This window comes from Ruegeria sp. K3, assembly GCF_056531845.1.
The window spans coordinates 115344-173014 of record NZ_JBQFMM010000006.1 but is presented as its reverse complement, the minus strand read 5'-3'; the positions used below and the strand labels follow the sequence as shown (position 1 = coordinate 173014).

The window sequence follows — 57671 nt, the reverse complement described above, 5'->3', positions numbered from 1 at the left end:
GCGGGAGCGTTCATTCGGAAGCGTCCGGTCACTTGGACAGCCTCTTCTTGGCCGCCGAAGTCGAACCTCCACACTGTAGGCTCTGTCATATTGCCATCGAGAATGCACTCATGTTTGGCCAGTGCCCGGGGATGGTCCGGGCGCCCTGCGCGTTCCAAATAGGTGGGTGAGGCACAGACAACCAAGGGCATGCGGCCCAATTGCCGAACCTTGAGCGAGCTGTCCCGCATTGGGCCAATCCTGACAGCAAGGTCGAGGCCTTCTTCAACAATCGACGCTCTGCGATCAGAAAACTTCAGATCGAGCTCTACATGGGGGTGTTTCTCAGCGAATTTTGCGAGCGAAGGTACCAACCGCAATGCGCCAAACCCCGTTGGCGCCGAGATATGGATCACACCGCGAAGGGACGCCTGCTCATTTCTGACCCTGTCTTCGAGTTCGTCGAATCCGTCGAGAAGCGGCTCGCACAACATCAGGTATGTTGCACCCGCATCTGTCAACGACACGCTGCGGGTCGTGCGATTGAGCAGCTGTACACCAAGCGCGTTTTCCAGATCAGCTACGTACTTACTGACCAAACGCGCAGACCGCCCCATGCGCTGCGCAGCGACGGTGAACGACGTGTTCTTTGCAACCAGCGCAAAGGCCCGCATGCGGTCTATCTTGTCCATCCCATTGCGCCTTCTGAGGGCTTAAAGTTCGTCAAATATAGGAGATTATCATCAAGAAGCGCAATGTGTATTGCTTGTTCAACACCTGCAACCAACCGGAGAAACCCATGTCCAACGCTGTTCGTATTCACCATTTCGCCAAATCTGGCCATGCACACCGCGCTTTGGTCTTTGCGAAACTTGCCGGGATTGCACATGAGGTTGTTCCCGTCGATCTAGCAGCTGGCGCGCATAAGTCGCCTGAATTTCTTGCCATGAACCCAAATGGGCAAGTGCCCGTCCTTGAGGATGGCGAGGTTGTTGTGTCCGACTCGAACGCGATTCTTGTCTATCTTGCGCGGACATATGCGCCTGATTGGATACCAAGTGATGCGGTCGGAGAAGCAAATGTGCAGCGTTGGCTTACTTTAGCGGCTGGAGAGATTGCGTTTGGTTCCTGCGCTGCGCGGTTGATCACCGTCTTTGGCGCGCCGCTGGACCCGAACTTTGCAGCCGCGACTGCGGAAAAAGCGATGCAGAAACTGGAGCGTGGTCTCACGGGTCGCGACTGGCTCGTTGGCGAGCAGCCCACCATCGCTGACGTGGCTAGCTACTCCTATACGGCACACGCGCCGGAGGGGAATGTCTCTCTCGAGCCATACCCGAATGTCCGTGCCTGGCTCGCTCGGTTTGAGGCCTTGCCCGGTTTTGAAGCGATGCCGGCGACGGCTGTTGGTCTTGTTGCAGAGTGAAAGGGCAAACCCATGGCGACCGAAGCCCAACGGCATCCTTTGCCACCGTTCTCAAAAGAAACCGCCATTCAAAAGGTGCGCCTGGCTGAGGACGGCTGGAACGGCCGGGATCCGGCCAAGGTCGCGCTGGCCTACACGCCGGACAGCAAGTGGCGCAACCGGATCGAGTTTCCCCAAGGGCGCGATCAGATTGAGGAGTTCTTGACCCGGAAATGGGCCAAGGAACTGGACTACCGTCTGATCAAAGAGCTTTGGGCACATGACGGCAATCGCATCGCGGTCCGCTACGCCTATGAGTACCACGATGACGGCGGAAACTGGTTCCGGGCCTATGGCAATGAAAATTGGGAGTTCGACAAGGATGGCTACATGGAACGCCGGTTTGCCAGCATCAATGAACACCCCATCCAAGAGGCGGATCGAAAGTTCCGCTGGCCGCCGGGGCGCCGTCCGGATGACCACCCCGGTCTGAGCGATCTCGGGCTCTAGCGTGGCTCAGGTGAAAGGATCAAGCGATGGCACAGATACATAAATCGCACAGAGGTGAGTTGATGCTGCAAGAGCGGCGTCACACTCCCAAAGAGGTGAGCGATGCGATTCCGCACTACATCGAAAGCGACATGCCGAAACAGCATGCGGATTTCTTTGCGGGTCTGTCCTATTTGCCGCTCGCAACGCTTGATCGTAATGGGCGTCCGTGGGTCAGCCTTCTGGTTACACAATCAGACAGCGACCCTTCTGTTGGCATTCAGGTTGCGGGCCAGAACACCACGCATGTGGTCGCGGAAACCAATCCGCATGATCCCTTTGTGCGTGCTGTGAGCCAGGATCCCGCATCGGGCCTTGAAGCGCGGCTCTTTGCCGGGGTTGGGATCGATTTCGGTAACCGCCGACGAAACAAAATTGCGGGCTCCATACGTACCGCAGATGTCGAGGGCGAGGAGAAGATCAGGTTACAACTGTTGTCCGATCAGCACTTGGGGAACTGTCCAAAGTACATTACAGTCCGTTCCTTAGGGCACACGCGACGCAACCCTGAAATTATCCATGACGGCTTCGATGTGCACTCATCTGTGCTGTCGAATGAGGCCAAATCCGTCGTAGCGCGCGCCAGCACCTTGTTCTTGGCGACAAAACATACAAGCGATGCCACCACTGCAGGCGCTCAGACCGATATGGGCGTCAATCATCGCGGCGGCGCGCCCGGCTTTACCCGGCTCTACGAGGAGAACGACGGGGCGCGGGTTACGACCTATTTGGTTCTGCCCGATCATTCTGGCAATCGCTTCTACCAGTCGCTGGGCAATATCGAAACGGACCCGAAGGTTGGGCTGGTCTTTCCAGACTTTGAAACCGGTGAGATCCTCTACATTACGGGGGATGCTGAAAATCTGCTTGGGGATGACGCAGATGCGCTGATGCCGCGCGTGAGCCTGCTGACACGTATCAAGGTAACGGGCGCGGTTTTTGTGCGTGGAGGCCTAAACCTCAAGCTGGCATCAAAAGAGCAACTCTCCCCCTACAATCCGCCGGTCAAATATTTGCGCGCAGAGTTGGAGAAGATGGGGCATGCAATCAAGGCGCACGACGCCGCTATCCCGCTGACCGCCAAGCTTATCGCTACAAAACCCCTGTCCAGCACAATCAGTACTTTCGAATTCGAGTTGTCTGAGGCAATCAATGCCCCATTGCCTGGTGGTTTTGGCGTCTTTGACTTCTCCGACCTGGTGGACGCCGGATACAGCCACATGAACGAGACAAACCCTCAGCTTGTGAACGAGGACTACGTCCGCACATGGACGCTTTCCGGAGCGCCAAAGTTTGACGAAGAGAACAACGCGTTTCGCACGACCAATCGGATCAGTGTTACGGTCAAACGCAAACCAGGCGGTCTGATGTCCAACCTCCTGCACAACTATGCGGAGAAGCTGATCACGTACAATCTTCCAGTTAAATTCAAGGGCACCGGAGCGGGCTTTTCCTGTTTTTCCGAAGTGGCTGAGGGCAGCCCCCCAAAGTTCCCAGCAAAGATGCTTTGGATCGCGGGTGGCGTTGGCATCACCCCGTTCATGGTGATGTGGGACGGAGTCAAACAAGTGGTAGAGACTTACCCGCAGGACCAGCCCATCGATATCGTGTTTCTGTTTTCCGGTCGGGACGATGACATTGCAATTCTGCAGCACTTTGCGAAAAAAAACAGCTCTGTTTCGGACCAGGTGACACTGCGTATTGTCGCGTTTCAAAGCGCAGGCGAAAACGCATTGGCTGCGAAATCCGCTCGCGATGATCTGAACGCAGCATTCACCGATCAGCCGCTGCAGCTTCAGGAGCGACGCATGCATAGCAAAGACATTCAATCGGTCGCGCATCTCGGAATGCGAGATGTATATATGTGCGGCCCTGAAACTTTGATGACCAGTTCTGAAGCGGCGCTCAACGATTTGGGCCTCGAGGAAGCAAGGCTTCACCGTGAGACGTTTGTGTTTTGATAGGGGGATAAAACTTGTTCATGACCTTGCAGGACAGGATCACCCAATCTGAAATTGGGTGTTGGAAAGGCGTTCACCAAATCGAAACGACACTGGATTCCTTTGTGTTGTCCCGGACTAATGACCGCTTAATAGGCTGATCTCGCAGAGTCTGAACGCTCCGCTCAAGGTCCGAATTGGGCTGCAATTCGATCTGTGCGAAGCATCTGGAAAAACGTCGAAGATCAGGCACAGCCGATAGTGTTAAGTTGGCAGCTTCGACAAAGCTATTAGTTTGCACCTAACAGATACGTGAGAATTCTGTATTGGATCTAAGAAAGCTTTGCCCTCCTCACAGTCTCAATTCAATACTGAGGCACTTGACGTTGTTGTCGGAGATTTAGTTGCGATTTAGCGTGGGCATCGCTGTGTCAATTCTGGTGGCTGTGTCCATCGGGGTGTCGACGTTTATCGTCCACTCCCTGTGGTGGACAACAGCGCGACACAATAGCCGTATGCTCGCAGCTGAAATTAACGGCCAGATTGCAAACACAGTCCGCATCGAGGTGGGCGCGACCCTAAGTTCAGCCGAAGCCGCTTGGGCAGCTGTTCGCACTATCTTTGTTCAGAACGTCATTGCAACGCGGCAGGCGGATAAGCGAGAGTTTGTTTTTCTATCGCAATTGCAGGCACAGCCAAATATCTCGTGGATTTTCTTCGGCTGGCCAGATGGGAATTTTTTCGCATCGCATCGCTTGGGTGACGGCGGGCTCGAGATGATTGAAATCGACGAAAGTATCCGGAACCGAATGCTACGGAAAGACCGCTACATCTTCATTCCCGGTGACATCCAGTTTGAAGAGCGGACCTTTACTGAAACATCCTATGATCCGCGCGAACATGCCTGGTTTGAGAACTTTATGGGCCTCAACTCAGCCGGGTGGATCGAAGCACGTAACCTTCCGGATAGTAACAAAACCATTTACGCCTTTGCCGGTCCAATAGACGTCAACCGAAGGCGGCAAGGGGTTCTGGCCGTTGCGATCGAAACGGATCGTTTGTCTCGCTTTCTTGCCACGCTCGCGCCCGGCGAATTCGGTGCTGCCTTTATCCTGAACGCCGATGGAAAAGTTATTGCTGTACCTGATGCTAAAGCAGATGAGATTACTCCTGCGCGCATGGGCGAGGGCGAACTCTATGAAGTCGCCATGATCTCAGGCGAGAAGCTGTTGGCTGACCCCCAAACGAATGCTCCAGGCACTTTGACGAAACGTATCGTCATCGACGGAGTGCCTTATGTGGTGGCACTTACCCCACTGGGGTTTTACGGCTGGCGCGTTGCGACAGTCATACCTGAAGCGGCCTTTCTTTCGGGCATTGATGAAACGCTGATTAACCTGATTTACGTTTTTATCGTTGTAGTGGTTGTTGCAAGCGGACTTGCGATCTGGCTGATCCGCAGAATTGTAGCAAATCCGTTGGCGCTCATTGCCGAAGACCTTGGTAAAATTGAGCGCTTTGACGTTGAACGGATTGCGCGTAGGCCCTCCAAACTGTCTGAGCTTGAAAATCTTTCTGCGGCAACCGCAAGTATGGCTGCAGGTCTGTCAGCGTTCCGAAAATACGTGCCCACCGATCTGGTGCGCATGCTGGTTGCTGAGGGTATCAAGACGCAGCCAGGTGGAGACATGAAACAGATTTCGGTGCTGTTTTGCGATGTCACGGGTTTTACGGGAATGTCTGAAAAACTCGGTCCCAAAATCGTCCAATTGATGGAACCTTTCTTTAGCGCGGCCTCTACGGCCATCATTCAAAACGGTGGGACAATCGATAAATTCATTGGCGATGCTGTGATGGCGTTTTGGGGAGCGCCGCGCAAAGATACCAACCATGCTATAAATGCTTGCCGAGCAGCCTTGGAACTAGTCAATGCCGTAGACGCGTCCGGAATTGAAGATGAGGCTGGCAACCCTTTGCGCGTAAAGATCGGGCTGAACAGTGGCGATGCTCTGGTGGGAAATATCGGTTCAAAAGAACGGTTGAATTACACCGCAATTGGCGATGTCGTGAACGTTGCCAGCCGATTGGAAGGGGCCAACAAGGACTATGGCACGCTGATCCTGATCGGGCCGGAAACGAAACGCCAGGCGGCCGATTCGATAGTTGTCCGCGAGCTTGACACGCTAACCGTGTCTGGACGCACCGAAGAATTGGTGGTCTATGAACTGATCGCCATGAAGGATGGGTCCGCCGAATCTCTTGCTTGGATCAAGCTCTACGAACAAGGCCTTGCACACTATAGGGCAGGGCGGTTCAAGCAGGCAGTTGCCGCATTCGAGGCCGCAGACCAGGCGCGAAACGAGGATCCCGCCTCAACCGCAATGAAGATCCGCACCCAAAGCCTATTGAACAAGCCACCAACGGATCATTGGCGTGCCGCTGCAAGAACCAAAAAAAGCAGTTGATTACATCTGATCAAGTTTGGGCGCTTAGGCTTAGGACTCATAGCCAATAGATGATCAAAGCGGCGAAAGCGATTGCCGAGAGGAAGATTTTGGGGCACCTGTCGTACCGTGTCGCCACACGGCGCCAGTACTTCTATCTGCCAAACACGATCTCAACTCGATTGCAGCGTTTGTATCGGCGATTGTCGTATCGGACAGCGTCTTGCGCCGTTTGCGGCCTGGGATGCACGCGCGTATCCCTTTGTCTTTCGACACTTCTACGATCCAATCGGCATCATATCCGCGGTCACCCAACAACCATTCGACATTCGGTAGACTGCTGATCAATGACCTCGCACCAATGTAGTCACTGACCTGACCCTACGGCGAGTGCAGCTATTGCGGCGCTTAATCCATTAGGTTGGCTGGTAACGGGAGATTGTAGGAAGGAGCTCTCAGAACCGAAAACTGTTCCCGAACTCAAGTTCACAGGTGTGGTGGATGCTCCGCAAAAAGAATTGAACTGGATCAGCTCGACCTGAAAGAATGTGAGTTTGGGCATGTCGTAGACCCGATCTATCGCGTAACACATCAAAAGCAGCTTTTTCGAAGGGTGATAACTTGGACAAACTGTCAGTCATGCAAGCTTTTCGCCGTATCGTTGAACGCGGTAGTTTTGCCCGTGCGGCGGAAGATCTTTGTGTTTCTCCCGCGCTTCTCAGCAGAGAAATCAAGCTTCTGGAAGAAAGTCTAGGAACCGTTCTTCTCACCAGAACGACCCGATCCATGTCACTGACTGACACCGGCAGTCTCTACTACCAAGATGCAATTGGAATACTCGACGCGGTCGAGAAAACGGAGCAAGCCATCAGGGATGGTTCAAAAGCAGTGCGCGGGCATCTTCGGGTGAATGCATCAAGTTCTTTCGGCCAGACCGTTATCGCACCGATGCTTCCAGAGTTCTTGGAAACCTATCCAGATCTGCGTTTTACGCTTTCGATGGACGACAAGGTGATCGATATGGTCGAGGGCGGGTTCGATCTATCGATACGTATCCGTGCTGCCATGCCGGATTCGGCACTTGTTGCCCGACGGATCGGCGTGATGCGGCAAAGAATATTTGGGTCTCCAGACTATTTGGAGCGATGTGGGACGCCGACCCAGCCGGCGGATCTGAAAACCCACGCAATCATCGGCTTTTTGCTAGCTGATCATTTGACGAGCTGGAAACTCTCGACCGCCGAAGGTGTCACAACATTAGAGCTTGATCCGCGTGTGCGCGTCGGCAACAGCCTCGTTTTGCGGGATCTGCTGATAGCGGGGCAAGGTATCGGAACTCTGCCCGAGTTCGTCTCTGATGCTCCCGAAGCCAGCGGGGCCTTGGTGCGAGTTCTTCCTGACCACGAGCTGCCTGCGCCGGAAGTATTCGCCGTTACAGCATCTCGCTTGGGAATGGATGCAAAGGTCACAGCCTTTCTTGATCATCTGCGCCTGGCTCTCAGGTCGTGACATTGTTCAATACATGTAAAGAGTGATGTCAAAGGGCGCGCCTTAATTGGCGGCGCAACAAATTCCATTCTCTCAGGGAACAAGTTGCAGCCCTGAGAGGTATCCTATGTCACGTATTCTCGTTCTCTACTATTCAAGCTATGGCCACGTCCGCACATTGGCCAATGCCGAAGCTGAAGGCGCCAGAAGTGTTCCCGGCACTGAAGTTGACGTTCGACGTGTGCCCGAAACCGTCCCTGAAGAGGTCCGTCAGCAGGCTGGCTATGTCGTAGATGATACACCTGCCGCCTTGCCGACAGATCTGGAAAACTATGATGCAATCATCATTGGAACACCGACCCGATTTGGCATGATGGCTGGCCAAATGAAGTCCTTCCTTGACCAGGCGGGAGGGCTTTGGGCAAGGAATGCACTGGTTGGTAAGGACGGAGCGGTCTTTGCATCAACAGGTTCGCAACATGGCGGGCTCGAGGCCACCCTTCTGACAACGCAAGTTCCTCTTCAACACTTTGGGATGCTGATTGCCGGAATGCCCTACACATTTGCTGGCCAGACTACATCAGAAGATATCATTGGCGGCGCACCATATGGTGCCGGAACGATCGCCGGTGCTGATGGTGCCCGCACACCTACCGAAATTGACCTGGCCGGAGCGCGGTTCCAGGGCGCTCATGTTGCAAGGATTGCAGCGTGCCTCGTTGGATCAAACCTACAAGCGGAAGCAGCGTAACCCGCGCGCCTCTGACGTCTCACTCAAATTCTCAAACGCCTCAGCCGGGAGACATACTATGTCACGTTCAACCGATATTCTTCTCACCTCACTCGCCCCAGCGGTATGGGGAAGCACTTATCTGGTAACTACCGAAGCGCTCCCGGCTGGCTATCCGATTACCCTGGCTGCGTTACGAGCTCTGCCTGCTGGCTTGTTGTTGCTTGCAGTGACGCGCTGCGTTCCACCACGCGAATGGCTTGGTCGAGTTTTCGTCTTAGGCAGCCTCAATTTCGCTCTGTTCTGGGTGCTCCTCTTCGTTGCTGCGTATAGGTTACCCGGTGGTGTGGCCGCCACCCTAGGATCGTTGCAAGCGATGATCGTGATTTTGATGGCGTGGGGATGGCTGGGAACCCCAATCCGACTTGGTGCGCTCGGCGCCGCCGCGACTGGCGCAATGGGTGTTTCCCTGCTGCTGATCGGACCTGAAGCACAACTTGATTGGATCGGTATAGCAGCGGGTTTGGGAGGAGCCGCGTCAATGGCTGCTGGCACTGTTCTCAGCCGGAAATGGCAACCTCCGGTTTCGGCGCTGAGTTTCACAGCGTGGCAATTAACAGCCGGTGGTTTGATACTGCTGCCAGTCGCACTGTTCCTTGAGCCGCCTTTATCTGCGCTCAGCGCGACAAATGTCGCCGGGCTTATTTGGCTTGGGTTGATCGGTGCTGCAGCAACCTATGCTCTTTGGTTTCGTGGCATAGCGCGCCTGGAACCCAGTGCAGTTTCGATGCTCGGCATGATGAGTCCTGTAACAGCTGTCGTGCTCGGCTGGGTTTACTTGGGACAAACGCTTAGCCTCACTCAGTCTATAGGAGCAGCCATAGTTATCGGCTCTGTTGTGGTCGGCCAGAGCGTGAGTCGAAGGGACAACTTGGGTTTGAGAAAATGGAAACCAGCAACAGCTGGATCTGTTTGATGGGTTTGAGTCGCAAACAATGGGCCCGATCACGCAAGTGGGCGAGGAATGGCTCAGCGCCTCGCTCACCCTACATCGAGCGCCCCTGCAAACCGGCCCCCAAGGAGCGGTATCTGACGCGCCGGGAGATTTCACAGCTCTTGGCGGTCGACTGCGGCTAGGGTTAGGGCTGTGTTATAACTCACATAGGATCGGGTCGATTTTGAACGTCGTCAGATCAATCTCCGCACTGGTGACGGACAGAGGAAGGGCAGGGCCATCGTCCCCATGACCAGGAGCCTTTATGCTGCGCTTTTGAACGCCCTGAAGGCTGCATTATCTGGCTATGTCGTGGAGTGGGCCGGCGGATCGGGAAAGTCAATCAAGAAAGGCTTCAAGGCGGCCGCAATCGTGGCAGGCCTACCTGACGTGTCGCCGCACGTCCAGCGGCACACGGAAGCTGTTCATATGGCTGAAGCAAGTATCTCGATGGAGGAGATCGCACAGTTTCTAGGCCATTCAGATTCCCGGATCACCGCGTCCGCCTACGTGCGCTACAGCCCTGAACACTTGCGTAAGGCTGCCAGTGCGTTGGAGTTCGACTAACGCTCAGATTCAACGAACCTCGGAGTCACTGTCTCAAAAACAACAAAGGCGCCCTCGGGCGCCTTGTTTTATTGGTCGGAGTGAGAGGATTCGAACCTCCGACCCCTGCCTCCCGAAGACAGTGCTCTACCAGGCTGAGCTACACTCCGACCGTGGCGCGTGATCTATACCTCGTCATATCGATGTGCAAGAGGGATTTTGGGCGTACACACATATGTCGTCGCTGGATTCGAGGGGTGGTTTTAACCCTTCGCCTGATCCGCGAATTCGCTGAGTCACTGCAACGGATCGGTTCGATACAGTCGGATTTTTGTTCCGCCGTGATCAACGATTGGGCCGGGGGGAAGCATTGGCAATCGCGTTGCGCGGGCAAGTCCGGGTGTGGTGGTGATGATGCCCACACGCCATCGCTGGAAACGACTGGATAATACCTTGCCTAAACTGCCATAGAGCGACCGCAGGCGCTTTTCATCACCGATGCGTGCCCCATAGGGCGGATTGACGATGACCAGCCCAGCTGGGCCTTCTGGCGGCTTGATATCACTGACCGAACAGTGCTGAAATCGGGTGGCATGATCCACTTGTGCCTGTCGGGCGTTCGAGCGTGAAGCCTCAATCGCGCCTGTATTGCGATCTGAGCCAAAGAATCTCAGCTCTGTTTCGGGTTGACCGATACGAGTGCGCATTTTTTGCCAGACATCTGGATCGAAGCTTGCCAAATCTTGGAATGCGAACTGACGTGAGCGGCCTGGGGGCAGACCAAGTGCAATTTCAGCCGCTTCGATAACGAATGTTCCAGAGCCACACATCGGGTCCAGAACCGGTTCAGACCCGTCAAACCCACACTCACGCAGGAACATCGCGGCCATTGTTTCCCGCATCGGGGCCTTGGCGACTGCAGGCTTATGACCGCGCTTGTGCAAGAGCTCGCCGGATGTGTCGACGGAGATCGTGCATATGTCTTTTTCGATTCGTAGCAGCACGCGGACTTTGCCATCGAGTGAGATTGAGGTGCCGAGCCCCTCGGATATGGCTTGTTCGATGCGCTGTCGCGCCGCTCCTGCATGATAGATACGAGATTTACGGCAGGTTGCTTCGACCTTCACGGGAATGTCTGGCCTGAGATAACTCGCCCACGGGAATTTTCGGGCGCGCTTGTCCAATTGCGCCAAATGCACGGCGGGGAAACTGCCCAGTCGCACCAGAACCTTGTTGGCACCGCGCAATTCCAGATTGGCGCGCCAGACTTCCGGCCAATCGCCACGGCACACGACACCACCTGGAACGATCCTGGCGCTCGAGAATCCGCGCTCGATGGCCTCGGCACACAAAGGCGTTTCGAGCCCTGGAGTGGCAATCAGAAAAATCTCGAATTTATCATTGTTGTCCATTGTGGTTGCTTACACCGGTTGATCAGCCTGTGCGACACGCAAATTAAATGGGCAAATTGTTCTGAACGACCGTAAGCTCAAAAGAATGTGACATTCCTTTTCGATTTTGGGCGGTAACAGGTTTGCGTTTGCACTCATCCCCGCGTAAAGGAGCCGTGATCGGAAATACGCCTGCGGATTCTGGTCGGATAATGGCGCTTTCGCGACCGGACAGACGGGAAATTTCGTGTTATTTCCTAGCATCATTGTAAGATGGCGCGCAGCAGGCGCAGGACAAAGGCTTGGAAGAACGTAGCAACATGCAAACTTTCAAACTAAAAAAAGGGTTGGATTTGCCGGTTGAAGGCGCGCCCGAACAGAAAATCCAGCCGGGGCCTGAATTCTCGTCGGTTGCCGTTCTGGGCAGTGATTATATCGGATTAAAGCCCAAGATGCTGGTGCAAGAGGGCGACGCGGTCCAGCGAGGAACGCCGTTGTTCTGCCACAAGGATGCGCCCGACGCGATGATGGTCGCGCCGCTGACCGGCAAGGTCGTGGCAATTAATCGCGGGGCGCGGCGTGTATTGCAGAGCGTGGTGATCGAGGTTTCGGATGCCAATGACGCCGGCATAGATTTCTCGGGCACCGGCGATGCCGAGACCGCCGAAGGTGTTACGGCCAAGCTATGCGCGGCCGGGCTGTGGACTTCTTTCCGGACACGTCCTTATTCAAAGATGCCCGAACCAGGCTCCAAGCCTACAGCAATCTTCGTGACAGCCATGGACAGCGATCCACTGGCAGGTGATGCGGCATTGGTTATTGCGGATGCGGGCGAGGCATTTGCGGCTGGTCTTGCAGCTGTCTCAAATCTGACCGATGGCAAAACGTATCTGTGCCAGCAAGAGGGGGCATCCATCCCCGGTTCCGATCTGCCAGGTATCGAAGCGGCTGCGTTTTCCGGCCCACACCCCTCGGGCCTTGCTGGAACTCATATTCACTTCCTTGAGCCGCTGGGAGCGGACAAGCAGGTTTGGACCATTGGCTACCAGGACGTGATCGCGATCGGCCGCCTGATGCAGACCGGTCATCTGGATTCAAACATCGTGATTGCTCTGTCTGGACCGGGCGCGCGCCAGCCGCGCCTGATCCGCACCGTGATGGGCGCGTCGACGGATGACCTGACCCGGGATGAAGTGAACGTCGACGGGATCGCGCGGATCATCTCGGGGTCGATCTTGTCGGGGCAGCATGCCGATGGTCCGACCGCCTATCTGGGCCGTTTTGCGCGCCAGATCAGCATTATTCGCGAAGATCATGATCAGCACACACTGGGCTGGATTCTTCCTATGCCTTCGAAATATGCGGTACAGCCTGTTTTGGGATCGGCTTTTGCCAAGAAACTCTATTCATTCACGTCAAACCTGAACGGTGGTCGCCGCGCGATGGTGCCGACGGGTGTATTTGAAGAGCTTATGCCCCAGGATTATCTGCCGACGCAATTGCTGCGGGCGCTATTGGTGATGGACACCGACACCGCGCAGGCGCTGGGTGCACTGGAACTGGACGAAGAAGACCTGGGCCTTGTGGGCTTTGCCTGCCCTGCGAAATATGAATATGGGCTGGCGCTGCGCGACTGCCTCACCAAGATTGAAAAGGAGGGCTGATCCACATGGGTTTGCGCAGCTTCTTCGATCGGATCGAGCCGAACTTTACCAAGGGCGGCAAGTACGAAAAATATTTCCCCATCTACGAGATGGTGGAAAGTTTTATCTACACTCCGAAAACCGTCACGACCGTCGCGCCGCATGCGCGCTCTTACGTGGATATGAAGCGGATCATGACCTACGTCGTGATTGCTACGATCCCCGCAATCCTCTGGGGGATGTATAACACCGGCTATCAGGCAAACTCGGCCATCGCCACGCTAGGACCGGATTCGGCAACAGGATGGCGGATTGCGATCCTGCAGATGTTCGGTATCTCGCTGAACCCTGACAGCATTTTCGCCAATGTGGTGCATGGATTGATGTATTTCCTTCCGATCTACATCACCACACTGGTTGCGGGCGGTATTTTTGAGGTCATCTTCGCCACTGTGCGCGGCCATGAGGTCAACGAGGGTTTTCTAGTTACCTCTATGCTTTACACCCTGATTATGCCTGCGACTGCGCCATTGTGGCAGGTCGCGTTAGGCATCATTTTCGGTGTCGTGATCGGTAAGGAAGTATTTGGCGGTACGGGCAAGAACTTCCTTAACCCAGCGTTGGTCGGGCGTGCTTTCCTATATTTCGCCTATCCCGCGCAAATGTCGGGGGATTCAGTCTGGACCCCGGTGGACGGATTTTCCGGTGCGACTGCATTGGGCATCTCCGCTGCTGAAGGCGTTCAGGCACTGGCGGCCGACGGGATCACCTGGGCCAATGCGTTCTTCGGGCAAATTCAGGGTAGCTTTGGAGAGACATCGACGCTGGCTTGCATGATCGGCCTGGCCTTCCTGCTGACGACCAAGATTGCCAATTATCGCCTGATTGTGGGCTGTCTTGCGGGCACCATAGGCTTCACGCTTCTGCTGAATCTGATCGGATCGGACACAAATCCGATGTTCGCGATGCCTTGGTACTGGCATATCGTTCTTGGGGGCTACGCCTTTGGTCTGGCGTTCATGGTAACTGAGCCCGTTTCGGCCAGCCACACCAATATGGGCCGCTACATCTATGGCGCGCTGATTGGTATCATGGTTGTGATGATCCGCGTCATTAACCCAGCTTTCCCAGAAGGTATGATGCTGGCAATCTTGTTCGGAAACGTTTTTGCGCCGCTGATCGACTATTTCGTCGTCCAGGCAAACATCAAACGGAGGGCGCGTCGCCATGTCTGATACGCAATCCAATGAACCCAAGGGAGCGATTGCCAAGTTTCTGGCTGCTTCGCCAGATTCGGTTGGCAAGACTATCTTTGTTGCCGTTGCCGTCTGCCTTGTAGCCTCGATGGTCGTGTCTGCTGCTGCGGTCAGCCTGCGCCCTGTGCAGGAAATCAACCGTTTGAAGGATAAGCAAGTCAACGTTCTGCAAGTTGCCGGCATCTACGAACCAGGCATTGATGTGACCGAGGCATTCGCTGCCTTTGAGCCGCATGTACTGGAATTGTCTACAGGTGAATTCGTTGACGATCAGTTCGACGCGACCACCTTCGATGATATCGCTGCTGCCAGCGATCCAGAACTGAGCGTCGCTTTGAACGATGACCCGGCTGGGATCGGGCGCAAGTCCAAGTACCGCGTGATCTATCTGCTGCGTGATGATGCTGGGGCGCTCGACAAGGTAATCCTGCCGCTTCACGGTTATGGCCTGTGGTCTACGCTTTATGGTTTCATCGCGCTGGAAAACAACGGCAACGATATCTACGGCCTGCAGTTCTATCAGCACGGTGAGACACCGGGCCTTGGCGCCGAAGTGGACAATCCTCGCTGGAAGGCGCTGTGGAATGGCAAAAAGCTGCGCGATGATGCAGGCGATCTGCAAATCACCGTCGCCAAGTCGCAACCCGCAGCAGGTCCTGATTTCTATGTCGATGCGCTGGCAGGCGCCACGCTGACTTCGGTTGGTGTCGACAACCTGGTGAAATTCTGGATGGGCGACGCGGGCTACGCTCCGTTCCTGGCCAAACTGCAAGCAGGAGAGCTTTGATGTCTCAGACCAAGAAAGAGATGCTGGTCGACCCGCTTGTCGACAACAACCCGATCACGCTGCAGGTGCTGGGCATCTGTTCGGCGCTGGCGGTGACCTCGTCGCTGCAGGTGTCGATGGTGATGGCGCTGGCGGTGATCTTTGTAACCTCGTTCTCGTCGTTCTTCATCTCATGCCTACGCAACCAGATCCCCGGTTCAATCCGGATTATTGTGCAGATGGTGATCATCGCCTCGCTGGTGATCCTGGTGGACCAGATCCTCAAGGCCTATGCGTTTGAAATATCAAAAACCCTGTCGGTCTTTGTGGGCCTGATCATCACCAACTGTATCGTGATGGGCCGGGCCGAAGCGTTTGCCATGAAAAACCCTCCGGTCGCGTCTTTCATCGACGGTATGGGCAACGGAATGGGCTATGGACTGATCCTGCTGCTGGTCGGTTTCATTCGTGAGCTGTTTGGCGCCGGGTCACTGTTCGGCGTCACTATTCTGGAAACCGTCAACAACGGCGGCTGGTATGTGCCCAACGGCATGCTGCTGCTGCCGCCGTCGGCTTTCTTCATCATCGGTCTGATCATCTGGGCCTTCCGCACATGGAAGCCGAACCAGGTGGAAGAGCGTGAATACAAAATCCAGCAGGTAGAGGCCCACTGATGGAAGGTCTGATTTCACTGGCCGTAAAGGCCATCTTTGTCGAAAACCTTGCGCTCAGCTTCTTTCTGGGGATGTGTACCTTCATCGCTGTTTCGAAGAAGATTTCAACTGCGCTGGGTCTGGGCATCTCGGTCATGGTGGTGCAGGCCATCACCGTGCCGGCGAATAATCTGCTGCTGAACTATCTGCTGAAACCAGGTGCTCTGGCTTGGGCAGGTTTCCCGGATGTGGACCTGACGTTCCTTGGACTGATCTCGTATATCGGCGTGATCGCAGCGATGGTTCAGATCCTAGAGATGGTGCTGGATAAGTATTTCCCCCCACTCTACAACGCGCTGGGGATTTTCCTGCCGCTGATCACAGTGAACTGCGCCATTTTGGGTGGTTCACTGTTCATGGTGGAACGTGACTACAATTTTGCCGAAGCGGCGACTTACGGTCTGTCCTCTGGCTTTGGCTGGGCTCTGGCGATTACCGCGATGGCGGGTGTTCGGGAAAAGCTGAAGTATTCGGACATTCCCGATGGTCTGCAAGGCCTGGGCATCACTTTCATCACCGCTGGACTGATGGCGATGGCCTTCATGTCCTTCTCGGGCGTGAAACTGTAAGGAGGGCGGAATGGAAACCTTTGGCTTAGGTGTAGCCCTTTTCACCGTTATCGTTCTTGGTTTGGTTGCCATCATCATGGCGGCGCGGTCCAAGCTGGTTTCAACCGGTAACGTGAACATCACCATCAATGGTGAGAAAACAATCTCGGTTCCGGCGGGTGGCAAGCTGCTGCAGACGCTTGCGGCAGAGAAGCTATTCGTACCCTCCGCTTGTGGTGGTGGTGGCACCTGCGCGCAATGTCGCGTGCGCGTGCATTCCGGCGGTGGCTCGATCCTGCCGACCGAGGAAAGCCATATCACCAAGCGCGAGGCGTCTTGTGGTGACCGGCTATCCTGTCAGGTTGCAGTCAAGCAGGATATGGACATCGAAGTTCCCGAAGAGGTCTTCGGCGTCAAGAAATGGGAATGCACAGTTCGCTCGAACGAGAATGTGGCGACCTTTATCAAAGCCCTGACGCTGGACCTCCCGGAAGGTGAGGATGTGAATTTCCGCGCTGGTGGTTACATCCAAATCGAAGCGCCTGCACACCAACTCGCCTATACGGATTTCGACGTAGAAGAAGAATATCGCGAGGATTGGGATCGCTTCAATCTATGGCAGTACAAATCCGTCGTCGCCGAACCGATCGAACGCGCCTATTCCATGGCAAACTATCCGGATGAAAAAGGCATGATCATGCTGAACGTCCGCGTGGCTTCGCCCCCTCCTGGGTCCGAAGGTATCCCTCCGGGTCAGATGTCGTCGTATATTTTCAACCTGAAACCGGGCGACAAGGTCACAATCTCAGGTCCCTTTGGTGAGTTCTTTGCTCGCGAGACAGAAAAAGAGATGGTCTTCATCGGTGGTGGTGCTGGTATGGCCCCAATGCGCAGCCATATCTTTGACCAGCTCAAACGCCTTGAAAACCGCAACCGCAAGATCAGCTTCTGGTATGGAGCGCGGTCGAAGAAAGAGATGTTCTTTGTCGAAGATTTCGACACGCTAGCCAAGGAATTCGACAATTTCGAATGGCACGTTGCGTTGTCGGACGCCCAGCCCGAGGATGACTGGAAAGGCTACACTGGCTTTATCCACAACGTTTTGTTCGAGGAATATCTGAAGAACCACCCCGCACCCGAGGATTGCGAATACTACATGTGTGGTCCGCCAATCATGAACCAGTCGGTCATCAACATGCTGCTGGATCTGGGCGTGGACCGCGAAGACATCATGCTCGACGATTTCGGCGGATAAACAGAATCGGTCGGTTCCAACCCTTGGGACCGACCATTTTCATTTTGGGGCTGATGTTGGGCAGGCTGCCAATATCAACGTCTGCATTTGGCGAATTCCGCTTCATACTTTGCCGCATTGGGCAGCAGGTCTTATGTTAACCGGATGGATCAAAAGGCTTATCGCATCTCAAACACCGCCTGATCAGACGGTGAATCTGCATTCATTGGCGCCTACAGAAAAATTCTACGCAATCGGAGACATTCATGGGAGGTTGGATCTTTTACAACGGCTCCTGCCTGCGCTGGATAACGACTGTCCGGTGGTGTTTGTAGGCGACTATGTTGACCGGGGCGGATACAGCGCGCAGGTGTTGCGTCAGCTACATCACCTCGACACGAACCCCGAAACGCGGGCGATCTGCCTGAAAGGCAATCACGAAGATATGCTGCTTGGGTTTTTGTCCGATCCAACACGGATGGCGCGTGTCTGGCTGTATAATGGCGGTGCTCAGACTTTGGCTTCGTTTGGGCTTGCGGATATTGACCGGTCCAACCCGCAAGCCGTTGCCGAACAACTGCAGCAAGCGATGGGACAACCGCTTCTGGACTGGTTACAAGATCGGCCGCTGACCTGGACGAGCGGGAATGTAACGGTTGTTCATGCCGCGCTTGACCCTTCGCAGCCGGTCGATCGGCAACAGGACAGAACTTGCCTTTGGGGGCATCCTCATTTCCGCAAGAAACGCCGGAAAGACGAGCAATGGGTGGTGCATGGCCATACCATCGTCGACGAAGCTCGGGTCGAGCATGATGTCATTTCGATTGATACAGGTGCGTTCATCACCGATCAGTTGACGGCTGCGGAAATCTCGCCTGGTTCTGTCCGATTTATCTCGACAGCGCACACCGGAATCGCGCGCGCATCAGCGTAAGTCGCTAGCCGACGATCATTTGCTTCATTCTAAGTGCTTCATATTCCAGTTCTTTCAAGCGGAAATGAACCACATCGCCAATGGTGATCACCCCGCGCAGATTCCCATCACTCAATACCGGCATATGCCGGAACCGGCCCTCGGTCATGGTTTTCAACACGTCGTTCAGATAATCTTCGGGGCTGCAGGTTTTGACCTCGGTCGTCATAAGATCAGCCACGGATTGGGGTAGGGTCTGGCCGGGCGTTTCCGCCATACGGCGCACGATATCACGTTCGGAAAGGATACCCTGCAGGGCACCATTCTGATCTGTCACAACAACAGCCCCGATGCGTTTTTCGCGCAAGATATCCACGACCGAGTGAATCGTGTCGTTGGGCCGCACCGAAAAAACGGCATCCCCTTTACCTTCCATCAGTTTCGCAACCGTTGTCTGGGTATGCGACAGATTGGTCTCGACTGATTGACTGCGGGTTGTCGCCGCGGCCTTGTCGCCGCGTGTCGGAGGCTGGTAAGAGCTTGGGGCCATGGGCGGTCTCCTCTTTCACCGGTATTGTCCTTACAACCTACCTTACCGCAGGGACCGGCCCTGTATAGGGTGCAATTTCGAAAACCGGCGTAACTTGGCCACTTCAAAAGGAAATTGCTTGTGAGCAACCTGTATCTGACGCCACCAGTCGCCGCGCTGATATTCTTTATCGTGGTGGTCTGCGGCCATAATTTTCGCATGGCTTGGAAACAGCAACCGGAAGGTTGGCAAAAGCGCGCTTGGCTGTTTGGCGTCCCGGCAGCAATCGGGCTTTTTGCATTGGCGTTTTTGCCGCTCAAGATTTGATGTCGGTTTGACTCTGAACAGGCTCACTGGCATATGCCGGGCAAGAACACTCCCGGGAGATTGCACCATGCGCCCACTGATTGCACTGGCCTCACTTTTGATTGTTTCGGCCTGTTTGTTTGGCAAAGAACCGGATGTGGTGCGCCTGTCTGGCGAGACGATGGGAACCACGTTCAATGTCACCGCAATCGGCGATGATTTAGACGAAGCAGCGCTGGGGCAAGCGGTTCAGGAGACCTTGGCGCAGGTCAATGCCAAGATGTCCAACTGGGACCCGAATTCCGAGGTCTCGACCTTCTCGGCCTCAGGCAGCACGGACCCCATGCAAGTGTCAGACGAATTTGCCTTCGTCATCGAGGCCGCAAATGAGGTTCACGAGAAATCCGGTGGTACGTTTGATGTTACCCTTGGTCCGCTGATCGAATTGTGGGGGTTTGGACCGCGAAAACCTGAAGACCCAATTCCGGCAGATGACGAGATCGCGACAGCTCTTGGGCAAGTGGGACAAGCGCGGTTGTTAGACTTGGATCGCGGAGCGGGCACTTTGGCCAAGTCAGAGGCAGGAGTCGGGATCAACCTGTCTGCGATCGCCAAAGGCTATGGCATCGATGCGGTTGCCGCACAGCTGCGCGAGGCCGGGATCGAGAACTATATGGTCGAGATCGGTGGTGATCTGGTGACCATGGGCGAGAATGACAAAGGCGAAAGCTGGCGCATCGGGATCGAACAACCCGAGACTGGCGCGCAATCAATCCAGTTGATCGTGCCGCTCGACAATCTGGGAATGGCGACCTCGGGTGATTACAAGAACTTCTTCGAACAGGACGGGGTGCGCTATTCGCATATCATTGACCCGACGACGGGCCGCCCGATTACTCATCGCACCACTTCAGTTACTGTTTTAGCAGACAACGCCATGATGGCGGATGCGTGGGCAACGGCGATGCTAGCATTGGGTCTGGAAAAGGGTCTGGAACTGGCCGAAGAGCATAAACTTGCCGTGTTCTTCATCTCTCGGGATGTGACAAGCGGAGAAGAAGCCTATATCACCGTACAAAGCAGCGCCTTCAAGGCTGCGCTGGGGACCAACTGACCGGTAGGAACCGCTATGAGCACCTTTATTCTAGCCTTTTTCCTGTTGCTGATCGTCATGGTTGGCATGGCGCTGGGTGTGATGTTGATGGGCAAAACCATCAAAGGCAGCTGCGGTGGCCTGAACGCGATCTCGGGTGCCGATAAATGTGTGGTCTGTCAAAAGGATATCGATCCCGACAGCCCTCTGCGCGACCAGTTGCAGTGCAAGCGTGCGAAAAAGATGCTGCAACAGATGGAAGGCTAGGATAACCCTCTTGGCATGAACAAAGCCAAGAACGTCCTCTTCATCATGTTCGACCAATTGCGCTGGGATTACCTCAGCTGCTACGGACATCCACATCTGCATACGCCAAATATTGACCGTCTCGCCTCGATGGGTATGCGGTTCACACGGGCCTACATCCAGTCACCGATCTGCGGCAGTTCCCGTATGTCGACCTATACCGGCCGCTATGTGCATTCGCACGGCGCGTCATGGAATGGAATCCCGCTGAAAGTTGGTGAGGTCACCATGGGCGATCACTTGCGCAAGGCAGGGATGGATTGCTGGTTGGTTGGCAAGACTCATATGCGCGCAGACGCCGAGGGCATGGCTCGTTTGGGGCTTGAGCCCGACAGCCTGATCGGGGCACGCGTCGCTGAATGCGGGTTTGATGTCTTTGAGCGCGATGATGGGATGCGCCCCGAAGGGCCGGATGGGTTTTATGACCCGGATGGCGCCAAAAGGTATAACGAGTATCTGAAAGACAAAGGCTATGAGAGTGACAACCCCTGGCACGACTTCGCCAATTCGGGGCTGGATGAAGAGGGCAATGTACTTTCAGGTTGGTTCCTGAAGAATTCGTCAGAGGCCGCGAATATCGCCGAGGAAGACAGCGAAACGCCTTATCTCACCTCTCGCGGCATGGAGTTCATGGAAAACCATGAGGGGCCGTGGTGCTGCCACCTCAGCTACATCAAACCGCATTGGCCCTATATTGTGCCAGAACCCTACGCCTCGATGTATGGTCCCGAACACATTCTGCCTGTCATTCGGTCCGAAGCTGAACGGCAGAACGCTCATCCGGTGCTGAAAGCGTTCATGGAAACGAAAATCGGCCAGACCTTCTCGCGTCAGGATGTACGCGAGGCCGTGATCCCAGCCTATATGGGCCTGATCAAGCAGGCTGACGACCAAATGGGGCGGCTGTTTGACTGGATGGAACAGACCGGACGAATGCAGGACACGATGATCGTGCTGACCTCGGACCACGGGGATTTTCTGGGCGATCACTGGATGGGAGAGAAGACCTTCTTCCATGACGCCTCGACCAAAATGCCGCTGATCATCTATGATCCATCGCCCGAGGCTGATGCCACGCGCGGCACCACATGCGATGCATTGGTCGAATCCATCGATCTAGCGCCCACGTTTCTGGAGGTTGCAGGCGGTGAACCCGCAGGGCACATTTTGGAGGGGCATTCGTTGCTGCCCATCCTGCACGGTCAGGCCGAAAGCACTCCGCGCGATGTGGTGATTTGTGAGTACGACTACTCCGCATCCCCCATAGCGCAGGCACTGAACGCCTCGGTTCGGGATGCGGTCATGTTCATGGTTGCAAACGAGAAATGGAAGCTGATCCATTGTGAAGGGGGCTATCGCCCGCTTTTGTTTGATCTAGAGAATGATCCGAATGAGCTGACGGACCTGGGCGAAAGCGATGAGCATGCAGACATCATCGCCGAGATGTATGATCAGCTGTTCACCTGGACGCGGCGCCAGTCGCAGCGCACGACCCGGTCGGAAGAACAACTGCTAAACATGCGTGGATCAAGCCGAGGAACAGGCGTGGTGATCGGTATTTACGACGAAAACGAGATGCCGCTTGAGCTGACCGTTAAATACCGCAACCGCAAAGCGCGACCCTTTGGGGACTACAAGACAGATTAATTCTTCATTCGCGGCCCTAATGACGGTTCAACCTTGAGCGGGCAGGGGGTAGAAGACAGCAACGCCGCCTCAATCGGAGAGCTTTCATGACCGCCCCAAAGCCCGTTGTCCTTTGTATCCTTGATGGTTGGGGCCTATCTGACGACACCAAGGCCAATGCGCCTTATCTGGCAAATACGCCAACCTTTGATGCTCTCATGGCTGAAGGTCCTCATGCGCAACTGATAACGCACGGGCCGGATGTGGGTCTACCTAGTGGTCAGATGGGTAATTCCGAGGTTGGTCACACCAATATCGGGGCTGGGCGCGTGGTTGCGATGGATCTGGGGCAGATTGACCTAGCCATAGAAGACGGTTCTTTCTTTCACAATGAGGCGCTGCAGAGCTTCATCGCTAAGGTGAAAGCTGCAGGCGGGACAGCGCATCTGATGGGGCTGGTATCGGATGGGGGCGTGCACGGGCACCTGGATCACATCGTAGCTGCCGCCAAAGCGGCTACCGATGCGGGTGTGCCTGTGGCGCTACATGCGATCACCGACGGGCGCGATGTGGCCCCGAAATCGGCCTTTACCTACATCGCCGAACTCGAAGACCGGTTGCCCGATGGCGCAAAGGTCGTCACCGTCTGTGGGCGCTACTTTGCCATGGACCGCGATAATCGCTGGGAACGCGTTTCCGAGGCCTATGACGCAATAGTCAAAGGTCAGGGGCGCACCGTGGCCTCGGCCCAGGAGGCCGTCGACCATGCCTACGCCCAATCCGAAACCGACGAGTTTATCGCGCCCACGGTTCTTGCTGGTTATTCCGGTATTAAGGACGGTGACGGGTTCTTTTGCCTGAACTTCCGCGCCGACCGTGCCCGAGAAATCCTGCGGGCAATTGGGGAGCCCGGTTTTGCCGAGTTCGACTCCGGTCCGCGCCCGCAGTTGTCGGCGTTACTGGGCATGGTTGAGTATTCCGATGGCCATAACGATTATATGACGACCGTATTTCCCAAGCGGGATATCGTGAACACGCTGGGCGAATGGGTTGCTAAGCAAGGCCTGCGCCAGTTCCGGCTGGCCGAGACCGAGAAGTACCCTCATGTCACTTTCTTCCTGAACGGTGGCAAAGAGCAGCCTGAGGGTGGCGAGGATCGCTTCATGCCCAAATCGCCCAAAGTGGCGACATATGATTTGCAGCCCGAGATGTCCTCGGCCGAAGTGACAGAAAAGTTCGTCGAGGCGATCCACGGCGGATATGATCTGATCGTCACCAACTACGCCAATCCCGATATGGTTGGCCATACCGGTGATCTGAAAGCTGCGATCAAGGCCTGTGAGGCTGTTGATCAAGGTCTGGGGCAGGTGGTTGCAGCGCTGAAGCAGGTCGGGGGTGCGATGATCGTGACCGCAGATCATGGTAACTGCGAAATGATGGTCGATCCGGAGACGGGCGGTCCACATACGGCCCATACGCTGAACCCCGTGCCTGTTGTTCTGGTCGGCGGCCCCGAAGGTTCAAGCCTGCGCGATGGGCGCTTGGCCGATCTTGCTCCAACTTTGTTGCAGCTTATGGAATTGCCGAAACCCGTTGAAATGACAGGGGAAAGCTTGCTGACATGAGATTGCGCCCGATCGTTGCTGCAGCGCTGATTTGGGCCACCCCTGTCGTCGCCCAAACCAGCCCGTCAAAGGCGGCACTAGAAGCGGCCGAGATGCTGGAGCAAGCCTCGATCGCGTTGACTGAGGCCGAATCTGCCCGCGACCGGGTCAAAGCTCTGACCGAAACCATAAAAGCCTACGAGGCTGGTCTGAGCGCCATGCGCGACGGCCTGCGCCGCGCGGCCTTGCGCGAGGCGCAATTGACTGCAGAATTGCAGGTACAAGAGCAGGAGGTAGCGCAGCTGCTAGGTGTTCTCCAGACGATCGAAACCACCGCGCCTCCGGTACTTATGCTGCACCCGTCCGGCCCACTTGGGGCCGCGCGCACTGGTATGATGTTGTCCGAAGTCACGCCTGGGTTAAACGCGCAGGCTCAGGCGCTAGCAAACGAATTGCAAGAGGTACAGACACTGCGACAGCTTCAACAAAACGCTGCCAATACGCTGACCGAAGGGTTGGAGGGTGTTCAGGATGCCCGCACGCAGCTTAGTGAGGCGATAGCGGACCGGACCGATCTGCCGCGCCGTTTCGTAGAAGATCCTGTGCGTACAGCGATCCTGATATCTTCGACCGAAACGCTGGATGGGTTTGCCAGTGGGTTATCCGAGATCACCGATGGTGAGATTGAAGATACAAATGCAGATGTCTCGGGCCGGAAAGGTCAAATCGCGTTACCCGCACAAGGGGTCATGCTGCACCGGGCGGGCGAAACGGACGCAGCGGGGGTAACGCGCCCCGGGCTGGTGCTGGGCACGCGACCCCGCGCATTGGTCACCGCGCCAACGGCTGCCACGATCCGTTACCGCGGGCCCTTGCTGGATCTCGGGAATCTTGTGATCCTTGAACCCCAGCCCGGATTGCTATTCGTGTTCTCAGGTCTGCAAGAGGTATATGGTCTGACCGGGGAAGTGATACCCGAGGGTACTCCGGTAGGTTTGATGCCGGGTGAAACTCCGGAAATCGGCGCTATTATGTCAACAAGCGGTGATGGCACTGGAACTGACTGGTCAGAAACGCTCTATATAGAAGTAAGACAGGATAACAGCCCAGTGGACCCGGAATCATGGTTCCGGACGGACAAGGATGGATAAACGAGTATGAAGAAATTTGTGATGGCCGGACTGGCCGGCACCGTGGCAGGGATAGTCGCAACAACACAGATCGCAGGCCCTCTGCTTGCGCAAGAGGCCGAGAACAAGGCAAGTGTTTACGAACAACTTGATCTGTTCGGTGACATTTTCGAACGTATTCGCGCCCAGTATGTCGAAGAGGTAGAAACCGACGAGCTGATCGAGGCTGCGATTGACGGGATGCTGACCTCGCTAGACCCACATTCCAGCTACCTGTCGCCTGATGATGCCGAGCAGATGCGCGTGCAGACACGTGGCGAATTTGGCGGGCTCGGTATCGAAGTCACGCAGGAAGAAGGCTTTGTTAAAGTTGTATCGCCCATCGATGACACCCCAGCGGATGCTGCTGGTATCGAAGCGGGCGATTTCATCACTCATGTGGATGGCGAGAGCATTTTGGGGCTGACGCTGGATAAAGCCGTGGACCTGATGCGCGGCCCGGTGGGATCGGAAATCGTGATCACAGTCGTGCGTGAAGGCGAGCAGGAGCCATTCGACGTAACGATCGTTCGCGACACGATCAAGCTGACCGCAGTTCGTGCACGTACCGAAGGTACAAGTGTCGTGTTGCGTGTCACGACCTTCAATGACCAAACCTATCCGAACCTTAAGGAAGGACTGGAAGAACAGATTGAAGAGGCCGGGGGCATCGAAAACGTCAATGGCATCGTTCTGGATCTGCGTAACAATCCCGGCGGGCTGTTGACTCAGGCCATTAAGGTCTCTGACGCGTTCCTGGATGAGGGCGAAATCGTCTCGACCCGGGGTCGCAATCTTGAAGATGGTGAGCGATTCAACGCAACACCCGGCGATCTGACCGGAGGCAAGCCCATCGTTGTGCTGATCAACGGTGGTTCGGCCTCGGCGTCGGAAATTGTCGCGGGCGCCTTGCAGGATCACAATCGCGCCATCGTGGTTGGCACTAAGAGCTTCGGCAAGGGATCGGTGCAGACGGTCATGCCGCTTCGGGGTGACGGGGCTATGCGTCTGACAACATCTCGCTACTACACGCCCTCGGGTCGTTCGATTCAGGCGCTTGGCGTCAGCCCGGACATCATCGTCGAGCAACCGCGCAACAACCCGGTTGACGAGGAAGAGGAAGATACAAACACTCGCACCCGGTCCGAGGCCGATCTGCGCGGCAGCCTGAATAATGACAGCCTCAGCGAGGACGAGATTCGCCAGATCGAAGAAGATCGCGCCAAGGCCGAAGCCACGGCGGAGCTGCGGGAAGAGGATTATCAACTGGCCTATGCCATTGATATTCTCAAAGGCCTGTCCGCGTTCAATCCGACCGGGCCGTCACAATAAAGGGGAGGGGGGCCGCCATCTGCGGCCCTATACTCGCACCCTGAAGTGTTACCCTTCGACCTTGTGCAGTTTCTTCTCATCCAGCATCAGCGCCAAGACGATTCCAGCAGCGACTGAGATCGTGGCGAATACAAAAGCCATATTCATTCCGGTATCAAAGGCCGCCGCAATGGCGGCCTGAACCTTTTCAGTTTCACCTGAATTCAACTTTTCAAGCACTGCTTTTGCCGAGTCTGTGTTCAGCGTTCCACCATTGATCGCTTTCTGGTCAGCGTCGGACATGTTGATGCCTGACGCGGTCAATCGGGTTTTCAGGCTGGACAGGCTTGTCACATACATGACCGCCGTCGCACAGGCGACCGCGATTGCCCCATAGACAAGATGGGTCATGAAACTCAGGCCGCCAACCAGTCCGGCGCGTTCCGGCTTGACCGCGCATACAGCGGCTGTTCCCGAAGGCCCGACCGTCAGCGTTGCGCCCAAACCAATCAGCGCCATTCCGGGCAGAATCTGAAAATATCCGGTCCCGGAAGGCATGATGACAACGCTTGCCGCCCCGACTGTGGCGCAAATATATCCCCAAAACAGCAGTCGCTTGGGCCCAAAATCGTTATACAGCGTACCCGAGACGATCGATCCGACCGCTAGCAACACCGTCAGCGGTGCCAAACCCAGCGCCGATTGGAACACAGACCATCCCAAGACTTTTTGCATATACTGCGGAAAATATAGCAGCCCGACAAAAGCTGCCGAGACGTTGAACATATTCAGACCCAAGGTAATCAGAAACTCTCGGTTCTGCATCAACTGAGGCATTAGCAAGGGTTCCTTGACCCTCTTTTCGACTTTCGGAAACAGGAAGAACAAAACGGCGCTGACAAAAAACAGCAGCAAAAGCGGCAGCGAAGTCCAGCCCCAATCGGCACCAACATCCAAACCGTAAAGCAAGAGCAAAACTGCAAAAGACAGGATGCCCATCCCGGCAAAGTCGATGTGTTCACCTTTCTTATGCTCGGTCTCACGCTCCATCAGCAGGATCGCAGTCGTCATCGAAATGCTGGAAAACACCACATTGGCGAGGAAAAACAACCGCCAATCACCCAGATTGACCACCGCGCCGCTAATCATCGGTCCAAAGACATTACCCGTGGTGACACCCGCTAGTATCAGCCCCATCACCAATGCGCGGTGTTCTTCTTTCGACACTTTGGTGGCTCCAAATGCCAGTGTGCAGGGCCACACGCATCCCGCCCCGATCCCCTGCAAGGCGCGTGCGCCGATCAGGTAGTCCAAACCGGGTGAGACAAAGCATAAAACCGACGCAAACAGAAAGATCGAAAGACCGATGATCATCATCTTGCGATGACCATACATGTCACCCAGGCGACCTCCGGCCACCATCGTCATTGCAAAGAACAGAGCGTAAATATTCAGAACCCACTGGGTGCTGGTGATGTCGGCGTCAAAGCTGTTTTCGATTGCCGGGACCAGCATCAGGGCACCGGTAAAATCGATCCCGATCCCGAAACCCGTCACCATCAGCGCGATGACCTTTATGATGCTGTTGCGATCCATAGGCCAATCCAATGATGCACGTATGGACCTGAAAAGATAGGGACAATCCTATCAGTACTGTGGTCAGGTTTCGCTTTGAGATGCCTGAGAGCGGCGGAACGCGCGCTTTAACATGTCCAGCTCGGCGCGCAACAAAGCGACTTCGGCCCTCAGATCATCTGCGGCAGGTGAACCGGCGATGATGGTGAAATCCCCCAGCTTATGGCCTGTTGTTCCATCGTGAATCACGACAGTATGGACACCTTCCGACAGGGCGGCGGGCGGCACTGGGATGCGCAAGGCCCAGCCATCTGTTGCTGGTTCCAACTCAACATCAGTCAAAGGCTCACCAAGAAACAGCACCTTGATCTGAGGGGGGCTTTCGCTGGTCAAATGGCCTTCCCACAGGCCGTTTTCGAAGCGGATTGGTGTCAGGGTGGTATGAGACATTGAGTACCCTTTACAGATCGGCCCGGTGGTAACGGCAGAATGTCAGGTCACGAAACACCACACGGTTCATCGCGGGTTGATCAAGGATCAGATCCAGCCAGAGTTTTTCAATTCGACGCTCATTCACGTTCAGATGGGCCAGATCAAAATCTACAGTCGCCGCAGGTGTTGAAAGATCAAGTTCGCGCAGAACCTGCTCGGTATTAGGGCCATGCTGAATGTTCAGGCGGGCGAAGACAACGGTAGAACGCTCGCACTCAACCAGAGTGTCGACCCGCATCAGATGCTGGCGGGACAGATTTATGGCGGCATCCGTGGGCAGATCAACGGAGAGCGACAGGAAAGATCCCTGAAAATCAAATACCTCAACGGCCAGACTGAAAGGCGCCAAATCCTTGTCTCGCCGATTTCGGATTTGCTGCAGCCCGATCTCGACCTGGCTGCAATCGTGAAACAGGATGACCTGCCCATCCATCCGCGCCTTGCGCGGGGCCGAGGCTATACCTTTGCGGATCAGTGGCGTCCGCCACAGGTCCGGTCGCCACGACCAATCCGTTCCCAGGGGTTTTGGAAACTGCGTCGCCCCAATCAAGGGTTGGATCAGTCGAGCATCAGCTTTTTGAATTGCTTGTTCAAGTTTGCCGCGCAACCGCCGGGCGTCATCACGTTGGCGGCGAAGCTCAGGCAGTGCGAGGTGGTCAGACTGCTGCGCGGCACGCTGCCAGCGCCCCAGAGCCTTTAGTTGAATATATCGATCCAGTAATCTGCCCATCGCCCCATCTTTCAAGACAGCCCCTCTTTAGTCAAAGTCGGGGCAGGGGACAAACCAGTCTTACTTGATTAGCGGATAAATCTTCCCGAATCCTAAATGTGAACTCCTATCCAGCTGGTTTCTGCGTCGCAAAGAGCCGCCATTCTTGCAATAGCTCGGGCCGAGGCTTACCGTCGTCGCTCGGGCAATCGGCATTTGTCCCGGATCATACAGGCTCATCATGAGGCAGGGGAATGGAACCCACCCTATTTTCATTCATTTGGAAGCATTCGAAAAAGCAGCAATTGGTCCTGCTGTTGCTGACCGTTCTGTCATTTCCGTTCCTTTACGCTTCGTTGGAGCTTCCTAAGCAGATCATCAACGACGCGATTGGTGCGCCCGCAGACACCGTGACAGTACTCGGCATCACCGTGACCCAGGTGCAGTACCTGCTGATTCTGTGCTTTGCCTTTTTGGCAACTGTCATCGCCAGTGGCGTGATGAAAATGCGCATCAATACCATGAAAGGCATTCTCGCTGAACGGATGTTGCGTCGCCTGCGCTTTACCTTGATCAGCCGCTCGATGCGCTTTCCCAAATCCTATTTCGCCACCACCAGCCAAGGTGAACTGGTATCGATGATCACGTCCGAGGCCGAACCCATGGGCGGGTTGATGGGAGATGCCATCGCGCAGCCCGTTTTTCAGTTCGGCCAGATGATGACGATCGTCACGTTTCTTTTCATGCAAAGCGTGTGGTTTGGTCTGGCCAGTATTGCATTGATCCCTTTGCAGGCCTGGCTGATTCCCAAATTGCAACGTCAGATCAACCTTTTGAACAAGGATCGCATTCAGGAGGTCCGGCGGCTGAGCTCTGAGATTGGCGAAAGTGCTGCTGGTATCAGCGATCTGCGCACCAATGGCGGCTGGCGCTATCGTCTGGCGCAATTCAGCCATCGGCTAGGAACCTTGTTCGAGATCCGTTTTAAGATCTACAACAAGAAGTTCTTCATGAAGTTCCTCAACAATCTGATCACTCAGATGACACCCTTCCTGTTCTATTCAGTAGGCGGCTATCTGGCGATCACGGGCGAGGTGACAGTGGGCGCATTGGTCGCCGCGTTGGGTGCATATAAAGACCTCAGCGGCCCTTGGAAGGATCTTCTGACCTACTACAACCAAGTACAGGACATGTCACTGCGCTGGGAAATTGTGACCGAACGGTTTGCCCCATCGAATATGATACCCGAACAGTTGTTTGAGGGCGTCCCCGAGGCAATCCCGCACCTAACCGGCGATATCGAACTGCGCAACGTGACCGTTCGTGATGATGACGGAAAGACCATCCTTGAGGATATTGATCTTACCATTCCCCAAGGCGCCCGGGTTGCGATTCAGTCGAAACACGCTTCGGAACGCAGTGCGCTTGCGCAGTTGCTGACGCGCGAAGTGCTCCCGGTTCAAGGCGAGGTTCTGATGGCTGGCCACAACCTCAACAGCCTGCATCAGGCGGTGATTGCGGCGCGGATCGGCTATGCCTATTCACGCCCTTACCTGTTCGACGGAACATTGGGTGATAACCTGCTAATGCCGCTGCGCACGCATCCTCAACACGAAAGTGGTGCATTGCAGGCCCCCTCACGCCGCCAGATCGAAGCCGTGCGCGCCGGGAACCCACCCGATTCACTGTCCGATGAATGGATAGATCCAAGCCTCGCGGGTCTTGATGACATCGAGGATATTCGCGATTGGTGGTTCCAGCTTGTCGAAGCGATGGGCATTGATGAATTTATGTTCCGGCGCACTTTGCGCTCTCAGTTCGACCCGGAAGTACACCCGGTGCTCGCGAAAGAAATAGTCGATCTGCGAGATACCGTTGCCACACGCCTGCAAGAGCGCGGTTTGGACAAGTATGTCTATCGGTTCGATCCTGACCAGTTCAATCCCGCCGTGCCCTTGGGCGGGAACCTGCTGTTCGCTTCACCGACGCATGATATCGCACCGGACATTCTGGCGGGGGACCACCGCTTTCTGTCGTTGCTTACGGGCAATGGCCTGGATGATGACGCGCTCAGCATCGCTCAGGCCGTTCTGGAAACCCTAAACCAGACTTTCGGGCGAGATGGGGCCGATCACCCGTTGTTCTTGCGGCTTGGCATGTCAAAAGACATGTACCACCGTCTGCTCGATATCGAAGAGCGCCGCAAAACCAAGGGCGAAGAAGCCATCGGCGATCAGGAACGTGCGCTGCTGTTGACCGTTCCATTCATGCTGACCGCTGAACAAATCGGCCCAAGTTTCCCTGAGGAGTACAAGGACAAAATCCTTTCCATTCGTCACAGTCAGGCCGAACGGCTGCGGGGCGCTATGGGTGCGATGTTCGTGCCGGTGTCACCGGACGTCTACGTTCCCCGCCTGACAGCAATGGAAAACGCCCTGTATGGTCGGGTATCCATCATGGCTGGTGCTCATGCAGAAGAGATCGAAGATCTGGTCGCGGAGGTTCTGAACGAGGCCGGGCTGCGCCGAAGGGCCGCCGCGATCATCTACGACCTGCCGTCCGGGTTAGGTGGGAACAACCTTCCGACAGTGTTTCAGGAGCGTGCTGCCTTTTCTCGTGCCGGGATCAAACGCCCCGATATCCTGATACTCGACAAGGCACTGGCCAGCCACGACTCTGAAAGCCGCCTGCGGACCCGTCTGAAGCTGCGCGAGTTATTACCCGACTCGATTATGATCTTTATGGAGGATCATTTTGCCCATCCGGAAGCCTATGATTTGTTTGTTGAAATAAAGGACGGTCGCATCGATGGTGTCTCACGCGTGTCCACCGATGCTGAAGACACCGGGACGGACGACCTGAGCCGGAAACTCAAGATCATTTCTTCGACCGAGTTGTTTTCACGAGTCGATGGGCGTAACCAGCGTCTTCTGGCGTTTTCGGCCCAATGGTACGAGGTCGCGGCAGGTCAAACCATTTTCGCACGTGGCCAGGCTCCCGATGCGGCGTATTTGTGTATTTCAGGTTCGGCAAGCCTGAATTGGCTGAATGAACACGGTGAAATGCGTTCGCTCTCGATAGTAGAACCCGGGCGCCTTATCGGCGATCTTGCGATTATCACCAATGAGCCGCGACAATTGGATTTGGTGGCCCTCACGGATTGCTCGTTCCTGCGGATCGGCGCGGAGGAATTGCGTGCTGTGATTGAAAGTGACGCGGGCGTTGCGATGAGGCTGCTTGAAACCGTGGCCGGATACCTGTCCACGGTGTCCGAGCGGTTGCGTGACCCCAACACTCCAATTGGGGATGACCTGCCTTCGGTAAGTGCTGAGCAATCCGATGAGCACTAATGAAAGGCGGGGGGCCTATTCAAGTCATCAGCAATTGCTAGGTGCCGCCCGCAGATATCCCGAGATATGGCGCTTGTTGGCTGGTCTTGCGCTGGTCTCAGTGGTTGTGGTCACGCTCAATGCAATCTTGTTCGCAATCGTTGCCAGTCTTGGCTCATCAGGATCGGCGGTCACATTCTTGAATGGATCGTCGCCAACAGCGCTCCTTATTGTGCTCTCCAGCTTTATTTTTGTCACTATTGGCGTGGCGTTGGGGGCACGACTATTTCAGCACCGGTCACTTGCCTCGGTCCTGGGCGAACAATCCATCGCAATCTGGCAGTTTTGGCGCGTTGTTCGCGCATTGCTTCTGCTGGGTGCAGTCATATTCATACTCCCCCCCTATGACCTTGGTGCACCATTGGTGGCGAACCTCGCGTTAACCAAATGGCTTTTGCTGCTTCCCTTATCCGCTGTTGCGGTGCTGATTCAGACCAGCGCCGAGGAAATCCTGTTCCGAGGCTATATGCAACAGGGCCTCGCCGCGCGGTTTCGGTCTCCGCTGATCTGGATGGGTCTGCCATCAATCTTGTTCGCAGCTGGCCACTACAGCCCCGCGACGGTCGGAGACAATGCGGTCTTGATTGCCATCTGGGCGCTGACATTTGGGCTTTTGACCGCCGATCTGACCGCGCGAGCGGGTACGCTGGGCCCCGCCATTGCGCTGCATTTTTTCAATAACATCGCGGCTCTGCTTGTCATTTCGCTTCCCGACAACCTTGGTGGCCTGGCCTTGTTCCATCTTCCTTATGAGGCATCGGACGCCGAAGCGTTGCCACCTTGGTTGCTAGTCGACTTTGCGCTGATGATCGTGGGGTGGCTCACCGCAAGATTGGTCCTCAGGCGCTGATTGCATTTCCCGGCATTGCGTCTTATTTGACGTCAACGCCGCATTATCAAGGTTCCGACATGAACTGGATCACAAACTACGTCCGCCCCCGGATCAATTCGATCTTCTCGCGCCGCGAAGTGCCCGAAAACCTTTGGCACAAGTGTGATGAGTGTGGAACCATGCTGTTCCACCGCGAATTGGCGGAAAACCAGAATGTCTGCACCCAGTGCGACCATCACATGGCAATCACGCCGCGCGATCGGTTCCAACATCTGTTTGATGGCGGTATTTTTTCCGAGGTTGATGTCCCGGCACCGAAAGACGATCCCCTGCAGTTTCGGGATCAGAAAAAATACCCTGACCGTATGAAGGCGGCCCAGAAAAAGACCGGCGAGAAAGAAGCGATGCTGGTCGCCGTTGGCGAAATCGGCCGTACCCCGATCGTGGCAGCCGCGCAGGATTTTTCGTTCATGGGCGGATCGATGGGCATGTATGTAGGCAATGCCATCATTGCTGCAGCACAGGAGGCTGTTAGGCTACAGCGGCCCCTGATCCTGTTTTCGGCAGCCGGCGGCGCGCGGATGCAGGAAGGCATTCTGAGCCTGATGCAAATGCCGCGTACGACGGTCGCAGTGGAGATGCTTAAAGAAGCAAACCTGCCCTATATTGTTGTCCTGACCCACCCGACTACAGGCGGCGTTACAGCCTCGTACGCGATGCTGGGTGACGTTCATATTTCGGAACCCAATGCCCTAATCTGTTTCGCCGGACCCCGTGTGATCGAACAGACCATTCGTGAGAAACTGCCCGAAGGATTCCAGCGCGCTGAATATCTGCTGGATCACGGGATGCTCGACCGAGTGACCAAACGCACCGAGATGCGGGATGAGCTGATCACCATCACCCGAATGCTGATGAAGCAGCCCCCTGCGGTCAAAGGCGACCTTCCTGCGCCCGAGCTGGAAGAAGCCCCAACCGAGGCACCCACCGAGGACGCGGTCGAAAAATGACCTCCCCATCTTCGGATGCCATCCTAGACCGGATGATGGCGCTGCACCCCAAGATCATCGACCTGACCTTGGACAGGGTATGGCGTTTGCTGGCGGCACTGGACAATCCTCAGGTTAAGCTGCCTCCAGTCATTCATATCGCTGGAACCAATGGCAAGGGCTCGACCCAGGCCATGATCCGGGCGGGGCTTGAAGGGGCAGGGCATGCGGTCCATGCTTATACCTCACCTCATCTGGCCCGGTTTCACGAGCGAATCCGACTGGCAGGTGAGCTGATTTCCGAACCCGAACTTACCGCCGTGTTGGATGAGTGTTACGCCGTAAATGGCGGTGAGAACATCACCTATTTTGAAATCACCACCTGCGCCGCGCTGCTGGCATTTTCCCGCACCAAAGCTGACTATACGCTGCTCGAAGTCGGGCTGGGCGGGCGGCTGGACGCCACCAACGTGATCGAACGGCCCGAGTTGACGGTCATCACCCCCGTCTCGATCGACCATGAGCAGTTCCTGGGCGACACTTTGGGCAAGATCGCCGCTGAAAAAGCCGGAATCATCAAGCCGGGCGTTCCCTGCATCGTCGGCCCGCAGCAGGATGAGGCGCTGGAAGTCATCGAATATACCGCAGCCCGTCTGGGCGCTCCGCTATTGGTCCACGGGCAGCACTGGCATGTTCATACTGAGAACGGTCGCCTTATTTATCAGGACGAAACCGGTTTGCGCGATCTGCCTATGCCAAACCTACTGGGTGCTCATCAGATCGAAAATGCAGGCGCGGCTTTGGCTGCGTTGCGCCACCTGCAAATGGGCGATGATGCCTACGAGGCCGCTGTGGCCAAGGCCGAATGGCCCGCGCGCATGCAGCGGCTAAAAATCGGTCCTCTGGTTGAGCAGGCCCCTCAAGCTGAGTTGTGGTTGGATGGCGGTCACAACGCGGCTGCAGGCACTGCTTTGGCCGAGGTTTTAGTGTCACTACCAGAACGTCCCACGCATTTGATTTGTGGTATGCTGAATACCAAAGATGTCACCGGTTATCTCGCGCCATTGGCCCAAAGGGCAGACAGCCTGACGGCCGTATCGATCCCGGGTGAGCAGAATACGCTGAGCGCGGACGAAACCGCCGCCGCTGCTGCTAAGGTGAATCTGGCCGCCACAACAGCAGACAGCGTCACAGACGCGCTCGCCGCAATCACCGCTCAAACCCCTGATGCACGCATTCTGATCTGCGGGTCGCTTTATCTTGCGGGAAACATCCTTAGAGAAAACGCCTGATCCTCCGCCTGATGAAAAAGATTCTGCGCCAGGGCAGCAGCCCCTATCTGCCCCAATCCTTGTCTTGCATCTCCCGCAGGCGCGAGGCCGTACGCTCAAACTCAAAAGTTCCTTCCCCTTCGACATAGAGCATCTCAGGCTCTGCGGCGGCGGAACAAATCAGCCGAACTTTCGCCTCATAAAGCGCATCGATCAGGGTGACGAAGCGCTTGGCCTCATTGAAATTATTGCGTGACAAACGCGGGATGTCTTCAAGAACCAATACCTTCAGCGCTTCTGCGATGGCCAGGTAGTCTCCCGGACCCAACATTCGTCCGCAGAGGTCATAAAACGAGGCCCGTGCAACGCCGTTGCGAAAGGCGGGCAGGACAACTTCGCGACCCTTCACCTGAAGGGCCAGCTCTTCTGCCGGTCCACCCGACAGATCATTCCAAACCCCACGAATCTTCTCCCGCGCTTCGGGCCCAATGGGGGTGAAGTAAACCGGCGAGCCTTCAAGTCGGTTCTGCCGGTAATCCGTGGGTGAAACCAACTCCCACACTTCCAGTTGCTCTTTGATGTGCTGTATGAAAGGCAGAAAAAGCTGCCGGTTCAACCCATCCTTATATAGATCATCCGGATGTCTGTTCGAAGTCGTAACGATAACGACACCACCCTTGTAGAGCAGATCAAACAACCGCCCCACGATCATCGCGTCGGTGATATCGATGATCTGCATCTCATCAAAGGCCAGCACCCGCGCCGATTTGATGACTGCATCGGCCACAGGGACCAGCGCGTCCTCAACGCCGTCTTCACGCGCCTTGTGCAGACCGGAATGGATTTCCTGCATGAACGCATGAAAATGCACCCGTCGAACTGGGATTTCACCCAATGTCTCGACAAACATGTCCATCAACATCGACTTGCCGCGCCCAACACCTCCCCAAAGATACAAACCCTTGGGTGGCGGCGGCGCTTTGCGGAAAAATCCACGCTTAACCGGTTCGGCCAAGGCTGCCCGAATGCGCTCAAACCGGGGCAGCACAGCCTCTTGCGCGTCGTCCCGGGTCAGTGTCCCATCAGCAATAAGATCTTCATAGTGTGAAATTAGATCCGTCATGAGTTGAGCCATACCGATCGCTTCGTGTGTTGAAAAGAAACCTTTTTTCCAGACACATCAATTTTGCTGAACTGGCGTCACAAAACTCCTGAATTGACGCGCCGAGTTGTACCGCTAACGTCTGCTGGAACCAATCTTCGGAGCCTTAATGTCGCAATCCACCCGTTTGCTGAACCCGATCCTGATCGTCGGCTGCATCGTAATTACAGTCAGTTTTGCCGTACGCGCCTCTTTTGGTGTGTTCCAGATACCGATTGCGGATGAGTTCGGCTGGCTACGCAGCGATTTTTCGATGGCGATCGCCATACAAAACCTGGCTTGGGGGATCGGCCAGCCGATCTTTGGCGCCATTGCGGAAAAGATAGGTGATCGGCGCGCCATCGTTCTGGGCGCTCTGACCTATACGGCGGGAATGGTCCTGTCGGCATGGTCCGTTACCCCGTTTGAACATCAGATGTATGCCTGGCTCGTGGGTTTCGGGATCGCTGGGACGGGGTTTGGCGTGGTCCTTGCGGTCGTAGGTCGTGCCTCATCGGATGCGAACCGCTCGATGTCATTGGCGATTGTCACCGCAGCGGGCAGTTTCGGGCAAGTCATTGGCGCACCCACAGCAGAGTGGTTGCTGACTTTCTTACCCTGGCAGCAAGTGTTTCTGATCTTTGCGGTGGCTATCCTTGCATTGATCCTGACATTGCCATTCATGCGCGCGCCTCAGCCCGTCAGCAGGACGGAGCTAGAAGAGAGTATGGGGCAGATCCTGTCCAAGGCATTCCGCGACCCGTCTTATTCGCTGATTGCGATCGGCTTTTTCAGTTGCGGCTATCAACTGGGCTTTGTCACAGCCCATTTCCCTGCCTTCGTCACCGAGATGTGCGGCCCGATCCAACCCGGAGGCGTCTTACATTCGATGGGGATCACCACAACTTCAGCCTTGGGGGCGATTGCGATTTCGTTGATAGGGTTGGCCAATATCGGCGGAACCCTTTTGGCCGGATGGGCTGGAAATCACTTTCCGAAGAAGTACCTGCTCGCGGCGGTATACACCGGTCGGACGCTTGCAGCAGGAGCATTCATTGTTTTCCCAATCACGCCATTGTCCGTGATCGCGTTCTCGCTTGTAATGGGGTCGCTCTGGCTGGCGACCGTGCCGCTGACGTCGGGCCTTGTCGCGCATCTCTATGGTCTGCGGTACATGGGTACGCTCTACGGGATCGTCTTCCTCAGCCATCAGATCGGCAGCTTTCTGGGAATCTGGTTGGGCGGGCGCATGTACGACCAATTCGGTGACTACACTATGGTTTGGTGGATCGGCGTCGCGATCGGAGCGTTCAGTGCCATCATTCATCTGCCCATCCGCGAAAACCGCTCGCCAACCGGCGTGACAGCCTGAGCTATGCGGCCTCTTCAACGGTCAGCAGCCCCTCAGAAACCAATCGCTCCGCCCAACCCTGCGGATCGATGAAGTGATGCGTTTGCCATCCGCGCGCCCTTGCTGTTTCGATATTCTCGATCCTGTCATCTGCAAACAAAAGCGCCGAGGGAGGGATGCCGCAATCGGCCTCAACCATTTCGTAAATTGGCATATGAGGTTTGACCGTCTTCATCCGACCCGAGACGTATTGACGATCAAACTCATTCAGAAACGGATAAACGGTAGTGGCATAGTCAAAATTCTGAACTCCAAAATTCGTCAGGGCAAAGACCGGGATCTTCTTGGTCCGCAACGCGCGCAGCAGTCGCGCTGAATGTGGGATCTCGGGCGCGGCCAGTTCGATCCAGTTGTCATGCCACATTCGGATTTCATCGCGCCATTCCGGGTACTTGTCCGCCCAATTGTAAATCGTATCCGTGAAATGATGGCCCTGATCTACCAGATCATTCATCCCATGCAGATCGACCTCGTCAAACATGGCGCGACGACGATCCTCGCCGATTACCCGATCATAATAGCGCTCGGGCTGCCACTCGATCAGCACATTTCCGATGTCAAAGATGACGGCTTCAATGGCCATGACTTAATCCCATACCAGTTCAATCACAACGACTGAACCAAGCGCAGGTCAGAGATGCAAGCGCCAACCGCAGCGCGGCACGCGCTGCCCAGCCCAACGGGAGGATACGCATCTTTGATGTGACTCTGACCGGCGGGAGCACTACCTTCGTAGGGCAGCGCGTATCTCGCGCTCAAGCGCATCTAGAAAACGCGACCGGTCGGCTTTGCCAAATGGTTTTCCCCCGCCACCTGTCCCCAGCGGGTTTGCCGCGCGAAGGTCCGCCATCAGATCGCGCATTGCCAATTGCTGACCGATATTGGCCGCAGTGAAAGCCTCACCACTGGGCCGAAGCACGCGTGCTTCGGCTTCAATACACTTGGCGGCCAGCGGTATATCAGAGGTAACGACAATATCGCCGGTGCCGCAGCGTTCGGCAATCCACTTATCCGCCTCATCTGCTCCCGAGGCGACGATCACTACCTGCACCAACGGGTTGGTAGAGGGGCGTAGCCCTCCGTTTGAGACCAGAACCATCGGCACCTTGTGCCGGGTTGCCACCCGTTCAGCCTCGGCTTTGACCGGGCAGGCATCCCCGTCGATGTATAGCGTCGTCACGCCTCTTTGACCTTTGGGGCTGACTTCGCCTTTGGCGTCGATTTGCGCACCTTGAATTCGTCCGGAATGGGCATCCGGTTAAAGGCATCCAGCCCCGCGATTTTGTAAGCTTCGGCAAGGGTCGGATAGTTGAACGTGTTCTGCACGAAGTAGTCCACCGTGCCTTTCAGGTTCAGCACCGCCTGCGCAATATGGATCAGCTCGGTTGCCCCTTCACCAACGATTTGCACACCTAGAACCCGCCGGGTCTTGAGCGAAAACAGCATTTTCAGCATGCCATGCTCCAACCCCATGATGTGCCCGCGTGAGGTTTCGCGGAAACGGGCCACGCCCACTTCGTAGGGAATACCACGCTCCTGCAGTTCTTCCTCGGACATCCCGCAGGTTGAGATTTCGGGGACCGAATAGATCCCATACGGATACCAGGGGCTTTCCGGCAGGGTTGGAGTCTCCAGCGCATGACAGGCCGCGACCCGCCCTTGTTGCAACGAAGTTGAGGCCAACGACGGATGCCCGATGACGTCTCCGGTGGCATAGATATGCGGCGCCGAGGTCTGATAGGTCTTGCGGTCCACACTGATACGATCGCGATGATCCGTTTCAATGCCAACCGTATCCAGGTTCAGCGCCGAGGTTGCCCCCATCCGCCCGGCTGCAAACAGCAGCATCTCGGCCCGGACGTGCCGCCCATTGTCCAGCGTGATCTCAACATGGCTACTGGCGTCTTCTATTTTCTCGACGGCTGCACCCAACCGCAGATCGACGCCATTTTCACGGATCTGATGTGTGAAATCGTGGATCAGTGTCTTGTCGATGAAATCCAGAAACGTCTCGCGCGGTTCGATCAACGTCACCCGGACATCAAGCGCCGAGAACATGGTTGCATATTCAACGCCGATCACGCCCGCACCGATCACGCAGAGCGAACGCGGGATTTCCTCCATCTCAAGGAAATCATCCCCATCGACGACAGTTTTGCCATTGAAAGGCACGTAATCTGGCCGGTAGGTCTTGGTGCCGGTGGCGATCAGGAATTTGGCTGCTGTCAGACGCGTGGATTCGCCTGCATCCGTAGCCACCTCGATCTCGTGTGGCCCCGTGAACGTCGCCAACCCGTTCAGCGTTTCAACATGGTTGCGGTTGAACTGATGCTCAAGCACATCGACCTCGTGATCGAGTGTCATGTGCAGCCGTGCTTTCAGATCCTCTGCGCTGATCTGATCCTTGACCCGGTAAGAACGCCCGTAAAAACTGCGCTCGCGCCAGCCTGACAGGTTCAGCACCGTCTCTCGCAAGGTTTTCGATGGGATCGTGCCGGTATGAACAGAGACACCACCAAAACGGTCTTTGCGGTCAATCACAAGCACCCGGCGTTGCAATTTGCCTGCCTGAATCGCCGCTGCCCGGCCTGAAGGGCCCGAGCCGATGATGATCAGGTCATAGTCATATTTGCTCATGCCTCAGTCCCCATACAGCGCTTCGGCGTGGAAGGTGATGTGATCCTCCATAAAGGTGGACACAAAATAATAGGAATGGTCGTAGCCGGGCTGCAGTCGGTAAGTGGCCTGCTGGCGACGCTCGGCAATTGCCTGCGCCAGTGCCTCCGGGCGCAACAGATCCATAAACTGATCGTTTGCACCGGTGTCGATCAGGACCGGTCCGTCAAAGCCTGTGCTTTTCATCATCGCCGACGCGTCATGCTTGGCCCAAGCGGCCTCATCATCGCCCAGATACGCGCTGAGTTGCTTGCGACCCCAATCCGCACCCATCGGGTTCGAGATCGGCGAGAAGGCCGAAACAGAGCGGTAACGCCCGGGCAGGTTCATCGCCAGCGTCAATGCGCCATGCCCACCCATCGAATGTCCTGTGATGGCCTGACGATCAGGATCAATCGCAAAGTTCTTGGCCAGAAGGGCCGGCAACTCTTCGGCAATATAATCCCACATGTTGAAGTGAGGCGTCCAAGGGCCTTGCGTGGCATTGACATAGAACCCTGCGCCTTGGCCAAGGTCATAGTCTTCGTGATCTGCCACGCCTTCGCCGCGTGGTGAAGTGTCGGGGAACACCAGCGCAATGCCCTGTTCGGCCGCCCAACCCTGGGCACCCGCCTTCGTCATGGCATTTTCATGGGTGCAGGTCAGGCCCGACAGATACCACAGAACAGGAACGGGGCCGTCCTTGGCTTCGGCTGGAAGAAAAAGGCCAAATTTCATATCACATTTGCAGGCCGAGGAAGCATGGCGATAAACGCCCTGCACACCACCAAAACAGGCATTTTCCGAAAGGGTTTCCATCAAGCTGATCCTTACGTTGTGTCCGGGCCATGGCTACCGCTCTGCAGCGTCGGCGTAAAGTGCAGCCACCTCTGGAAAGCTCATTTTTCGAAAAGGTGAAGATCAGAATCCGCTGACCCATCCTATCGCCAGCGGGACGGTCAGAATGCTGGCGAGGGTAGATAACAGGATGGCAGCAGATGCCCGTTGCGGGGCCACACCGTAGTGCGCAGCCAGCATGTAAACATTGCCTGCAACTGGTAAAGACGCCGCCGCGATTGCGACCATCGCAGGGAATGAGGCAACCGGGATCAGCCAAATCACCATAAGTGCCACGAAAAACGGATGCAGCACCAGTTTGCAAAAACTCAACCAGCCCGCGATCTGGATGCGCTCGGCCGATTTGTCTGCCAGTGACGCCCCGATGGCAAACAGCGCCCCCGGCGTAGCCGCACCGCCCAGAATTGTCAGAAAATCATTAAGCGGGGCTGGTACAGGCACCTCTAACGCGGACCAGATCAATCCGGCGGAGATTGACAAGATCATGGGGTTTCTTAGCAGGCCAATCCCGATCAGGCGCATCGTCCCCAGGCTGAGCCGACCATCGCGGCCACCGTTGATCAGGATCACGATCAATGAGGAAAACACAACCAGATCAACTGTCAGCACCAACATCACTGGACCTATGGCAGCTTCGGAGAATAAAAGCGCAAGCATGGGCAGGCCCAGAAACCCAACATTGCCAATAGCAGCACATTGCGCCTCGACCGCGGCGGTGGGGATGTCCAGCCCTCGGAGATAAGCGATAGCCGTCGCCAGCGCATAGACGCCAGCAGTGCCGATCAGATACCCGATAACCAGCCGACCGTTGAAAATTTCGGCAAAGGGCAGGGTGGCGGCAAACCGGAATAGCATAGCCGACAAAGCAAAGAAAAACACGAACTTGGTTAGATATGCTGTCGCCTCGGGAGGGAAAAACCGGCTGCGTCCGGCCCAGAATCCCAGGCCGATGATTGCGAAAAAGGGGAGAGTGCGCAGAAATATCTCGACCATGGCAACGTGTTAACATGGCTGGTCAGGCTCGCAAGGTTGACGCACGGTCGGCGGTACGATTGAAGCCGTAACGTTGTGCCAAAACCGCTATCGGAGTGAAAAGCGTTGAAACTGAACCGAACGGTTTATAGTGTTGCAGGATATCGCAATCCGGAGACACCATGACCCAAGCCGCCACCATCCTGCGTACAGGCCGTAAATTCGACCAGGTGTTACGTGGGGCCCGAGAGGTTTTCATGGCGGATGGGTTTGAAGGCGCAAGCGTCGATGACATCGCGCGTGCGGCGGGTGTTTCGAAGGCAACGCTATACAGCTATTTCCCCGACAAGCGACTGTTGTTCACCGAGGTTGCCCAGACCGAATGTCGCCTGATGTCTGAACGCATCCTTTCGATGATCGATGAGACCAAGCCAGCCCGCGAGGTGCTGACGATAGCAGCCACTCAGCTTACGGCTTTTCTCGTCTCGGACTTCGCGCAGCAAGTCTTTCGCATATGTGTGGCCGAGCGCGACCGATTCCCCGAGCTTGGTAAAGCGTTTTATGAAGCAGGACCGAGGAACGGCCAACGCCAGATGGCCGAATATTTGACCAAGGCGGTTAGCAAAGGTGAGTTGGCGGTTGAAGACGTCAACATCGCGGCCGAGCAGTTTTCTGAACTGTGCAAAGTCCGACTATGGGGCCGCGCGGCGTTCGGTATCCAAAATCGATTTGACCAGAACGAAATCGACGAGGTCGCATTGCAGGCCGTCGACATGTTTATGGCCCGCTACGGCGTTTGAACTGCGTAAGTTCGCCAGCGATAAGTCACATTGATGGTAAGAAGTCGTGTTGGTGCGGGTGGAGGGACTTGAACCCCCACGCCTTGCGGCGCCAGAACCTAAATCTGGTGCGTCTACCAATTTCGCCACACCCGCAACCCGATGCCGAAGCACCGCGACGACGCGCTGAATAGCAAAGCTTTTGAATGAGTGCGAGAGGTAAAATCAAGCGAGAGGGCAGTTTATTATCGTCTCGCTGGAAACAATCTTTTGCCCAAGTAAGTTTAACCAGAACTCGCATGTGCCAAATGTTAAAGAACGTGCCTTGGACAGTGAGAATGCGGTTTGGCCAGTCTTTTCAGCACGAACAGTGCTCAGGTGCTGGTTTTGGTCGTAATTTCACCTGTGTGAAGGCCCGTTTTCTGGTCCTTCTTTTTGTTTCCATTTAGCGAACATTTATCGCAATTTTTCTCTTTATCTTAAACTCGCATACGTTGAGTCGCTCAGAGATTACTTTGTGTGGGGCACATTTCAAAAAAGTGTAACTTGAGGTGAGTGGTTTCGTATCGAATTTCAATCAGAGGTTCCTTCGATCACAGAAATAGAAATTATTTCTATATATTTCAAAAAAGTAAGAAGCAGCATGTAAATCCTTGACGCCACGGAACCTCGGACTTTTTAACAAGCAATCAAAGCCATAAAAACTTGGACAACTCGTCAACGTCGTGGCTTACACTCTCATAGGTTGAGGTTTTTCTATGAGACGCCATCATAATTGTGCCACATTTCAAACGCCAAAATATCCTATTCGCGTCAAAATAACACCGCGGTAATCGTAATTGATTGGGCGCAGGAGTTAATGAGTCTTTTTGCCTTCTGGCACCGTGCGAGTTTCTGCTCAACTCCAGAACAAGGGTCTCTGTCGTGACCAACCAGATCAAATCCGTTGCTTCCGAGCAAGACGCTGTCAGCCTTGCGCGTGAAAGCTTTATTGGCGAACTGAAAACACTGAACCGTCAGCACCCTGGCACAGGATTCGGCGTCGCTCTCCGTACGCATTCGGGCAATCGCTACTTGCTGGCTAATGCCCGCATGCCGCTGCCTGCCAACAAAACAGATGATTTTCCGACCGGACGCCGTGTGGCTTGTTTGGAAAATGGTGAAGGCTTCAGTTCAATCGAAGTTCTGGCTGATTCTTTCGCATATGAATCGATTTCACCGCGAACCGAGGCCGCAATCCTCGGCAACGCGCTGGACCTGATCGCACGAATCGACACGCTTGCAAGCCTGCCTGACGGGGCAGGGAACCACATCGCTGCAACTGGTACCGGAGGCTGACCATGGCGCGTAACGACCACCTTCTGTCTGTCGGAAACGAGTCCCTGTCTGAGATGACAGAGGCAATGACTTCGTTGACGACACAGATCGACCAATTGACAGAGGTGGCGGATGCGCGGTCTTCCGCACGACTGGCTGCGCTCAAGACCAAAATGGAGAATTTTACCGCCAGCGTCACGATGGTGGGGCAGGTGAAGGCCGGCAAATCCTCAATCGTGAACATATTGGCCGGGCGGCCAAATCTTTTGCCTTCGGATGTGAACCCGTGGACCTCGGTGGTTACAACGCTGAACATCAACACCCGCACAGAAGGCGACACCCGTTCCAAATTCACATTCTTCGAGCAGGAAGAATGGGATAATCTGATGGTTGGCGGCGGTCGTCTGGGCGAGTTGGCCAATCGAGCCGGTGCCGATGATGAGATGGACGATATTCGCCGTCAAATCGGCGAGATGAAGGCCAAATCAGAAGAGCGGCTTGGGAAGCACTTTGACCTGATTCTCGGTCAGAGCCACCAGTATGATTACTTCGATGATGAACTGATACAGCGGTATGTGTGCCTCGGGGATGAGGATGACCCGGATATCGACCCCAAGACGGGTCGTTTCGCCGATGTGACCAAATCGGCCGAGCTGTTCATGGATATCCCGCAATATCCGATCTCGCTCAAGCTCTGCGATACCCCAGGTGTGAATGATACCTTTATGGTTCGCGAACAAATCACCCTACGCAGCCTGCGTGGATCAGAGGTGTGTGTTGTTGTTTTGGCTGCCAGCCAGGCGCTGACCACGATGGACATGGCGCTGATGCGGATCATCGCGCAGTTCGAGAACCGCCAGATCATCCTGTTCGTGAATCGCATCGATGAACTGTCTGACCCGGTCAATCAGGTGCCTGAGATACGTGATCGTATTCAGGACACACTGAAACAGAACAACATAGACGCCAACACCAGTGTTGTTTTTGGCAGCGCTCTGTGGGCCGAGGCTGCGCTAACCGGAAACCCGGACATTCTAACTGAGGAATCGCGCGAGGCGTTGAACACCTTCTATCTGGCGGCCGGATTTGGCGATCAGGCTGCATCGCTGGATAAGATCTGGGCGCTATCAGGATTGCCTGATCTGCTGCTCGCCATGAATGAGCGTATCGCTGAGGGTGCAGGAACGCGCCTTTTGGATCGCGTTCGCCATCGGGCGCGCAACATTGCCAGCCAGATCCGGGCGACTGCAGTGGCCAAGACGCTGTCAAACTCTGACGGTATCGTTCGGGACCTGGATGGTGCGTCGCCCGAAGAAGCGATCGCAAAGGTTTCGGCTGAATACGAAAAGAAAGCCTCGGAACTGACAACCAAGCTTCGCGACAAGGTATTAGAGCGACTTGCGTCCGCAGAAGCAAATTTTGTCAAACGTGCGACGGATTCTCTGATCTCACATCTGGAACAGAATGGTGAGCAGGGTACATGGCAATATGATCCGGCAGGTCTGCGCACCTTGCAGAAGGCGGCATATTTCAGCTTTGCCCGATCCATGCGTAAGGATGCCGGTGCTCTGTATTCGGCTGCTGCAGCGGATGTCGAGGCACTGTATCAGAAGCTGCTGGGCAACCACTTAGGTGAATTCAACATCGAAGCCCCGATCGTGCCGCGTGTACCCCCGCCATTAGGGATTGGCCGCACAATCGCACTGGACCTGCAGAGCACATGGTGGCGACGTTGGTGGCAACGCCGCAAAGGGTTTGAAGCTTATGCCGCAGACTATACGCGTTTGATCGCGTCCGAGGCGAACTCGATCACCAAAGACATCGAGGAAAACCAGATCGCCGCCGTCTTAGAGAACGTGCGGGCCACGTTGACCGACTTTATTGCCGAACAGAAGGACACGCTGCTCAGCATCTCGCAATCGCCTGAAAGGGCTGCGGCCCAGATGGCCGAGCAGAAGCCGCAGAAATCACGTGACGATATTCTGGGCGATATCCTGAAAGACCTTAGTAACGAAGCAGCATAAGAAGAGTTATGGTAAAAGAATCACAAACCCGCTTCGTCTCTCCCAAGGCTTGGAACCGCATCGAGCAGTGGTCCCGCCGCAAACCTGTGTTTGCGCTCATGGGGGAATTCAGTGCAGGCAAATCGACGTTGATGAATTTCCTGCTGCGCAAACAGGCACTGCCGACGCAGGTCACAGCGACGCAACTGCCGCCGATCTGGTTTAGCTGGGGCAATCGACCCGCCTATATCAAACGCCATGATGGTAGTACGCAGAATATCGAATTGGATCAGCTTGAACAGGTTGGTGTCAACGACGCCCAGTTCATTCGCATCTTCCTTGAAGCCGACATTCTCGAGGCGGTCGACCTGATCGACACACCCGGCATTTCGGACCCGAAGATTTCGACGGATGTCTGGCAACGCGCAGTTGGCCAGGCCAATGGTGTGTTGTGGTGCACGCACTCGACCCAAGCTTGGCGCGAGACTGAACGTGCCACTTGGGTTTCGCTGCCAGAACGTCTGCAGCACAAGTCGCTGTTGTTGGTGACACGCGCAGATGCCTTGAATCAGAAAGACCGTCAAAAGGTCTTACGCCGTGTAAATCGGGAAGCGGGTCATTTGTTCAATCGCACGATCCTGTTCTCGGCCCGTGATGCCATCATGGCCCGTGACAAAACCGGCGACGCCGAGCTGTGGTCACGCAGCGGCGGCGGCAAGATGGTCGACAGTTTCCTTGAGATCACTGAGCAGATCATGGACAGCCGTGCGGATATGCTGTCGCGCTATCAAATTGACAAATCCCTGTCAGACGCACCCAAAGTTCAGCCATCGCGGCCCGAGAAAACCTCTGGCGATGCGCCGCTGAAACTTGTCACGCCGATGGAGGATGACACTGCCGATAGTGATGTGGTTACAAGTTTCCCGGTACGCCCTGCCCGCGTGGAACGCCGCACCGAGGAGTCCGGACAGGCGCGGATTGATGCAGAAGAAGCCGAGCGGATGCGCGCGGAAATGGCTACCGAAGTGGAGCCTGCTGATGAAGACTTACGTGCCTTGTTCTCTGACAAGACGGAAGATCCGCTGGATCTGAACCTCTTGGCAAACCCCATCACCGACGTGGATGAGTTTGATTTCATGGATGACGATGATGAGGAAGAGCAGGAAGATGCCGAACTGATCGTCTTGGGTGAAGAAGAGGACGAAGCGGAAGCAGTCGAAGCTGCGGACACCGAACAAGAGCCGTCGGAAGACGCCGAAGAATCATCAGATATCGAAGTATCGGTTTCGTCGATTACGGCCCTGTTGGCGGAACAGTCGGAAAACTCGGCAGACGAATATGAACCGGAGCCCGAATCGAATGCGCTGGCTCCAAACCGCGTCGTATCAATGGTGGGTGAAGCTGCTGCCGAAGAGATTGAAGATGCAGCCGATGACAAGGCAGATGATTTGGGCGATCGCCTCATAGAAACGCCACTCAGTGCTGCAGCAATGTGGGGTGAAATCGTGGCGCGTGAGAACCTGCCTGACGATGCAAATGGCCTGAAAAGCGCCTTTGCAGCATTCTTGTCCGAGTTTGACCAGATTGCGTTGGAACATGACGCTAAGCGGAATCAAGACATACCGGGCGCCGTTTCTGAGGCTCGCAAAAACGGCGGAGCGGAGTGGCATGCGATTTAGATTAAACCCGAAGGTGGGCATCTGAATGTCGATTGACTCTGCTCTGGCTTCGGCCATCGAAACCATACCCGACTGCATCGCAGCCGGGTATGTCGACATGGAGACCGGCATGTTATTGGGCGTCGACGCGTCGGACCAAGACAGCGCTGATGCGCTCGAAAATCTCGCACTTGCAGTAGCTAATCTGTTTCAGGGACGCGGAATGAAGGGATTCGAAGAACTCCTGCGTGCGGCAAAAATCGACGATACTGAACACCCCGGATTTGGGGAAATCGCGGTGTTCTCAAACGACCGGCTGCACATCTTTCTCAGGACAACAGAATATCCTGATCACGTGGTATGCTATATCTGCCGCGACAGCGCGAATGTCGGGCTGGCGCTTACGAAATCACATCTCAGCCTCGGGCCGGTGGCGGCCGCGGTGTAGACGGGACCAGAGGGGGTCACGCATGATGGATAGTGAAATACTGGATATGCTCGAAGGGATCGGGCGGACTTCGATCGCGCGCTTATCGCCTGCAATCTACCTATCGGGTAGCAGCGCACTGTTACGCCGGAATGAAGTGCTGGGGGCCATCCGGGGCACGATCTTGCCTCGGCGTTTGGAATTTACGGCGGCTGACGGGGCAACTTTGGCTATCGAAGTCAACAGCTCTCGGGTCACCGACGTATTCCGCTGTGCTTCGGGCCCTGTCCCGGATTTTGAAACCGAAGCACGCGAAAAACTGATCGAACGACTGGCGCAAGTGGTGTCGGAAATTGCAACGGCACCCGGCCCGCTTGAGTTGGTTTCTCTGCGCCCGGATACGGCGCTTGAGGCTGATGACGTAGGGGTTACCTTTTCGGAGGTCGAAGCGGCCTGCGCGCGGATTGAACTAATCGAAGAGCCGCGCATGGCCATCGTTTCCGACCAGACCTTAGAACCAGAAGCCCAGCCAGAAACTGCGTCAAAAGGCGCCACCAGTATTGCCGGAAAATTCTTTGAGGGCGCGGATCGGTTCGCATTAGGTCGAATACTGATTGGGTCGACTGAAGACGAGATGCAATTTGACGGGTTGTGTGCGCAGGGCCAAGACGCACATCCGGACACGGATATATTGGCCCGATTCACCCGAGATCTGGCGGGATGGCAGGCCGATGGTTCCGATGCTTTAACTGATCCACAGCTGATCGTCATTCGCCCGACAGGTGGACAAGGCGCGGGTCTCGCCATCTTATGCGACGGTCAGGAAACCGCCGCCGCCGTTCATGACGCCCGCAAGCTGGGCGCTGTCGTCAACCTATGGAAAACATTGAATAGCGCCGTTGAATAACCGCGTTCCTGCCAAATAGTGTCCACTTTGCAAAGTTAAACAAAATACGAGTTACCAGGGTAAATCTTATGAGTGAGTTAAATCGCCGCGAGCTTATTCGCATCGCAGAAGACATGAACGGGACGAGCAATGACGAAACGCGTCACTTCATCTCGCGCATCGTTGACGACTTGTCGAACCTCAAGCCTTCGATAGCATTCGTAGGTCAAATCAAGGCCGGAAAATCGCGCTTGATCAACGGTTTCACCGGGCATGCAGAATATCTACCCTCGGACGTGAACCCATGGACGACAGTGATCACCGACATGCATTTCGGTCATCCGTCCGGTCGGACGTCGGGCGCCGAGTTTCATTTCTTCGACAATCGCCAATGGCAGGCCCTGATCGCCGAAGGTGAAGAGTTGCGCAACATGTTCCCTGATGAAGAGGACAGCTACAAACGCGAGATGATCGAAGAGCAGGTCGAGGCAATGAAAACCCGCGCCAAGCTACGCTTGGGGGAAAGCTACAAACACCTTCTTGGCGAGCATCACGATCTGGATGAACTGACCTCGGATGACCTGGCGCGCTATGTCTGTGCCGGGGATGACCCGACGGATGAAGACCAGTATGACCCCGGTTCAGATCGGGGCCTTTACAGCGACATCACCCGTAAGGCCGAGGTCTATTTTGACATTGGCCATTTTCCGTATCCGGTGACAGTCACAGACACACCCGGTGTCAATGACCCGCTGCTGATCCGTGAAGAGATCTCGCGCCAGTATCTCAAGGAATCCGACTTTTTCGTCGTCGTGCTGTCTGCGCATCAGGCGTTGTCGCGGGCTGATCTGAAGCTATTCCGCCTGATGCAAGCGCTAGAGCTTGGTCAGATCGTGGTCTTCATCAACCGCGTGGACGAGTTGGGCGGTGGCGCCGAAGATGCCGGCAAGGTGCGCACAGACGTATTGGACGGGCTCGAACAGGCGCTTGGCAACTCGGAGATTGACGTTCTGATGGGCAGCGCCCAATGGGCCCATTATGCGCTGACCGGGGATGAATCCGGAATCGACCATGATCAGATATTGGCGTGGCTGAGGGCGCATCCCGAACAGATGAAGCAATATCTTGACGGCGTCGAAGAGATCAAACAAGGCCCCGGCCCCATCAGCCGCGAAGGTGTATTGCGATTTGCCGCGATGATCGCGTCGGGCCTGCCCGATCTGCGCCGTCATGTGACCAAAGCCCTGACCGAAGGACCGCGCCAAGAACAGCTTAATATTGCGTGGCAGCACCTCAACAGTTTTGCCCAAGGTGAGCTTGAGCGCAGCACTGCGCGGCTTCGTGCGATTGAAGAAAAGGATGGTCCCGACACAGCGGATGTCGAAGAAAACAACAAAACGCTTTCTGAGTTGCGCGCGCTAGTTGAAGATAAATCCAAGGCCATCACCAATGATATGGACGATGTACTGGCCAATTTGCGAGGTGTTATGGATGACACCGTCGCCGAGGCTGTCTCGATCGTTGTGCGCGGCCCTGATGGGCAATCGCCTTTGCTGGCCAAAGACGGAGATACCGAGCTGAACTTTACGCCTCTGCGTGAGCGAATGCGCGAGCTTGTCCAGGGCGCGACCCAGGTGGTGCGGCAGCGCATGCTTAGTGAGCTTTACGCAATCGATATGCAGACCAATGCTGCTTTGCGCGCCTTGCCCGGATGGCAGGAGCCCGTGGACAATCGCATGAATACCAGCGCGGTGCGTTGGTTCCGTCCAAATACAAGCGCGCTGACGCGTGGCATTACGGTTGAGTTGCGTGTGACATGGCTGTCGCGACTGATATCGCGTCGCAGTGTGTTGAACCGCGCCGAACGGATGATCGTTCAAGAGTTTGAGATGATCGGAGACGATCTTGTAGATACCGCCAGAAGCGACCTGATCGAACGCATGAAAACCGTTCTTGACCATTATATGGCGCTGCTGGCCGGGCATCTGGAACATCGCGCAGGCCCCGATGGGTCGAACGCGCGCGCCGAAGCGCAACGTGCGGTTGACCAAGCGCGGCGCATCAGCGATGAACTAGGGGCGGTGCACGGAACTGCACCCGTGGACACTCGACAGGCAGAGGCCGCAGAATGATTGAATTCCCCGGAACCGAGAAGGAAGTGCGCCAGCTAGAGCGTTTCCTGACCGCCACCGAAAATGCACCCTCATCGGCAGAGCTGGATGATATGCGCGCCCGCGCGCTGGCCCATGCCGAGCGGCTTTCGAACGCGGTTTCCATTGGTTTTGCCGGGGAGTTTGGAGCCGGAAAGTCCAGCCTTGCCAACATGCTGGCGGGGGCAGACATTCTGCCCACCGGGCCGCAGCATCTGAAATTGCCCCTGGTGATCGTGGCCTATGCCGATACGCCTGAGACAACCGTTGGTTGGTGGGACAAGGAACCCAAAGTCTATTCCGGTATAGCGCTGGAAAAGGCAGCGGCGGATGAACCCGATTTCATCTCGGTCGGGTTGAATACCCCTGCCCTGCAGGAGATTTCGCTGTTTGATTTGCCCGGTGCCGGTGCACTGGATGATACCTACAAACAGACTCTAAATTTGCTCGACTATGTGGATTGTGCGATCTGGTGCACCAATGGCACCAACGCCTGGCGTGAAACCGAACGCCATTTGTGGTCGCAGGTCCCTCAAAAGCTGCGCGATAACAGCTTGTTGGCTGTAACACATGCCGATTTGCCTCCGGTGCGGGATGCTCTGGATCGGGTAGTCGCACGCCTGAACAAGGAGAAGGGCGATTTGTTTCGCGCGGTTGTGACCATCGGCACCCCGGTAGCGGTACGGGCCATGGAACAAGAGCCTGAACCCGACTTTGCTTTGTGGGAAACCTGTGGCGGGCAGAACTTGGCAGAACAGGTTTTGCACATAGCCTCTGATCACCGTCGCCATGATCTTGAGGCCGCCCAAAAAGATCTGGCTGAAGAGTTTATGCCTTATCTGGAGAACCTTACTGGTGCGGCTTCGACAGATCGCGCTGAGGCCGACGGCAATACTGTGCAGGCAAGCCTAGAGGCCGCCCTGCCCCCCCTGGACAATCCAATCCTTGAAGACTGGCTTGCGGCCATCGCCAGCATTTACAACGATCTGCGCGAAAGCTCAGATATTGAACCGGCGGCCTTCCTGCAAAGCTGTCAGGAAATCGTCGAGGATTTTGCCGAAAGGTTAGAATCTGGTACCGAAATCGATCCCAAAGCAGACTGGATTCCGGCCGAGTTTGAAAAGGCCACTGACCTGTTGCTGTTGCTGCAGTTTGAAACCGGGGACGCACCGCTGAAGGATGCAATAAGCATTCTCGCACAACTCAGCGACAATCTGGCTTGGGCGGGCAGCTCTGTTGCGTCGGCGCCCCCAAAAACCGGCACATAAGTTTTTCCCGCTTGAATTGAGCCGCATCGCAGCGATTCGAAGCGTTCGGAATCAGCGCGATATTGTTTCGAATTCGTGGACCAAGCGTCTATTTCGGCGGTATAGAATCCATTTCTTCCATCAGGCAAACACAACATATTGTGGCATGAGGGTCTAGGCTCACTATATAGGCGATTTCGATTTTTGTGATCCATAGTGAAGCCATCAGGCGGCCCCAATAAAGTCAAATTTGAAACGTCTAACCGTCTTAAGTGTCCTGCGGTTGTGTTTGGTTGTGAGTTCGCGGGCTGAAGCCCTGGTTATCTATGCCGCAATAAACGAGTAGAATGGGCGGGAAGAAATGAGCCACAACCAGGCGGTCGGCGCAACGCACGACGAACCTCAGATCGAAGGATTGCAGCCAGGCGCAAAGCTGCTGCGCGGACAGTATGAAATCCTCCGGTTCCTAAGCAACGGCGGGTTTGGGATCACCTATCTCGCGCGCGATAGTCTGGATCGCGATGTGGTCATCAAAGAATGCTATCCGGGGGCGCTCTGCCAGCGGAATGGTGATCTGGTCGAACCTGCCAACCCCGACCACAAAGAAGACCTGCGCGCCATTATCGACCTGTTCATTCAGGAAGCACGCAACCATGCGCGGCTGGTTCATCCCAACATCGTCGACGTGCATCAGGTGTTTGAGGACAACGACACCGCTTATATCGCGATGGACCTGATCCGCGGATGTGATCTTCTGGATTATGTCGAAAAACCCGAAAACAAGAGCGGACCGGACTTTATCGTTCAGGTCACCGAAAAAATGCTGTCTGCGGTGTCGTTCATTCACCAAAGTGGCATGCTACATCGCGATATTTCACCCGACAATATCCTGATCGATGAGAATGGCGAACCCATCCTGATCGACTTTGGCGCAGCACGCGAGCAGGCGGCACACAAGTCAGCGGCGCTATTGACGCTGCGCGTGATTAAGGACGGGTATTCGCCACACGAATTTTATGTGCGTGGCGCGGATCAGGGCCCCAGCAGTGACCTCTATGTACTGGCTGCAACGCTGTATCATGCGATCAGCGGCGAGCGACCGATTGATGGCCAGACACGTTTGAATGCGTTCAACAACGGCCAAGACGATCCTTATGAACCGCTGACAGGGCGATTCAAAGGGTATCCAGACGGGTTCCTTGAGGCGATCGACAAAGCAATGGAAGTGCACGCCACTGACCGTGTGCAAACCGCATTGGACTGGCTGCGTATGTTCCGTGGTCCCGGTGTGATGTTCGACAGTTTCGCGTATCGCCCGGTTTCGGTCATTGTTGGCATGGATCGCAAAGACGAAGAGGCCGAAAAAGAACGGATCAAAGCCGAAAGCGAGAATGCGGAGGCCGTCGTGACCGCGCTGCTGGCCGGGAACTCTGATCTGGCCCTCGGGAACGAGGAAAAAACGGAAGACACTCTTGCTAAATTTGCACCTCAGGACGAGGCCGTTGCTGCAGTCGACACCGTTGTAAAAAGCGGCTCGGGCGGCAGTGGCAAGATGATCGCGGGTATCGCGATTGTATTGGCGGCTCTGGCCGGAGGTGGATACTTCGTAATGACGGGCGATCAGCAATCGCCCGAGGCAACTCCGGTGACTGCAGAGGTTCCGACTACTCCGGTGCCCGCAGAAGCAGCTCCGGAACCCGTCGAGCAGACCGCCGAAGCCACAACAGAGCCGCAACAGGCCGAAGTCGCTTTGGCATCAGAACCAGAAGCGGCGCAGGAACAACCTGTCGAGCAGGCTAATGAGGTGCCGGAAGCCGCCATTGTGTCAGAGCAGCAACCCGTAGAAATCGCTTTGGTGGAACCTGAAGAAGTGGAACCTGAAGTGACGGAACCTGCGGTTGAAGACATCACACCCATCGCACCTGCGACGCCGGTAAATCTAGCCGAAAACCAGGTCGCATTTGGGCACTGGGATATTGAGATTCCATTCACGATGTCCAAGCGTCGCAGCTCGACCGGGAGTGTCATTGCCATCAATGGATTGAACGCCGGTCAAGATAGGTCGGTGATCGGGGATTGGGTCGAACGGGGCGCTACGATTTTTACTCTGAATGGTGAACCTATTCGTCCGGACACAACGCTTGCATCGTATGTTCTAGATAATTTCTCGGTCGACCCAGACGGGTATATCCGTGTAGCAGCGCGCTATCGCAGTCTGGGCGAAACGCGCGCGCAGAATGGATTGCTGGCCCTGCCCGCCTTCCGCAGTTTTGGCCTTCTGAACGGTTATTCGTTTGATGTGGCTCATGCGGGCGAGGCAGGTTGGCAAACCGTCGTCGCATCTGTTCCGGAAGAAGTTGCTGGCAGTTTGCAGCGGGGGGATGTGCTGCTGCGCGAAACACAGACTGGTGTCTCGATCAATGAGCCCGAGAGTCTGGACGGCATCCTTGCTCAACTTGTTTCCGACAACCAACCCGAGGCGCGCCTAAGCATTCTGCGCAACGGAGCTGAAAGTACTGCGGTCATGCAACTAACGCAGGAGTGATCGCCCAGTTGATGTGACTATCGCCAGGTCAGTGTGCTGGGGGTGCCGCCCATCGCGTCACCCCGTCGGGGACCAACCCGTCGCGACGTAAATGTTTCTCTGTTTCCTCTTCATCAGTGCCCTGCGCCTACGGCGAAGCGGTTTGTAGCAGTCCCGCGGGTAAAACCCCGCATCAGAAATCAAAGAAGGTGACGACACCATGTTCAAATACAAAAGCCCTCTGAGCCGGCTTCTAGAAGGTGCCGGAAAACCGAAAGAAGAAGATGCGGTGGAAACCGAAACCGAAACCGTTGCGGAAGCGGTCGAAACAGAAAGCGCTGCTCCGATTGCGGATTTCAACGCCCTGCGCGCGGCCCTTGCGGGTGGAAACGTTAGCTCGGACAGCTACGAGGAAGCAGACGAACTGATCCCCGAAGAACCGATGCCCGAGTTTTCGGAAGACCAGATCGAAGATCAGGCGACCGAAGAAGAAGTGGCCGAGATTCAAGAGGTCGAAGAAGATGAACAGATTGTCACGCTTCATCTGACTGCGGAAGACGAGGTTCAGGACGATGAACCCGAAGTCACCGTAGAAGAACCAGAGGCCATCGAACCTGAAGTCGTATCTGAAGTTGCGGGCGAGGTGGAAATCGTCGGAGAACCCACACCGGAACCGGAGCCTGTTGATGTAACCCCGGAACCCGCCATGGTCGCACCTGCACCTGCACCGGCTGAAGATCGGCGTTCTCGTGTGAAGACGACGTTTTTGGGTTTCGAGCGTGCAGACACGCATGTTCAGGAGCTGATGGAAACAGCTGAGCCCGTTGAAAAGACAGAAGCGGCCGAACAGACATTCCCGGTTGGCTGGCTGGTCGTGACCGCCGGACCGGGTCGGGGTGCCGCGATTACCTTGACCGAGGGATTGATGCAGATCGGTCGGAATGACGATCAGGCTATTCAGCTGGATTTCGGCGACACCGGGATCTCTCGCAGCAATCACGCCGTCATCGCATATGACCCAGAGGACCGGAAATGCTATCTGGGCCATGGCGGCAAGGCCAACTTGGTGCGCCTGAATGGCAAGCCTGTGCTCAGCACCATAGCCTTGTCCAGCGGCGATCTGATCCGGATCAGCGAAACCTCGATCCGCTTCACCGCTTTCTGTGATGACGGCTTTGACTGGCGGGATGCCGATTAATGCTGGCTACCCCTGCATATGATATTGCCCTGATCCTGGACCAGGGTCAGCGCGACTCGCAGGAAGACGCGATTGCTGCGCGGGTCTCTGACGCGGCAGACGCGGGTTATGTCGTGATTGCCGACGGTATGGGTGGTCATGAAGCGGGTGAAGTCGCTTCGCAGTTGGTCATTTCAGCCTGGCGCGATGCGATGGATGCCCAGTTGGATGAGCCCGACCTTGCTGAGAGCGCACTGCTCGACGCTCTGCCGTTGGCCGCAATGCAGGCCAACGCCGCTATGGCGAGCCATAGTGAGGAAAACGAGGTCAATCTGGGCTCCACCCTTCTGGGCATGTTGATGCTGGATCAACGCGTATTCTGGATCTCGATCGGTGACAGTCCACTTTACCTGTTCCGCAATGATGCCCTGTCACAGGTCAACGAAGATCACTCGATGGCCCCGGTGATCGACGAACAGCTCGCACAAGGATTACTGAGCGCGGAAGAGGCGCAGGGCCATCCGGATCGTAACCAACTGACTTCGGTGATCATGGGGGCTGCGATTCCAAAAGTGGATTGTCCGGAACAACCATTGGCGCTGATTGCGGCAGATGTACTGATCCTTGGCAGTGATGGCCTGCAATATCTCGGCAATTCCGAGATCGAAACGCTGGTGCGCACGCATATTCATTCCCCGGCTCGCGATATTGCTGATGCGCTGCTTCAAG

The 57671-nt window shown here is 55.7% G+C and carries 50 protein-coding genes, 2 tRNA genes and 1 pseudogene (2 of these 53 cut by a window edge); 38 read left to right on the top strand and 15 right to left on the bottom strand.

The window, feature by feature from the left end; genetic code table 11:
• Positions 1–671, bottom strand: the 5' portion of a protein-coding gene (locus tag ACR0MP_RS12870; RefSeq protein WP_170407194.1) for a LysR family transcriptional regulator. It extends 232 nt beyond the left edge of the window; only the first 671 of its 903 coding nucleotides appear in the window; it begins with the start codon at positions 669–671; its stop codon lies beyond the left edge, outside the window.
• A gap of 107 nt (positions 672–778) precedes the next feature.
• Here ACR0MP_RS12870 and ACR0MP_RS12865 point away from each other — a divergent pair, with 107 nt between their 5' ends.
• The 4 genes from ACR0MP_RS12865 to ACR0MP_RS12850 all read left to right on the top strand — a co-directional run bounded on the left by ACR0MP_RS12865 (position 779) and on the right by ACR0MP_RS12850 (position 6335).
• Entirely contained in the window at positions 779–1402 is a 624-nt protein-coding gene (locus tag ACR0MP_RS12865; RefSeq protein ID WP_480613026.1) for a glutathione S-transferase family protein, read from the top strand.
• Between the two features lie 12 nt (positions 1403–1414).
• Positions 1415–1891 carry a nuclear transport factor 2 family protein gene (locus ACR0MP_RS12860; protein ID WP_480613028.1) on the top strand — a complete coding sequence of 159 codons (477 nt, stop codon included), beginning with the start codon at positions 1415–1417 and terminating at the stop codon, positions 1889–1891.
• 26 nt (positions 1892–1917) lie between these two features.
• Positions 1918–3891: a pyridoxamine 5'-phosphate oxidase family protein gene (locus tag ACR0MP_RS12855; protein ID WP_480886603.1), complete on the top strand. Its 1974-nt coding sequence runs from the start codon at positions 1918–1920 to the stop codon at positions 3889–3891.
• A 383-nt stretch (positions 3892–4274) separates the two neighbouring features.
• The gene (locus tag ACR0MP_RS12850; protein ID WP_480886602.1) at positions 4275–6335 is read left to right on the top strand and encodes an adenylate/guanylate cyclase domain-containing protein; all 2061 of its coding nucleotides are present in this window, start codon (positions 4275–4277) and stop codon (positions 6333–6335) included.
• A 37-nt stretch (positions 6336–6372) separates the two neighbouring features.
• Here ACR0MP_RS12850 and ACR0MP_RS12845 read toward each other — a convergent pair.
• A pseudogene (locus tag ACR0MP_RS12845) lies at positions 6373–6695 on the bottom strand (transposase); the annotation flags it as partial.
• 240 nt (positions 6696–6935) lie between these two features.
• On the opposite strand from ACR0MP_RS12845, the gene ACR0MP_RS12840 reads away from it, so the two are divergent.
• From ACR0MP_RS12840 to ACR0MP_RS12825, 4 genes are all read left to right on the top strand, one after another.
• Complete coding sequence (locus ACR0MP_RS12840) at positions 6936–7823, top strand: LysR substrate-binding domain-containing protein (RefSeq protein ID WP_480893771.1); 888 nt, start codon at positions 6936–6938, stop codon at positions 7821–7823.
• A gap of 106 nt (positions 7824–7929) precedes the next feature.
• Entirely contained in the window at positions 7930–8553 is a 624-nt protein-coding gene (gene wrbA, locus ACR0MP_RS12835; RefSeq protein WP_170407208.1) for an NAD(P)H:quinone oxidoreductase, read from the top strand.
• 58 nt (positions 8554–8611) lie between these two features.
• On the top strand, positions 8612–9508 hold the full coding sequence (locus ACR0MP_RS12830) for a DMT family transporter (RefSeq protein ID WP_170736100.1): 897 nt from the start codon (positions 8612–8614) through the stop codon (positions 9506–9508).
• Between the two features lie 216 nt (positions 9509–9724).
• Positions 9725–10093: a tyrosine-type recombinase/integrase gene (locus ACR0MP_RS12825; protein WP_480886681.1), complete on the top strand. Its 369-nt coding sequence runs from the start codon at positions 9725–9727 to the stop codon at positions 10091–10093.
• Positions 10094–10165: 72 nt separating this feature from the next.
• Here the strand turns inward: ACR0MP_RS12825 and ACR0MP_RS12820 are convergent.
• Together ACR0MP_RS12820 and ACR0MP_RS12815 are read right to left on the bottom strand one after the other, a co-directional pair.
• Positions 10166–10242, bottom strand: a tRNA-Pro gene (locus tag ACR0MP_RS12820).
• 126 nt (positions 10243–10368) lie between these two features.
• A complete protein-coding gene (locus ACR0MP_RS12815; RefSeq protein ID WP_480760774.1) occupies positions 10369–11484 on the bottom strand; it encodes a THUMP domain-containing class I SAM-dependent RNA methyltransferase in 1116 nt (371 codons plus the stop codon).
• A 299-nt stretch (positions 11485–11783) separates the two neighbouring features.
• On the opposite strand from ACR0MP_RS12815, the gene ACR0MP_RS12810 reads away from it, so the two are divergent.
• The 7 genes from ACR0MP_RS12810 (at position 11784) to ACR0MP_RS12780 (ending at position 18557) form a co-directional block, all read left to right on the top strand.
• The gene (locus ACR0MP_RS12810) at positions 11784–13127 is read left to right on the top strand and encodes a Na(+)-translocating NADH-quinone reductase subunit A (protein WP_170407218.1); all 1344 of its coding nucleotides are present in this window, start codon (positions 11784–11786) and stop codon (positions 13125–13127) included.
• A 5-nt stretch (positions 13128–13132) separates the two neighbouring features.
• Complete coding sequence (locus ACR0MP_RS12805) at positions 13133–14341, top strand: NADH:ubiquinone reductase (Na(+)-transporting) subunit B (protein WP_170736084.1); 1209 nt, start codon at positions 13133–13135, stop codon at positions 14339–14341.
• Positions 14334–15149, top strand: coding sequence for a Na(+)-translocating NADH-quinone reductase subunit C (locus ACR0MP_RS12800; RefSeq protein ID WP_170732679.1), 816 nt, complete (start codon positions 14334–14336; stop codon positions 15147–15149). Before ACR0MP_RS12805 ends, ACR0MP_RS12800 begins: the two co-directional genes overlap by 8 nt.
• Positions 15149–15802 (top strand): NADH:ubiquinone reductase (Na(+)-transporting) subunit D, encoded by a 654-nt coding sequence (locus tag ACR0MP_RS12795; RefSeq protein ID WP_152460184.1) that lies wholly within the window; start codon positions 15149–15151, stop codon positions 15800–15802. The genes ACR0MP_RS12800 and ACR0MP_RS12795 overlap by 1 nt, the downstream gene beginning before the upstream one ends.
• A complete protein-coding gene (nqrE, locus tag ACR0MP_RS12790; RefSeq protein ID WP_050603817.1) occupies positions 15802–16410 on the top strand; it encodes an NADH:ubiquinone reductase (Na(+)-transporting) subunit E in 609 nt (202 codons plus the stop codon). Before ACR0MP_RS12795 ends, nqrE begins: the two co-directional genes overlap by 1 nt.
• 10 nt (positions 16411–16420) lie before the next feature.
• A complete protein-coding gene (nqrF, locus tag ACR0MP_RS12785) occupies positions 16421–17644 on the top strand; it encodes an NADH:ubiquinone reductase (Na(+)-transporting) subunit F (RefSeq protein WP_170393981.1) in 1224 nt (407 codons plus the stop codon).
• A 133-nt stretch (positions 17645–17777) separates the two neighbouring features.
• On the top strand, positions 17778–18557 hold the full coding sequence (locus tag ACR0MP_RS12780) for a metallophosphoesterase (protein ID WP_170407228.1): 780 nt from the start codon (positions 17778–17780) through the stop codon (positions 18555–18557).
• Positions 18558–18561: 4 nt separating this feature from the next.
• On the opposite strand, the gene ACR0MP_RS12775 is transcribed toward ACR0MP_RS12780, so the two are convergent.
• Positions 18562–19086: a CBS domain-containing protein gene (locus ACR0MP_RS12775; protein WP_170393976.1), complete on the bottom strand. Its 525-nt coding sequence runs from the start codon at positions 19084–19086 to the stop codon at positions 18562–18564.
• Between the two features lie 120 nt (positions 19087–19206).
• Here ACR0MP_RS12775 and ACR0MP_RS12770 point away from each other — a divergent pair, with 120 nt between their 5' ends.
• The 7 genes from ACR0MP_RS12770 to ACR0MP_RS12740 all read left to right on the top strand — a co-directional run bounded on the left by ACR0MP_RS12770 (position 19207) and on the right by ACR0MP_RS12740 (position 26501).
• The gene (locus tag ACR0MP_RS12770) at positions 19207–19392 is read left to right on the top strand and encodes a hypothetical protein (RefSeq protein WP_170407230.1); all 186 of its coding nucleotides are present in this window, start codon (positions 19207–19209) and stop codon (positions 19390–19392) included.
• Positions 19393–19459: 67 nt separating this feature from the next.
• Positions 19460–20485 (top strand): FAD:protein FMN transferase, encoded by a 1026-nt coding sequence (locus ACR0MP_RS12765; protein ID WP_480886596.1) that lies wholly within the window; start codon positions 19460–19462, stop codon positions 20483–20485.
• 15 nt (positions 20486–20500) lie between these two features.
• A complete protein-coding gene (gene nqrM / locus ACR0MP_RS12760) occupies positions 20501–20731 on the top strand; it encodes a (Na+)-NQR maturation NqrM (RefSeq protein ID WP_170393970.1) in 231 nt (76 codons plus the stop codon).
• A gap of 15 nt (positions 20732–20746) precedes the next feature.
• Positions 20747–22417, top strand: coding sequence for a sulfatase-like hydrolase/transferase (locus tag ACR0MP_RS12755; protein ID WP_480886594.1), 1671 nt, complete (start codon positions 20747–20749; stop codon positions 22415–22417).
• A gap of 86 nt (positions 22418–22503) precedes the next feature.
• On the top strand, positions 22504–24021 hold the full coding sequence (gene gpmI, locus ACR0MP_RS12750) for a 2,3-bisphosphoglycerate-independent phosphoglycerate mutase (protein WP_170736076.1): 1518 nt from the start codon (positions 22504–22506) through the stop codon (positions 24019–24021).
• A complete protein-coding gene (locus ACR0MP_RS12745; protein WP_170561994.1) occupies positions 24018–25151 on the top strand; it encodes a peptidase M23 in 1134 nt (377 codons plus the stop codon). The genes gpmI and ACR0MP_RS12745 overlap by 4 nt, the downstream gene beginning before the upstream one ends.
• 6 nt (positions 25152–25157) lie before the next feature.
• Positions 25158–26501: a S41 family peptidase gene (locus tag ACR0MP_RS12740; RefSeq protein WP_170393963.1), complete on the top strand. Its 1344-nt coding sequence runs from the start codon at positions 25158–25160 to the stop codon at positions 26499–26501.
• Positions 26502–26549: 48 nt separating this feature from the next.
• Here the strand turns inward: ACR0MP_RS12740 and ACR0MP_RS12735 are convergent, their stop codons facing one another.
• The 3 genes from ACR0MP_RS12735 to ACR0MP_RS12725 all read right to left on the bottom strand — a co-directional run bounded on the left by ACR0MP_RS12735 (position 26550) and on the right by ACR0MP_RS12725 (position 29277).
• Positions 26550–28076 carry an MFS transporter gene (locus ACR0MP_RS12735; RefSeq protein ID WP_170646888.1) on the bottom strand — a complete coding sequence of 509 codons (1527 nt, stop codon included), beginning with the start codon at positions 28074–28076 and terminating at the stop codon, positions 26550–26552.
• A 63-nt stretch (positions 28077–28139) separates the two neighbouring features.
• Positions 28140–28505, bottom strand: coding sequence for a hypothetical protein (locus tag ACR0MP_RS12730; protein WP_170407248.1), 366 nt, complete (start codon positions 28503–28505; stop codon positions 28140–28142).
• A 10-nt stretch (positions 28506–28515) separates the two neighbouring features.
• Positions 28516–29277 (bottom strand): DUF6478 family protein, encoded by a 762-nt coding sequence (locus ACR0MP_RS12725; RefSeq protein WP_170407250.1) that lies wholly within the window; start codon positions 29275–29277, stop codon positions 28516–28518.
• 233 nt (positions 29278–29510) lie between these two features.
• Between ACR0MP_RS12725 and ACR0MP_RS12720 the strand changes: the two genes are divergently transcribed.
• From ACR0MP_RS12720 to ACR0MP_RS12705, 4 genes are read left to right on the top strand one after another with little or no spacing between them, the layout of a single operon-like run.
• A complete protein-coding gene (locus tag ACR0MP_RS12720) occupies positions 29511–32606 on the top strand; it encodes an ABC transporter transmembrane domain-containing protein (protein WP_170407253.1) in 3096 nt (1031 codons plus the stop codon).
• Positions 32596–33495, top strand: coding sequence for a CPBP family intramembrane glutamic endopeptidase (locus ACR0MP_RS12715; RefSeq protein ID WP_480886592.1), 900 nt, complete (start codon positions 32596–32598; stop codon positions 33493–33495). Before ACR0MP_RS12720 ends, ACR0MP_RS12715 begins: the two co-directional genes overlap by 11 nt.
• Before the next feature lie 59 nt (positions 33496–33554).
• Positions 33555–34487, top strand: coding sequence for an acetyl-CoA carboxylase, carboxyltransferase subunit beta (gene accD / locus ACR0MP_RS12710; RefSeq protein WP_170407259.1), 933 nt, complete (start codon positions 33555–33557; stop codon positions 34485–34487).
• Complete coding sequence (locus tag ACR0MP_RS12705; RefSeq protein ID WP_170407262.1) at positions 34484–35758, top strand: bifunctional folylpolyglutamate synthase/dihydrofolate synthase; 1275 nt, start codon at positions 34484–34486, stop codon at positions 35756–35758. The genes accD and ACR0MP_RS12705 overlap by 4 nt, the downstream gene beginning before the upstream one ends.
• A gap of 43 nt (positions 35759–35801) precedes the next feature.
• Here ACR0MP_RS12705 and zapE read toward each other — a convergent pair whose 3' ends face one another.
• On the bottom strand, positions 35802–36860 hold the full coding sequence (gene zapE / locus ACR0MP_RS12700; RefSeq protein ID WP_170407266.1) for a cell division protein ZapE: 1059 nt from the start codon (positions 36858–36860) through the stop codon (positions 35802–35804).
• 148 nt (positions 36861–37008) lie between these two features.
• Between zapE and ACR0MP_RS12695 the strand changes: the two genes are divergently transcribed.
• Entirely contained in the window at positions 37009–38250 is a 1242-nt protein-coding gene (locus ACR0MP_RS12695) for an MFS transporter (protein WP_480886590.1), read from the top strand.
• Between the two features lies 1 nt (position 38251).
• On the opposite strand, the gene ACR0MP_RS12690 is transcribed toward ACR0MP_RS12695, so the two are convergent.
• The 5 genes from ACR0MP_RS12690 to ACR0MP_RS12670 all read right to left on the bottom strand — a co-directional run bounded on the left by ACR0MP_RS12690 (position 38252) and on the right by ACR0MP_RS12670 (position 42795).
• On the bottom strand, positions 38252–38872 hold the full coding sequence (locus tag ACR0MP_RS12690; RefSeq protein WP_480886588.1) for an HAD family hydrolase: 621 nt from the start codon (positions 38870–38872) through the stop codon (positions 38252–38254).
• Positions 38873–39013: 141 nt separating this feature from the next.
• Entirely contained in the window at positions 39014–39469 is a 456-nt protein-coding gene (locus ACR0MP_RS12685) for a YaiI/YqxD family protein (protein WP_170407274.1), read from the bottom strand.
• Complete coding sequence (gene sthA, locus ACR0MP_RS12680; protein ID WP_170407278.1) at positions 39466–40926, bottom strand: Si-specific NAD(P)(+) transhydrogenase; 1461 nt, start codon at positions 40924–40926, stop codon at positions 39466–39468. Before sthA ends, ACR0MP_RS12685 begins: the two co-directional genes overlap by 4 nt.
• 3 nt (positions 40927–40929) lie before the next feature.
• Positions 40930–41763: an S-formylglutathione hydrolase gene (gene fghA / locus ACR0MP_RS12675; protein ID WP_480886587.1), complete on the bottom strand. Its 834-nt coding sequence runs from the start codon at positions 41761–41763 to the stop codon at positions 40930–40932.
• A gap of 102 nt (positions 41764–41865) precedes the next feature.
• Positions 41866–42795: an AEC family transporter gene (locus tag ACR0MP_RS12670; RefSeq protein WP_170407284.1), complete on the bottom strand. Its 930-nt coding sequence runs from the start codon at positions 42793–42795 to the stop codon at positions 41866–41868.
• Positions 42796–42956: 161 nt separating this feature from the next.
• On the opposite strand from ACR0MP_RS12670, the gene ACR0MP_RS12665 reads away from it, so the two are divergent.
• Positions 42957–43574, top strand: a complete 618-nt coding sequence (locus ACR0MP_RS12665; RefSeq protein WP_170407287.1) for a TetR/AcrR family transcriptional regulator — start codon at positions 42957–42959, stop codon at positions 43572–43574.
• A 50-nt stretch (positions 43575–43624) separates the two neighbouring features.
• Here the strand turns inward: ACR0MP_RS12665 and ACR0MP_RS12660 are convergent.
• Positions 43625–43709, bottom strand: a tRNA-Leu gene (locus ACR0MP_RS12660).
• A gap of 768 nt (positions 43710–44477) precedes the next feature.
• Between ACR0MP_RS12660 and ACR0MP_RS12655 the strand changes: the two genes are divergently transcribed.
• From ACR0MP_RS12655 to ACR0MP_RS12610, 10 genes are all read left to right on the top strand, one after another.
• Positions 44478–44891, top strand: coding sequence for a hypothetical protein (locus tag ACR0MP_RS12655; RefSeq protein WP_170393931.1), 414 nt, complete (start codon positions 44478–44480; stop codon positions 44889–44891).
• Positions 44892–44893: 2 nt separating this feature from the next.
• A complete protein-coding gene (locus tag ACR0MP_RS12650) occupies positions 44894–46894 on the top strand; it encodes a dynamin family protein (protein ID WP_170393929.1) in 2001 nt (666 codons plus the stop codon).
• 8 nt (positions 46895–46902) lie between these two features.
• Entirely contained in the window at positions 46903–48552 is a 1650-nt protein-coding gene (locus ACR0MP_RS12645) for a dynamin family protein (protein WP_170407290.1), read from the top strand.
• 25 nt (positions 48553–48577) lie between these two features.
• Entirely contained in the window at positions 48578–48979 is a 402-nt protein-coding gene (locus tag ACR0MP_RS12640) for a hypothetical protein (protein WP_170407295.1), read from the top strand.
• A 22-nt stretch (positions 48980–49001) separates the two neighbouring features.
• Entirely contained in the window at positions 49002–49865 is an 864-nt protein-coding gene (locus ACR0MP_RS12635; RefSeq protein ID WP_480886585.1) for a hypothetical protein, read from the top strand.
• A gap of 68 nt (positions 49866–49933) precedes the next feature.
• Positions 49934–51976, top strand: a complete 2043-nt coding sequence (locus tag ACR0MP_RS12630; RefSeq protein WP_480886583.1) for a dynamin family protein — start codon at positions 49934–49936, stop codon at positions 51974–51976.
• On the top strand, positions 51973–53262 hold the full coding sequence (locus ACR0MP_RS12625; protein ID WP_170407305.1) for a dynamin family protein: 1290 nt from the start codon (positions 51973–51975) through the stop codon (positions 53260–53262). The genes ACR0MP_RS12630 and ACR0MP_RS12625 overlap by 4 nt, the downstream gene beginning before the upstream one ends.
• A 340-nt stretch (positions 53263–53602) precedes the next feature.
• Positions 53603–55786, top strand: coding sequence for a serine/threonine protein kinase (locus tag ACR0MP_RS12620; protein ID WP_170407308.1), 2184 nt, complete (start codon positions 53603–53605; stop codon positions 55784–55786).
• Between the two features lie 199 nt (positions 55787–55985).
• The gene (locus ACR0MP_RS12615; protein ID WP_170407311.1) at positions 55986–56963 is read left to right on the top strand and encodes an FHA domain-containing protein; all 978 of its coding nucleotides are present in this window, start codon (positions 55986–55988) and stop codon (positions 56961–56963) included.
• Positions 56963–57671 carry the 5' portion of a PP2C family protein-serine/threonine phosphatase gene (locus tag ACR0MP_RS12610; RefSeq protein WP_480886582.1) on the top strand. It continues 71 nt past the right edge of the window, so 709 of the gene's 780 nt are visible here — the first part of the coding sequence; the start codon lies at positions 56963–56965; its stop codon lies off the right edge, out of view. Before ACR0MP_RS12615 ends, ACR0MP_RS12610 begins: the two co-directional genes overlap by 1 nt.

Excerpts from the sequence above, each read along its gene's own strand:
- nqrE (WP_050603817.1), top strand. The coding sequence starts at position 15,802 with ATGGAAGGTCTGATTTCACTGGCCGTAAAGGCCATCTTTGTCGAAAAC.
- ACR0MP_RS12620 (WP_170407308.1), top strand. The coding sequence starts at position 53,603 with ATGAGCCACAACCAGGCGGTCGGCGCAACGCACGACGAACCTCAGATC.
- ACR0MP_RS12665 (WP_170407287.1), top strand. The coding sequence starts at position 42,957 with ATGACCCAAGCCGCCACCATCCTGCGTACAGGCCGTAAATTCGACCAG.
- ACR0MP_RS12650 (WP_170393929.1), top strand. The coding sequence starts at position 44,894 with ATGGCGCGTAACGACCACCTTCTGTCTGTCGGAAACGAGTCCCTGTCT.
- wrbA (WP_170407208.1), top strand. The coding sequence starts at position 7,930 with ATGTCACGTATTCTCGTTCTCTACTATTCAAGCTATGGCCACGTCCGC.
- ACR0MP_RS12800 (WP_170732679.1), top strand. The coding sequence starts at position 14,334 with ATGTCTGATACGCAATCCAATGAACCCAAGGGAGCGATTGCCAAGTTT.
- ACR0MP_RS12635 (WP_480886585.1), top strand. The coding sequence starts at position 49,002 with ATGATGGATAGTGAAATACTGGATATGCTCGAAGGGATCGGGCGGACT.
- ACR0MP_RS12855 (WP_480886603.1), top strand. The coding sequence starts at position 1,918 with ATGGCACAGATACATAAATCGCACAGAGGTGAGTTGATGCTGCAAGAG.
- ACR0MP_RS12735 (WP_170646888.1), bottom strand. The coding sequence starts at position 28,076 with ATGGATCGCAACAGCATCATAAAGGTCATCGCGCTGATGGTGACGGGT.
- ACR0MP_RS12670 (WP_170407284.1), bottom strand. The coding sequence starts at position 42,795 with ATGGTCGAGATATTTCTGCGCACTCTCCCCTTTTTCGCAATCATCGGC.
- ACR0MP_RS12865 (WP_480613026.1), top strand. The coding sequence starts at position 779 with ATGTCCAACGCTGTTCGTATTCACCATTTCGCCAAATCTGGCCATGCA.
- nqrF (WP_170393981.1), top strand. The coding sequence starts at position 16,421 with ATGGAAACCTTTGGCTTAGGTGTAGCCCTTTTCACCGTTATCGTTCTT.
- ACR0MP_RS12725 (WP_170407250.1), bottom strand. The coding sequence starts at position 29,277 with ATGGGCAGATTACTGGATCGATATATTCAACTAAAGGCTCTGGGGCGC.
- ACR0MP_RS12615 (WP_170407311.1), top strand. The coding sequence starts at position 55,986 with ATGTTCAAATACAAAAGCCCTCTGAGCCGGCTTCTAGAAGGTGCCGGA.
- ACR0MP_RS12630 (WP_480886583.1), top strand. The coding sequence starts at position 49,934 with ATGAGTGAGTTAAATCGCCGCGAGCTTATTCGCATCGCAGAAGACATG.
- fghA (WP_480886587.1), bottom strand. The coding sequence starts at position 41,763 with ATGGAAACCCTTTCGGAAAATGCCTGTTTTGGTGGTGTGCAGGGCGTT.
- ACR0MP_RS12645 (WP_170407290.1), top strand. The coding sequence starts at position 46,903 with ATGGTAAAAGAATCACAAACCCGCTTCGTCTCTCCCAAGGCTTGGAAC.
- sthA (WP_170407278.1), bottom strand. The coding sequence starts at position 40,926 with ATGAGCAAATATGACTATGACCTGATCATCATCGGCTCGGGCCCTTCA.
- ACR0MP_RS12775 (WP_170393976.1), bottom strand. The coding sequence starts at position 19,086 with ATGGCCCCAAGCTCTTACCAGCCTCCGACACGCGGCGACAAGGCCGCG.
- ACR0MP_RS12805 (WP_170736084.1), top strand. The coding sequence starts at position 13,133 with ATGGGTTTGCGCAGCTTCTTCGATCGGATCGAGCCGAACTTTACCAAG.
- ACR0MP_RS12740 (WP_170393963.1), top strand. The coding sequence starts at position 25,158 with ATGAAGAAATTTGTGATGGCCGGACTGGCCGGCACCGTGGCAGGGATA.
- ACR0MP_RS12810 (WP_170407218.1), top strand. The coding sequence starts at position 11,784 with ATGCAAACTTTCAAACTAAAAAAAGGGTTGGATTTGCCGGTTGAAGGC.
- gpmI (WP_170736076.1), top strand. The coding sequence starts at position 22,504 with ATGACCGCCCCAAAGCCCGTTGTCCTTTGTATCCTTGATGGTTGGGGC.
- ACR0MP_RS12830 (WP_170736100.1), top strand. The coding sequence starts at position 8,612 with ATGTCACGTTCAACCGATATTCTTCTCACCTCACTCGCCCCAGCGGTA.
- ACR0MP_RS12780 (WP_170407228.1), top strand. The coding sequence starts at position 17,778 with ATGTTAACCGGATGGATCAAAAGGCTTATCGCATCTCAAACACCGCCT.
- ACR0MP_RS12745 (WP_170561994.1), top strand. The coding sequence starts at position 24,018 with ATGAGATTGCGCCCGATCGTTGCTGCAGCGCTGATTTGGGCCACCCCT.
- ACR0MP_RS12705 (WP_170407262.1), top strand. The coding sequence starts at position 34,484 with ATGACCTCCCCATCTTCGGATGCCATCCTAGACCGGATGATGGCGCTG.
- ACR0MP_RS12715 (WP_480886592.1), top strand. The coding sequence starts at position 32,596 with ATGAGCACTAATGAAAGGCGGGGGGCCTATTCAAGTCATCAGCAATTG.
- ACR0MP_RS12755 (WP_480886594.1), top strand. The coding sequence starts at position 20,747 with ATGAACAAAGCCAAGAACGTCCTCTTCATCATGTTCGACCAATTGCGC.
- ACR0MP_RS12795 (WP_152460184.1), top strand. The coding sequence starts at position 15,149 with ATGTCTCAGACCAAGAAAGAGATGCTGGTCGACCCGCTTGTCGACAAC.
- ACR0MP_RS12720 (WP_170407253.1), top strand. The coding sequence starts at position 29,511 with ATGGAACCCACCCTATTTTCATTCATTTGGAAGCATTCGAAAAAGCAG.
- ACR0MP_RS12860 (WP_480613028.1), top strand. The coding sequence starts at position 1,415 with ATGGCGACCGAAGCCCAACGGCATCCTTTGCCACCGTTCTCAAAAGAA.
- ACR0MP_RS12730 (WP_170407248.1), bottom strand. The coding sequence starts at position 28,505 with ATGTCTCATACCACCCTGACACCAATCCGCTTCGAAAACGGCCTGTGG.
- ACR0MP_RS12695 (WP_480886590.1), top strand. The coding sequence starts at position 37,009 with ATGTCGCAATCCACCCGTTTGCTGAACCCGATCCTGATCGTCGGCTGC.
- accD (WP_170407259.1), top strand. The coding sequence starts at position 33,555 with ATGAACTGGATCACAAACTACGTCCGCCCCCGGATCAATTCGATCTTC.
- ACR0MP_RS12765 (WP_480886596.1), top strand. The coding sequence starts at position 19,460 with ATGCGCCCACTGATTGCACTGGCCTCACTTTTGATTGTTTCGGCCTGT.
- zapE (WP_170407266.1), bottom strand. The coding sequence starts at position 36,860 with ATGACGGATCTAATTTCACACTATGAAGATCTTATTGCTGATGGGACA.
- ACR0MP_RS12640 (WP_170407295.1), top strand. The coding sequence starts at position 48,578 with ATGTCGATTGACTCTGCTCTGGCTTCGGCCATCGAAACCATACCCGAC.
- ACR0MP_RS12815 (WP_480760774.1), bottom strand. The coding sequence starts at position 11,484 with ATGGACAACAATGATAAATTCGAGATTTTTCTGATTGCCACTCCAGGG.
- ACR0MP_RS12690 (WP_480886588.1), bottom strand. The coding sequence starts at position 38,872 with ATGGCCATTGAAGCCGTCATCTTTGACATCGGAAATGTGCTGATCGAG.
- ACR0MP_RS12625 (WP_170407305.1), top strand. The coding sequence starts at position 51,973 with ATGATTGAATTCCCCGGAACCGAGAAGGAAGTGCGCCAGCTAGAGCGT.
- nqrM (WP_170393970.1), top strand. The coding sequence starts at position 20,501 with ATGAGCACCTTTATTCTAGCCTTTTTCCTGTTGCTGATCGTCATGGTT.